57 protein-coding genes and 1 pseudogene (1 of these 58 running past the window's edge) are annotated in these 57671 nt (G+C 41.3%); 40 read left to right on the top strand and 18 right to left on the bottom strand.

Features of this window, described 5'->3' with window-relative positions; translation table 11 throughout:
- Positions 1-68, bottom strand: partial view of an acetyl-CoA C-acetyltransferase gene (locus FB6_RS03320; protein ID WP_174558633.1) — the 5' end (the start) only. It extends 1138 nt beyond the left edge of the window; 68 of the gene's 1206 nt are visible here — the first part of the coding sequence; it begins with the start codon at positions 66-68; its stop codon lies off the left edge, out of view.
- A 228-nt stretch (positions 69-296) separates the two neighbouring features.
- Between FB6_RS03320 and FB6_RS03315 the strand changes: the two genes are divergently transcribed.
- Positions 297-719 (top strand): NUDIX hydrolase, encoded by a 423-nt coding sequence (locus FB6_RS03315; RefSeq protein ID WP_174558632.1) that lies wholly within the window; start codon positions 297-299, stop codon positions 717-719.
- 73 nt (positions 720-792) lie between these two features.
- On the opposite strand, the gene FB6_RS03310 is transcribed toward FB6_RS03315, so the two are convergent.
- Positions 793-1803, bottom strand: coding sequence for an AraC family transcriptional regulator (locus FB6_RS03310; protein WP_174558631.1), 1011 nt, complete (start codon positions 1801-1803; stop codon positions 793-795).
- Positions 1804-2020: 217 nt separating this feature from the next.
- Between FB6_RS03310 and FB6_RS03305 the strand changes: the two genes are divergently transcribed.
- Positions 2021-3139 carry a CaiB/BaiF CoA transferase family protein gene (locus tag FB6_RS03305; protein WP_174558630.1) on the top strand — a complete coding sequence of 373 codons (1119 nt, stop codon included), beginning with the start codon at positions 2021-2023 and terminating at the stop codon, positions 3137-3139.
- A 122-nt stretch (positions 3140-3261) separates the two neighbouring features.
- Entirely contained in the window at positions 3262-4506 is a 1245-nt protein-coding gene (locus tag FB6_RS03300) for a carbohydrate porin (protein WP_174558629.1), read from the top strand.
- A 17-nt stretch (positions 4507-4523) separates the two neighbouring features.
- On the opposite strand, the gene FB6_RS16635 is transcribed toward FB6_RS03300, so the two are convergent.
- Positions 4524-4658: a hypothetical protein gene (locus FB6_RS16635; protein ID WP_302476186.1), complete on the bottom strand. Its 135-nt coding sequence runs from the start codon at positions 4656-4658 to the stop codon at positions 4524-4526.
- A gap of 38 nt (positions 4659-4696) precedes the next feature.
- Here FB6_RS16635 and FB6_RS03295 point away from each other — a divergent pair, with 38 nt between their 5' ends.
- From FB6_RS03295 to FB6_RS03280, 4 genes are all read left to right on the top strand, one after another.
- Positions 4697-7099, top strand: coding sequence for a glucose/quinate/shikimate family membrane-bound PQQ-dependent dehydrogenase (locus FB6_RS03295; protein ID WP_174558628.1), 2403 nt, complete (start codon positions 4697-4699; stop codon positions 7097-7099).
- A gap of 290 nt (positions 7100-7389) precedes the next feature.
- Positions 7390-9033: a nitrite/sulfite reductase gene (locus FB6_RS03290; protein ID WP_174558627.1), complete on the top strand. Its 1644-nt coding sequence runs from the start codon at positions 7390-7392 to the stop codon at positions 9031-9033.
- Positions 9026-9511, top strand: a complete 486-nt coding sequence (locus tag FB6_RS03285; protein WP_174558626.1) for a DUF934 domain-containing protein — start codon at positions 9026-9028, stop codon at positions 9509-9511. The genes FB6_RS03290 and FB6_RS03285 overlap by 8 nt, the downstream gene beginning before the upstream one ends.
- 83 nt (positions 9512-9594) lie before the next feature.
- Positions 9595-10830: a hypothetical protein gene (locus FB6_RS03280; protein WP_174558625.1), complete on the top strand. Its 1236-nt coding sequence runs from the start codon at positions 9595-9597 to the stop codon at positions 10828-10830.
- Positions 10831-10834: 4 nt separating this feature from the next.
- On the opposite strand, the gene FB6_RS03275 is transcribed toward FB6_RS03280, so the two are convergent.
- From FB6_RS03275 to FB6_RS03260, 4 genes are all read right to left on the bottom strand, one after another.
- Complete coding sequence (locus FB6_RS03275) at positions 10835-11512, bottom strand: IS1595 family transposase (protein WP_174558624.1); 678 nt, start codon at positions 11510-11512, stop codon at positions 10835-10837.
- 108 nt (positions 11513-11620) lie between these two features.
- Positions 11621-12070 (bottom strand): VOC family protein, encoded by a 450-nt coding sequence (locus tag FB6_RS03270; RefSeq protein WP_174558623.1) that lies wholly within the window; start codon positions 12068-12070, stop codon positions 11621-11623.
- 212 nt (positions 12071-12282) lie between these two features.
- On the bottom strand, positions 12283-13458 hold the full coding sequence (locus tag FB6_RS03265; protein ID WP_174558622.1) for a thiolase family protein: 1176 nt from the start codon (positions 13456-13458) through the stop codon (positions 12283-12285).
- A 114-nt stretch (positions 13459-13572) separates the two neighbouring features.
- Entirely contained in the window at positions 13573-14094 is a 522-nt protein-coding gene (locus tag FB6_RS03260; RefSeq protein WP_174558621.1) for a GspH/FimT family pseudopilin, read from the bottom strand.
- Positions 14095-14467: 373 nt separating this feature from the next.
- Here FB6_RS03260 and omp38 point away from each other — a divergent pair, with 373 nt between their 5' ends.
- Positions 14468-15529: an outer membrane protein Omp38 gene (gene omp38, locus FB6_RS03255; protein WP_174558620.1), complete on the top strand. Its 1062-nt coding sequence runs from the start codon at positions 14468-14470 to the stop codon at positions 15527-15529.
- Between the two features lie 175 nt (positions 15530-15704).
- The gene (locus tag FB6_RS03250) at positions 15705-16508 is read left to right on the top strand and encodes an alpha/beta fold hydrolase (protein ID WP_302476187.1); all 804 of its coding nucleotides are present in this window, start codon (positions 15705-15707) and stop codon (positions 16506-16508) included.
- A 57-nt stretch (positions 16509-16565) separates the two neighbouring features.
- Here FB6_RS03250 and FB6_RS03245 read toward each other — a convergent pair whose 3' ends face one another.
- The 3 genes from FB6_RS03245 to FB6_RS03235 form a co-directional block, all read right to left on the bottom strand.
- Positions 16566-18026 (bottom strand): amino acid permease, encoded by a 1461-nt coding sequence (locus FB6_RS03245; protein WP_174558619.1) that lies wholly within the window; start codon positions 18024-18026, stop codon positions 16566-16568.
- A gap of 9 nt (positions 18027-18035) precedes the next feature.
- Positions 18036-19061 carry a methyltransferase gene (locus FB6_RS03240; protein ID WP_174558618.1) on the bottom strand — a complete coding sequence of 342 codons (1026 nt, stop codon included), beginning with the start codon at positions 19059-19061 and terminating at the stop codon, positions 18036-18038.
- 65 nt (positions 19062-19126) lie between these two features.
- Positions 19127-20497: a uracil-xanthine permease family protein gene (locus FB6_RS03235; RefSeq protein WP_174558617.1), complete on the bottom strand. Its 1371-nt coding sequence runs from the start codon at positions 20495-20497 to the stop codon at positions 19127-19129.
- A 173-nt stretch (positions 20498-20670) separates the two neighbouring features.
- Here FB6_RS03235 and typA point away from each other — a divergent pair, with 173 nt between their 5' ends.
- Together typA and mscL are read left to right on the top strand one after the other, a co-directional pair.
- Positions 20671-22500 carry a translational GTPase TypA gene (gene typA, locus FB6_RS03230; RefSeq protein ID WP_174558616.1) on the top strand — a complete coding sequence of 610 codons (1830 nt, stop codon included), beginning with the start codon at positions 20671-20673 and terminating at the stop codon, positions 22498-22500.
- Positions 22501-22685: 185 nt separating this feature from the next.
- Positions 22686-23123: a large conductance mechanosensitive channel protein MscL gene (gene mscL / locus FB6_RS03225; protein WP_174558615.1), complete on the top strand. Its 438-nt coding sequence runs from the start codon at positions 22686-22688 to the stop codon at positions 23121-23123.
- Positions 23124-23263: 140 nt separating this feature from the next.
- Here the strand turns inward: mscL and FB6_RS03220 are convergent, their stop codons facing one another.
- Together FB6_RS03220 and mutM are read right to left on the bottom strand one after the other, a co-directional pair.
- Positions 23264-23545, bottom strand: coding sequence for a peptidylprolyl isomerase (locus FB6_RS03220; protein ID WP_174558614.1), 282 nt, complete (start codon positions 23543-23545; stop codon positions 23264-23266).
- Complete coding sequence (mutM, locus tag FB6_RS03215) at positions 23542-24396, bottom strand: bifunctional DNA-formamidopyrimidine glycosylase/DNA-(apurinic or apyrimidinic site) lyase (protein WP_174558613.1); 855 nt, start codon at positions 24394-24396, stop codon at positions 23542-23544. Before mutM ends, FB6_RS03220 begins: the two co-directional genes overlap by 4 nt.
- A gap of 405 nt (positions 24397-24801) precedes the next feature.
- Here mutM and FB6_RS03210 point away from each other — a divergent pair, with 405 nt between their 5' ends.
- The 4 genes from FB6_RS03210 to FB6_RS03195 all read left to right on the top strand — a co-directional run bounded on the left by FB6_RS03210 (position 24802) and on the right by FB6_RS03195 (position 30357).
- A complete protein-coding gene (locus FB6_RS03210; RefSeq protein ID WP_174558612.1) occupies positions 24802-26073 on the top strand; it encodes a carbohydrate porin in 1272 nt (423 codons plus the stop codon).
- Between the two features lie 20 nt (positions 26074-26093).
- Entirely contained in the window at positions 26094-28199 is a 2106-nt protein-coding gene (locus FB6_RS03205) for a TonB-dependent receptor (RefSeq protein WP_174558611.1), read from the top strand.
- 25 nt (positions 28200-28224) lie between these two features.
- Positions 28225-29334, top strand: coding sequence for an NADH:flavin oxidoreductase/NADH oxidase (locus FB6_RS03200; RefSeq protein WP_174558610.1), 1110 nt, complete (start codon positions 28225-28227; stop codon positions 29332-29334).
- Between the two features lie 96 nt (positions 29335-29430).
- Complete coding sequence (locus tag FB6_RS03195) at positions 29431-30357, top strand: AEC family transporter (protein ID WP_174558609.1); 927 nt, start codon at positions 29431-29433, stop codon at positions 30355-30357.
- 68 nt (positions 30358-30425) lie between these two features.
- Here the strand turns inward: FB6_RS03195 and FB6_RS03190 are convergent, their stop codons facing one another.
- Positions 30426-31235 carry a tetratricopeptide repeat protein gene (locus tag FB6_RS03190; RefSeq protein ID WP_174558608.1) on the bottom strand — a complete coding sequence of 270 codons (810 nt, stop codon included), beginning with the start codon at positions 31233-31235 and terminating at the stop codon, positions 30426-30428.
- A 355-nt stretch (positions 31236-31590) separates the two neighbouring features.
- On the opposite strand from FB6_RS03190, the gene FB6_RS03185 reads away from it, so the two are divergent.
- The gene (locus FB6_RS03185) at positions 31591-31836 is read left to right on the top strand and encodes a hypothetical protein (protein ID WP_174558607.1); all 246 of its coding nucleotides are present in this window, start codon (positions 31591-31593) and stop codon (positions 31834-31836) included.
- A 69-nt stretch (positions 31837-31905) separates the two neighbouring features.
- On the opposite strand, the gene ygfZ is transcribed toward FB6_RS03185, so the two are convergent.
- Positions 31906-32631 (bottom strand): CAF17-like 4Fe-4S cluster assembly/insertion protein YgfZ, encoded by a 726-nt coding sequence (gene ygfZ, locus FB6_RS03180; RefSeq protein ID WP_174558606.1) that lies wholly within the window; start codon positions 32629-32631, stop codon positions 31906-31908.
- Positions 32632-32752: 121 nt separating this feature from the next.
- Positions 32753-33294, bottom strand: a pseudogene (locus tag FB6_RS16540) (multicopper oxidase domain-containing protein); the annotation flags it as partial.
- Between the two features lie 609 nt (positions 33295-33903).
- On the opposite strand from FB6_RS16540, the gene acnD reads away from it, so the two are divergent.
- The 18 genes from acnD (at position 33904) to FB6_RS03090 (ending at position 48701) form a co-directional block, all read left to right on the top strand.
- Positions 33904-36519, top strand: a complete 2616-nt coding sequence (gene acnD, locus FB6_RS03175) for a Fe/S-dependent 2-methylisocitrate dehydratase AcnD (protein WP_174558605.1) — start codon at positions 33904-33906, stop codon at positions 36517-36519.
- 128 nt (positions 36520-36647) lie between these two features.
- Entirely contained in the window at positions 36648-37607 is a 960-nt protein-coding gene (locus FB6_RS03170; RefSeq protein ID WP_174558604.1) for a hypothetical protein, read from the top strand.
- Between the two features lie 441 nt (positions 37608-38048).
- Positions 38049-38192: a zinc ribbon-containing protein gene (locus FB6_RS03165; RefSeq protein WP_086179435.1), complete on the top strand. Its 144-nt coding sequence runs from the start codon at positions 38049-38051 to the stop codon at positions 38190-38192.
- Positions 38193-38298: 106 nt separating this feature from the next.
- Positions 38299-38877, top strand: coding sequence for a DUF4126 domain-containing protein (locus FB6_RS03160; RefSeq protein ID WP_174558603.1), 579 nt, complete (start codon positions 38299-38301; stop codon positions 38875-38877).
- 294 nt (positions 38878-39171) lie between these two features.
- Positions 39172-39378, top strand: coding sequence for a hypothetical protein (locus tag FB6_RS03155; protein WP_174558602.1), 207 nt, complete (start codon positions 39172-39174; stop codon positions 39376-39378).
- Between the two features lie 151 nt (positions 39379-39529).
- Entirely contained in the window at positions 39530-39751 is a 222-nt protein-coding gene (locus tag FB6_RS03150; protein ID WP_174558601.1) for a hypothetical protein, read from the top strand.
- Positions 39752-39870: 119 nt separating this feature from the next.
- Positions 39871-40572: a DUF1003 domain-containing protein gene (locus tag FB6_RS03145; RefSeq protein ID WP_174558600.1), complete on the top strand. Its 702-nt coding sequence runs from the start codon at positions 39871-39873 to the stop codon at positions 40570-40572.
- Positions 40573-41173: 601 nt separating this feature from the next.
- Complete coding sequence (locus FB6_RS03140) at positions 41174-41422, top strand: DUF6868 family protein (RefSeq protein WP_174558654.1); 249 nt, start codon at positions 41174-41176, stop codon at positions 41420-41422.
- A 143-nt stretch (positions 41423-41565) separates the two neighbouring features.
- Positions 41566-42279, top strand: coding sequence for an SIMPL domain-containing protein (locus FB6_RS03135; protein WP_174558653.1), 714 nt, complete (start codon positions 41566-41568; stop codon positions 42277-42279).
- Positions 42280-42884: 605 nt separating this feature from the next.
- Entirely contained in the window at positions 42885-43325 is a 441-nt protein-coding gene (locus tag FB6_RS03130) for a hypothetical protein (RefSeq protein WP_174558599.1), read from the top strand.
- Between the two features lie 85 nt (positions 43326-43410).
- On the top strand, positions 43411-44076 hold the full coding sequence (locus tag FB6_RS03125) for an RluA family pseudouridine synthase (RefSeq protein WP_174558598.1): 666 nt from the start codon (positions 43411-43413) through the stop codon (positions 44074-44076).
- 274 nt (positions 44077-44350) lie between these two features.
- Entirely contained in the window at positions 44351-45304 is a 954-nt protein-coding gene (locus FB6_RS03120; RefSeq protein WP_174558597.1) for a DUF4041 domain-containing protein, read from the top strand.
- 138 nt (positions 45305-45442) lie between these two features.
- Complete coding sequence (locus FB6_RS03115) at positions 45443-45823, top strand: ribonuclease E inhibitor RraB (RefSeq protein ID WP_174558596.1); 381 nt, start codon at positions 45443-45445, stop codon at positions 45821-45823.
- 350 nt (positions 45824-46173) lie between these two features.
- The gene (locus FB6_RS03110; RefSeq protein WP_174558595.1) at positions 46174-46626 is read left to right on the top strand and encodes an SRPBCC family protein; all 453 of its coding nucleotides are present in this window, start codon (positions 46174-46176) and stop codon (positions 46624-46626) included.
- A 13-nt stretch (positions 46627-46639) separates the two neighbouring features.
- Positions 46640-46987: a DUF488 domain-containing protein gene (locus FB6_RS03105; RefSeq protein ID WP_174558594.1), complete on the top strand. Its 348-nt coding sequence runs from the start codon at positions 46640-46642 to the stop codon at positions 46985-46987.
- Positions 46988-47226: 239 nt separating this feature from the next.
- Entirely contained in the window at positions 47227-47568 is a 342-nt protein-coding gene (locus FB6_RS03100) for a zinc ribbon domain-containing protein YjdM (protein ID WP_174558593.1), read from the top strand.
- Between the two features lie 187 nt (positions 47569-47755).
- The gene (locus FB6_RS03095) at positions 47756-48115 is read left to right on the top strand and encodes a 5-carboxymethyl-2-hydroxymuconate Delta-isomerase (protein WP_174558592.1); all 360 of its coding nucleotides are present in this window, start codon (positions 47756-47758) and stop codon (positions 48113-48115) included.
- A gap of 250 nt (positions 48116-48365) precedes the next feature.
- Positions 48366-48701 carry a YegP family protein gene (locus FB6_RS03090; RefSeq protein ID WP_174558591.1) on the top strand — a complete coding sequence of 112 codons (336 nt, stop codon included), beginning with the start codon at positions 48366-48368 and terminating at the stop codon, positions 48699-48701.
- Positions 48702-48873: 172 nt separating this feature from the next.
- Here FB6_RS03090 and FB6_RS03085 read toward each other — a convergent pair whose 3' ends face one another.
- The gene (locus tag FB6_RS03085; protein WP_174558652.1) at positions 48874-49641 is read right to left on the bottom strand and encodes a hydroxymethylpyrimidine/phosphomethylpyrimidine kinase; all 768 of its coding nucleotides are present in this window, start codon (positions 49639-49641) and stop codon (positions 48874-48876) included.
- A 102-nt stretch (positions 49642-49743) separates the two neighbouring features.
- Here FB6_RS03085 and FB6_RS03080 point away from each other — a divergent pair, with 102 nt between their 5' ends.
- Positions 49744-50403: an HAD-IA family hydrolase gene (locus FB6_RS03080; protein ID WP_174558590.1), complete on the top strand. Its 660-nt coding sequence runs from the start codon at positions 49744-49746 to the stop codon at positions 50401-50403.
- Between the two features lie 84 nt (positions 50404-50487).
- On the opposite strand, the gene hemJ is transcribed toward FB6_RS03080, so the two are convergent.
- Complete coding sequence (hemJ, locus tag FB6_RS03075; RefSeq protein WP_174558589.1) at positions 50488-50940, bottom strand: protoporphyrinogen oxidase HemJ; 453 nt, start codon at positions 50938-50940, stop codon at positions 50488-50490.
- A 68-nt stretch (positions 50941-51008) separates the two neighbouring features.
- Positions 51009-52238 (bottom strand): beta-ketoacyl synthase N-terminal-like domain-containing protein, encoded by a 1230-nt coding sequence (locus FB6_RS03070; RefSeq protein WP_174558588.1) that lies wholly within the window; start codon positions 52236-52238, stop codon positions 51009-51011.
- A 280-nt stretch (positions 52239-52518) separates the two neighbouring features.
- Between FB6_RS03070 and FB6_RS03065 the strand changes: the two genes are divergently transcribed.
- The 5 genes from FB6_RS03065 to FB6_RS03045 form a co-directional block, all read left to right on the top strand.
- Positions 52519-53958, top strand: coding sequence for an EcsC family protein (locus tag FB6_RS03065; protein ID WP_174558587.1), 1440 nt, complete (start codon positions 52519-52521; stop codon positions 53956-53958).
- A 169-nt stretch (positions 53959-54127) separates the two neighbouring features.
- Entirely contained in the window at positions 54128-54502 is a 375-nt protein-coding gene (gene rpsL, locus FB6_RS03060) for a 30S ribosomal protein S12 (RefSeq protein ID WP_004648013.1), read from the top strand.
- 179 nt (positions 54503-54681) lie between these two features.
- Positions 54682-55152, top strand: coding sequence for a 30S ribosomal protein S7 (gene rpsG, locus FB6_RS03055; protein WP_174558586.1), 471 nt, complete (start codon positions 54682-54684; stop codon positions 55150-55152).
- Between the two features lie 130 nt (positions 55153-55282).
- A complete protein-coding gene (fusA, locus tag FB6_RS03050; protein WP_174558585.1) occupies positions 55283-57418 on the top strand; it encodes an elongation factor G in 2136 nt (711 codons plus the stop codon).
- Between the two features lie 96 nt (positions 57419-57514).
- Positions 57515-57671: GTP-binding protein (locus FB6_RS03045; RefSeq protein WP_254592175.1), on the top strand; the 157-nt coding region annotated here is incomplete at its 3' end.

Here is a 57671-nt window from a genome sequence, read left to right as displayed (position 1 = left end):
AATGAGCCGTCTTTTTTTCCTTTTCCGCGCGGTGTGCGAATGGCATCAATGATGTAAGCCTCGCTCATAATCTGTTCCTTTGATGACTTTAAAATTTTTATACTTTTTTGAGTGTAATGATTAATTTACTAAGTGCAATGATGAGAACGACTCAGGTCAGATGATGTTTTTTGCAATTCCTGAACCGGGAAAAAATTCTCTGATAAGTCATAAAATTTTAGAAGATATTGATTTTAAAAATTAAATTTTATTCAGTATGATGCATCCTACTGAGTAAGGATTTAGAGAGCTGAAAAATGAGTGTGATTCGGGCTAAAGCCATTTGTCTATTTAGGCATCAAGGAAAAGTGCTTTTAACTCAAGGTTTTGATCCTGAAAAAAATGAGCATTATCTTATGCCTATTGGTGGAATTGAATTCGGGGAGCGGGCTGTTGAAGCGGTTCAGCGTGAAGTGATGGAGGAAATCCAGCAAGAGATTTGCAATGTAAAACAACTGCATATATTGGAAAATATTTTCAGTTTTAATGGACAGCAAGGCCATGAAATTGTTTTTGTTTATGCTGCAGAATTTACTTGTGCAGATTTTTATAGCATGCAAGATATTAGGGGGACTGAATCTAATGGTGTTACTTATATGGCTGCGTGGTACAGTGCAGATCAACTCGCTGATTTAAAGCTACCGATTTACCCTCAAAGCGTTGAATATTTGTTGTTTTAGTTCTCGTTGGAAATAAAAAAACCCAAGTCGAAACTTGGGCATAGAGAGAAACTGAAAAACTAAAAAGTTGGAATTAGTGATAACCATGTAACTGACGATATAAACCTGGAGTTACACCGGTCCATTTTTTGAAGGCACGGTGGAAGGTGCTGGTTTCACTAAAGCCGACCTGCTGCGCTACGTCTTCTAGTGTCAAGTTTGGATTGAGTAACAAGTGAATCGCAGCATCACGACGTAAGGCATCTTTCACACCCTGATAGCTTTTGCCTTCTGCAGCCAGACGGCGACGCAAGGTTTGCGGAGAGAGATACAGCATTGAAGCTACATCGTTTAAGGTTGGCATCTCTTCACCAATCTGGCTCTTCAACACTTCACGAATACGTGAGGTGAGTGAGTTGGTGTTTTTGAATTTAACCAATAATTGAGCTGGTGCTGCTTTGAGGAATTCTTCCAGATTTTCTTCAGTCTGACGAAGTGGTAAATCCAGATAGTCTGCAGCAAACGTAATTTCGGTACGTGGTGCATCAAACTGCATGACTGGGGCAAAGAACAGGGCATCATATTCATCTGCATGTGCAGGTCGAGGATAACCAAAATGGACACGTTCGAGTGGAATACGACGTTCAATTAACCATGAAGCCAGACCATGCCAGATCATCAACATGCTTTCGGTAATGAAATGATCCGGATCCATGCTTTTGGGAATCAGGGGAACCAGACGTGCCTCGTGTTTGTCACGCTCCAGCGTTACCGACCATTCATCACCGAACAGTTTGTAAAACTGTGAAGAAAGCTCAAGTGCATCACCTAAAGTTTTCGCGTGAATAATCAACTGACACATAATGGCAAAAGTGCCCAAACGGCGAGGTTGCACATCAAAGCCGACGTGTTCATCCTGAGTCACCATCCAAAGCATTTTAACAAATCGGGTGTATTGTTCTGGTGAAATACGTGCTTTAGGCTGACGTAGTAATTCTGCTTCAATGCCGACATGTGACAATAAAGTTTCAACGTCCATACCTAAACGTTTGACGCCGTTAAGAGCCGCATTGACGAAATGGATACTGATCGTATCGCGACTCATATTAAATCCTTCCGTCTCTTTCTCTTTTGTATTCACTTGCAGTTGACCTAAATGACGCTAAAAATTGTTGGGTTGGCAATTTACAATAGTTGTTTTACCTTATTTACATCTTAAATTGCCGAAATGATCAAGGTAAATGGCTGAACATGACATTGTTTTGTTACTTTTATATTTCTAACATGCATAGAAAATCAACTAAAAAAGAGTAAAAGGGAATATGACTACGGCTTTAAATGGATTAAAAGTTCTTGATTTTTCCACCTTGCTCCCTGGGCCATTTGCCACTTTATACCTTGCTGATTTAGGTGCCGAGGTGATTCACATTGAATCACCGACACGGCCAGATCTGGTGCGACTCATGCCTCCATACTCGAATGGACAGGCAGCCTCGCACAATTATTTAAATCGCAATAAACAGTCAGTGGCTTTGGATTTAAAAAATCCTGAAAGTATTGCACTGCTTAAATCTAAAATTTCTGAATATGACATCGTTGTGGAGCAATTCCGGCCTGGAGTGATGCAGCGTCTTGGTCTGGATTATGAAAGCCTGGCGAAAATTCATCCGCAATTAATTTATTGTTCCATTACCGGCTATGGGCAAACAGGTCATTATAAAGACCGTGCCGGACATGACATTAATTATTTGGCGCTCTCAGGAATTGCAGGTCACAGTGGCCGCAAGACAGGCGGTCCACCGCCGCTGGGCATTCAGGTAGCAGATGTCGCTGGTGGTTCTTTACATGCAGTAATTGCCATTTTAAGTGCAGTTATCGAGCGCAGCCAAAGCGGCCTTGGGCAGTATATTGATATTTCTATGACAGATTGTGCTGTGACTTTAAATAATATGGCTGCGGCTGCGGAAATAGCAGGCAATGAACGGCAGCAACCTGAGCATTCGCATTTAAATGGTGGCACTTTTTATGATTATTATGAAACTCGTGATGGACGTTATTTAGCTATTGGCAGTTTGGAACCGCAATTTATGCTGGGTTTGGCACAGCTTCTAGAATTGCCGGTTGTGGCTGAAAAAGGCACATCCTTTACTTTACAAGACCGTCAAATCGTTAAGCATGCAATCAAAGAAAAGATACTAAGTAAAAATTTTTCTGAATGGAATGAATTATTTAGCCTACACGATGTATGTGTGGAGCCAGTGTTAAGTTTAGATGAAGCCTTACATTCGAAACTTGCTGATGAGCGAGGCTGGCTGGTTGCTGTCCCTTTACAAGAAAATAGTACAAAAAAAGAACAACAATTGGCTTGTCCAATCAAGTTTTCAAGATCGAAAATAAGGTATGAATTTATAGGTAAATCGCTGGGTCTGGATTTTCTATAAAATATCTTATTGTGATAATAAAGTTATTTTATTGGTCATAAAACAACAAAAAAGCATGGGATTTTATACAAAACAAGCGTATCATTCACATTAGTAAAATTTTGTAAATAAGGTCACCAATCATGAATAAATTAAGAAGTAGTTGGTGTTTTTGTCTTGGTCTGTGTGGTCTAAGTTTAGGAATTCAAAGCGTTTTTTCTGCTGAAGCATTCAGTGCAGAAAGCCCTTGGATGTTTGGCGACTGGAATGGTCAGCGTACTGAACTGCAACAAAAGGGCTATGATTTTAGCTTTGGCTATACTGGTGAAATGGCCACTCTGCTAGATTCTCAACACTCATCCAGCCACGGTACAGAGTATGCCGATCAGTTTGTGATTGGCGCACATCTGGATCTGGAAAAGATTTATGGCTGGAAAGATACAGAAGCTCAAATCAATATTACTGAACGCAATGGTCGTTCATTGTCACAAACTTCAGATGCCTTGAATGGGCATTTAAGTTCCTCTCAAGAAGTCTGGGGTCGTGGTCAAACCTGGCGCTTAACCGATTTCTGGATCAAGAAAAAATTCTTAGATCAAAAACTGGATGTCAAAGTCGGCCGTTTTGGTGAAGGTGAAGATTTCAACAGTTTCGATTGTGATTTCCAGAATCTGGCGTTGTGTGGTTCACAAGTCGGCAACTGGGTAGGCGACCAATGGTATAACTGGCCGGTCAGCCAATGGGCAGCACGAGTGAAATATAACTTCACGCCGGAAGTCTATGCCCAAGTCGGGGCTTATGAATACAACCCTGAAAACTTAAAACGCGGCAAAGGGTTTAACCTCAGCACAGATGGTTCGCATGGTGCCATGATTCCTGCAGAAGTAGTTTGGACTCCGAAAGTCGGCAGCCATAAACTACCGGGTGAATACCGTGCCGGCTATTACTACAGCACCGCGGATGCAGATGTCATTCAGGACACTGCCAACGATAAAGATCATCATCAAGGCGGCTGGATTGTTGCCAAGCAGCAATTGACTGCACATAAAGATGATGCGTCACGCGGCTTGAGCGGTTTTGTCAATGTCACTGTTCATGATTCAGACACCAATGCTGTCAGCGATATGCAAAACATTGGACTGGTCTATAAAGGTGCGATGGATTCACGTCCTAAAGACGAAATTGCTTTCGGTGTAGCGCGTATCAACATGAACGATGATCTGAATGATGGTCGTAGTGAAGAATATGATGCTGAAATTTACTACGGGATTCATGCGGCCAATTGGCTAACAGTCCGTCCTAATATTCAGTATGTCCGTCATGTGGGTGCATATAAAAATGGCGAGAATGCTTGGGTTGGTGGAATTAAATTCCAAAATGCATTCTAGTTTATCAATCATTTCTACTACGAGTTTTTAGAACCATAAGTATTTGCTTGCAGCGCTTGGATATTTTGATGCACTGTTTTTGCATGTCTGGCGCTGAGCAGATATTTAAAATCTAAAAACTGTCCAAAGGCGCTCCTGTTGATGTCATTCATGGGAGCTTTCAACAGAATCTTAGATATAGGTGGTCAATATGAGTACTCCATCTTCAGGTTCGGCACTGAAAACCATTGCGGCAGTCATCGCTGTCGTTTTTGGTTTGGTGCTGCTGATTGGAGGGATTTATCTTGCAGTGCTTGGTGGGTCTTGGTACTACATCATTGCAGGTATTTTCTTCATTGCTACGGCAGTTTTACTGCAAAAATTAAAAAGTGCCGCTTTAACTGTTTACGCTATTCTTGTTCTTGGAACAGTGATCTGGGGGCTTTGGGAAGTCGGTTCTGACTTCTTTGCCTTGGCACCCCGATTAGATATTTTAGGCCTGTTCGGTTTATTCCTGCTTATTCCTGCAGTAACCCGTGGCTTTGACAATACCAAAGGCGCAAAAATTGCGTTGACTGGTACTTTAGCCATCACAATTGCAGTCATGATCTACTCGGTCTTTAATGATCCGCAAGAAATTCGTGGTGAATTAAGTACTAAACAGCCAGCAACATCACAGCCTATTCCGGGTGTTGCAGATGGTGACTGGCCTGCTTATGGCCGTACCCAATCCGGCTTGCGTTATTCTCCTTTAACGCAAATTAATGATCAGAACGTTAAAGATCTTAAAGTTGCCTGGGAATATCATACTGGAGAAAGCAAAACTGCCAATGACTCTGGTGAAACCACCAATCAGGTGACACCAATTAAAGTCGGCAACAATGTTTATTTATGTACCACACACCAGCGTTTAATTGCTTTAGATCCAAGTACCGGTAAAGAAAAATGGGTCTTTGATCCGAAACTTAAAGCCGATAATACCTATCAGCATTTAACATGCCGTGGTGTATCTTATTACGATGCCAACAATACCGTTGGTTTCGAAGCCAGTCTGGCTGCTAAAAAAACCGCTTCTGCCGAATGTCCTAAGAAAGTCATTTTACCAGTCAATGATGGTCGTCTCGTTGCGATCAATGCAGAGACAGGTAAGGCATGTACTGACTTTGGTAAAAATGGTGAAGTGGACTTGCAAAAAGATATGCCGTTCCCTTATCCGGGCGGTTATGTTCCAACTTCTCCACCAGTAGTGACCGGTACCACCATTATTATTGGCGGTTCAACGACCGATAACTATTCGACTGAAGAACCATCTGGTGTAATCCGTGGTTATGATGTCAATACCGGTGAACTTCTTTGGGTATTTGATACCGGTGCTGAAGATCCAAATGCGATTCCTGCGCCAGGTCAAAAATTTGTCCATAACTCACCAAACGCATGGGCGCCTTTAGCTTATGATGCGAAACTGGATATCGTGTATGTGCCAACAGGCGTGGGTACACCGGATATTTGGGGCGGAAACCGCACAGAGCTAGATGAACGTTATGCAAACTCTATGCTCGCACTTAATGCAAGCACAGGTAAATTGATCTGGAACTTCCAAACTACTCACCATGACTTGTGGGATATGGATGTACCATCACAACCTTCTTTAGCAGACATTAAAGATAAATCAGGTAATATTGTTCCTGCAATTTATGTATTGACTAAAACAGGGAATGCCTTTGTTCTAGACCGCCGTACTGGTAAAGCCATCGTTCCGATTACTGAAAAACCAGTGCCACAAACCGTGAAACGTGGTCCACAAACCAAAGGCGAACGCTATTCTGCAACACAGCCGTTCTCTGATTTTGACATGGCGCCTAAAGACAAATTGACAGACAAACAAATGTGGGGTGCCACTATGTTTGACCAAATGATGTGTCGTGTATCGTTCAAGAAATTGAACTATGAAGGTATTTACACTCCACCATCTGAAAACGGTACATTGGTCTTCCCTGGTAATTTGGGTGTGTTTGAATGGGGCGGTATGTCGGTGAACCCTGACCGTCAAATTGCCGTGATGAACCCGATTGGTTTGCCATTTGTCACTAAACTGATCCCTGAAGATCCGAACCGTAAACAAACTGCCAAAGGCGCTGGTACAGAAGCAGGTGTACAGCCAATGTATGGCGTGCCATATGGTGTTGAAATCAGTGCATTTTTATCTCCATTTGGTTTACCTTGTAAACAGCCTGCTTGGGGCTATGTTGCTGGTGTAGACTTAAATACTCATAAAACTGCGTGGAAACGCCGTATTGGTACCATTCGTGACAGTATGCCGGGTATTCCATTACCGCCATTTAAAATGGGTGTACCTATGCTGGGTGGTTCTATTTCTACTGCGGGTAACCTGATGTTCATTGGTGCAACTCAGGATGATTACATCCGTGCCATCAATGTCACCAATGGTGATGAGTTGTGGAAAGGCCGTTTACCAGCTGGTGGTCAAGCAACACCTATGACCTATGAAAGCAACGGTAAACAATTTGTTGTGATCATGGCCGGTGGTCATGGTTCATTTGGTACTAAAATGGGCGACTCGATTGTGGCCTATGCATTACCAGATAAGAAATAACCCTTTCTTGTTAAAAAAGCCTGATTCGTCAGGCTTTTTTTATGTCTTTTAGATTGTCTAATCAAATGCGTCATTCATCACAGCGGCAATATCATAAAAAGTGCTAAACAAGTGAAGATAAGATCAATTGCATAAAAGAAGTCTGAAAATGTCCTAAGGCCTTATATCAGCGAAGTTCTGGAATACTTATCAATAAAACCGCTATTAAATATGTAAAAAACGCATTTTGTTGATAGGTCAAATCTCGTTATGCTGTGCATCGTTATAATAGAAACTACTAGCTGTACGCCATGTATTTATATACTGATTTTGACCAGCAACTGGTTAATGAACGTGTTGCACAGTTCCGCGATCAAACGGAACGTTATTTAGCAGGTAAATTGACGGAAGATGAATACCGTCCACTGCGTCTTCAAAACGGCCTTTATGTACAACGCTATGCGCCAATGTTACGTATTGCCGTGCCTTACGGCTTAATGAATTCCAAACAACTGCGTAAAATTGCGGACTTAGCCAAAGACTATGACCGTGGCTATGCACACGTATCAACACGTCAAAATATTCAGTTTAACTGGCCTGCGCTAGAAAATGTGCCGGATATGCTGGCAGAGCTTGCATCAGTTCAAATGCATGCCATTCAGACATCTGGTAACTGTATCCGTAATACCACAACTGACCAATATGCCGGTGTGGTTGCGGGTGAAGTGGCTGATCCACGTCCGACCTGTGAATTGATTCGTCAGTGGTCAACCTTCCACCCTGAATTTGCCTTCTTGCCGCGTAAATTTAAAATTGCGGTTTCTGCACTTGAAGAAATTGACCGTGCAGCAACGTCATTCCATGACATCGGTGTGTACATCGTGCGTAATGAAGCAGGCGAAATGGGCTATAAAATCAAAGTGGGTGGCGGTTTAGGCCGTACTCCGGTGATTGGTAGCTTTATTCGTGACTTCCTGCCACGTGAAGACTTAATTGCTTACTTAGAAGCAGTACTTCGTGTGTATAACTTGCACGGCCGTCGTGACAACAAATATAAAGCACGTATCAAAATTTTGGTGAAAGCATTGACTCCAGCAGTATTCGCTGAAAAAGTTGAAGCTGAATTTGCACATACCATCAAGACATTAAAAATTGATGCAGAAACTTTGGCGAAAATGGATGAGAACTTCACGCCATTTGACTACCAAGACTATGCCGATGAAGATTTCAGCGAGCAGTTTGCTGCACATCCGAAATTCAAACAATGGTTCAATATCAACACTAATGCACATAAAGTGAAAGGCTATCGTATCGTCACGATTTCTCTGAAACGTGCCGGTATTGCACCTGGTGATATGACTGTTGAAGAGATGAACCTGATTGCAGATCTTGCTGATCAATATACCTTTGGTGAGTTCCGTACGACTCATGAGCAAAATATTGCCCTTGTGGATGTACCGCAAAAAGATTTGTTTGCATTGTGGCAGATCCTAGATCAACACAATTTGGCACGTGCCCACATCGGTTTCTTAACTGACATCATCTGCTGCCCGGGCGGTGATTTCTGTTCATTGGCCAATGCCAAATCAATTCCAATTTCAGAAGCGATTTCTCGCCGTTTTGAAGATTTAGATACTGTGTACAACTTGGGTCATATCGACTTGAATATTTCCGGTTGTATGAATGCTTGTGGTCACCACCATGTCGGCAATATCGGTATTTTGGGTGTGGACAAGAAAGGCGCTGAATTCTACCAGATCACTTTAGGTGGTAATGCAGATCATGATGCTTCGATTGGTGACATTTTGGGGCCATCATTTGCAGCAGAAGTGGTTCCAGATATTATCGATGAAATTTTGAATACCTATCTTGATCTTCGTCAGGAAGGTGAGGAATTCATCGAAACCTATCGCCGTGTTGGCATTCAACCATTCAAGGAGCGTGCATATGCTTAATACCGCACTACAAGTGCTCTCTAAAGATGGCACGATTGCAGACAATACTTATCAATTGATTGGTGAAGATGGTGTATTACCACAAGGTGATGTGGTTCTGACTGTAGAACAGCTGGATCAATTGTCAAATGTAACTGGCAAAAAAGGCTTGTTTGTCACAGTGGATGCATCTCCTGAAGATCATCAATTTCCACTCGATCAGTTAGATACGATTTTTATCGACTTTGCTGGTTTTAATGATGGTCGCGGCTATTCATTTGCAGCACTCTTACGTCGTCAAGGTTACCAAGGTGAACTTCGCGCGACAGGTGATGTGTTCAAAGATGTATTGAACTACATGAAGCGTTCTGGTTTCGATACTTTCGTGATTAAAGAAGGTAAAGATATTCAGGAAGCTGCGGCAGGTCTGGGCGATTTTACCCATCCGTACCAAGCTTCAACTGCGGTTGAAAAAGCTAATTATCAGACTGGGGCTTGATTTAAAAAATACCAATTAAAAGCTGGACTTAGGTTCAGCTTTTTTTATATTTTAAATAAGGTTTAAAAGGATTTATGTCAAGAATGATTGAACGATTAGAAGATTTAACTGTAGAAAATTTATCTTTAGAAAATATTGCTCAAGAGATTGCTCATTTATCAGCTAATGATATCTTGCAAGTGATTTATGACTATAAAAGTGAAATGACAGTTAAGGAAATTCTTCAAAAATATTCAATTGATACAAAACCTTCAAAACTTAAAATGCTTTTACCTTTAGTGTTAGGTGGAGTCTGTGAGTGCTGTCAGGGGAAAATTTTATTTGAGTTAGAAAGTAAAACTTATGGAAGTGATTTACTTAAAAAACAAAGTGGACAATGTGTAAGCTGTGGCCATGAACCTTATGTATTCAATTGTAAGTGTCATAAATGCGTATTATTAAAAAATAATGAAAAGAAGCAGGCTGAAATTAGAATGCAAAATATATTAAAAACAAAAATGGAGGCGATACAGAAAGAATATGATTCTGCTTCTTATGAGAAGATTGAAGAAGACAATCTGAGTTTTAAAGAAAAAATTTGTCTTAGTACTATTTTAAGATGTTGTTTATCTGAAGATGGTAAATATATAAAGCCTATTAAGTCCAGTTTAGAACCAGTAACCCCACAACAAGAATTGACAACTCAAATAATTAGACATTTAACTGCAAGCGGAATTTTAATTCCATCTGCTAACTCTGACATTAATGCTTTTATTTTTGATGAGAGTAATGAACCAAATAGTTATTACACTTATGAAGTTAGCTACTTGCTGAATGTTGAGTCAAATGATAAATATAGTTTACTTATAGAACGGTTATTGTATTTGGAAATAGATATTTCTGAATATGAGGAAGATTTCGTTAGTATTTGGAAAGACTTAGCTTTCTATGAAGTGCTAAATTATTTTTTAAATCAAATGAATGAAGTGGGCTACGAGCCGACTATAGGTGAAATAACTAAAGCAACATTTAGTAAATTGCTTGAAAATTTTTCAGTTGGACAAATTTTTAATATAATTTTTAGAGCTGTGGCAAACAGTACAAGAGCCTATCAATCTGGGGAATATACAAAAAAACATGCTATGAATATGGTTGTTGCTTCTTGTCGAAATCAAGGGGAGCGTGCTTTGGCTGAAAAATGGGATTTAAAACCATATAATAGGATAAAACAATTGCCAGAGAGTGAACTTTCTCGATTGCTTTTTACATCAATACTTAAGAAACCGAATCATGGTTTTTATAATGCTCCCACATTAGAAAATTTAAAAAAAGGGTCTTAGGAAGTTAAAGAGGATTATTTCGTAATAGCTTTAATAACTTCAAATACAAATTATCATGGCGATGATTAAAGCGATACTCCGTTTCTTTCAAGTGAAAATAGAAAGTATGTTTGGCTACGCCATTGAATTTAGCTAAACGTCTTTTGGCATAACTCCAAAAGGATTCAATGCCGTTAATATGGCGTTCACCATCAGCAAATTCATTAGCACCATGATTTACTCTGAAATGTTTATCATGGCCAATATCAACTAAACCTTCATATCCACGCCAGCCATCAGAATGAATCACAGAGCCTGGATCAACATGTCCACGTATAATGCCTTGAAGAGTCTGTTTAGAACAGTCAGGAACGATTTCGGTATAAACTTTTCCCTGTCTTTTTAATAATCCAAACACAATCGTTTTGCCATATGCTCCACGCCCACGTTTGCCTCTGACTCTCTGTGCACCAAAATAAGATTCATCCACCTCAACTGCACCTTGTAAAGGGGATTCAATCTCACAAAATTCAGCAATTCGATGACGTATTTTTATGAAAATAGAGTTGGTTGACCGAACAGACAGTCCGATCAATTCAGCAGTGTTTGACGCTGTAAGATCAAGAGCAAAACACCGTATAAGTTGTCTAAATTTTGCTTCTGTGATTCTTGAACGCTGATAGTATCTATTTTTTATTTTCATCTCAGTAAGTTACCATAATTTAAGTTATGCTTAACTTCCTAAGACCCTAAAAAAAATAATAGAAGATAAAGAAATCCTGCATTAAGCAGGATTTCTTTATAGGATAATTTACATAGCTTCAAGCTGACAATTCACCATCCATTTAATCCCGAACTGATCGGTAAAAGCTCCATAGAGCGCACCCCAAAAGGTTTTATCTAAAGGCATTTCAATCTTGCCATTCACAGACAAGGCATCAAACAAACGTTTCGCTTCATCCTGTTCAGATGCGTCTAGATTGATCGAAATATAATGATTATTGCCTACGGTAAAAACCGTATTGGTTTGGGTACAAAATTGCTCAGTGGTATCAGATGCCATCAGAATGGTAAATTCATTAATCGGCAGCGCAATATGCAGGACTTTCTGTTTATCTGCTTCGGATAGCGTTGAGCTATGTTCTGCAGGCATATCACCATAACGCATGAAATTGGCAAACTCGCCACCAAATACAGACTTGTAAAAATTAAATGCCGCTTCGGCTTGACCATCGAAGTTGAGATAATGATTGAGTTGCATGACCGGAATCCATTTTTTGTTGTTTTGTTCAGATTCAATTTAGCAGGGCGTGGTTTAAAAAGTGATTAAAAAATGTAAATAAAAAATCCTCCAGATCAGGAGGATTTTTGACTCCCTCTCCCTATGGGATGAGCAACATTGTTGCGCAAGGGGGGAGGGGGTAAAGCAAGACCTCTCCCTAGCCCTCTCCTAAGAGGAGAGGGAACTACTTATTAGATTAATTCAATCGCCACAGCTGTTGCTTCACCGCCACCAATACAGAGTGCAGCAATACCGCGTTTCCCGCCAGTACGTTTCAGTGCATGAATGAGGGTAAGGATAATGCGAGAACCGGTAGAACCGACCGGATGACCGAGTGCACATGCACCACCGTTAATATTGACTTTCGCTGGGTCAAGTTTGAAATCATCCATTGGACACATGGTCACCATGGCAAAAGCTTCATTGATTTCCCATAAATCTACTTCTTGTGCATCCCAACCTGTTTTGTTTAAAACTTTTTTAATTGCACCAACTGGAGCAATCGTGAATTCAGATGGATGCTGAGAATTTGAAGCATAAGCGACAATTTTAGCCAATGGTTTTAAGCCTTTAGCAGAGGCATTTTCACTTGAGGTGAGCACAAGGGCAGAAGCACCATCTGAAATCGAGCTAGCATTGGCCGCAGTAATGGTGCCATCTTTGGCAAATGCCGGACGTAGTGTTGGAATTTTTGCAATGTTTGCATTGAAAGGCTGTTCATCTTTATCTACCACAACATCGCCTTTACGGGTAGATACCGTCACAGGTACGATTTCATCGGCAAAGTAGCCTTCATTGACTGCCTTTTGTGCGCGCTCCAATGAACGAATCGCAAAGGCGTCCATTTGCTCACGGGTATAGCCACGTGTATTTGCCATATCTTGGGCAAAAGAACCCATCAGACGACCGGTTTCTGCATCTTCTAGACCATCTAGGAACATATGATCTTTAATTTCACCATGGCCCATGCGGTAACCGCCACGCGCCTTAGGTAATACATAAGGTGCATTGGTCATCGATTCCATACCGCCAGCAACCACAATTTCAGCAGAACCGGCTTTAATCATGTCAGCCGCTTGCATGACTGCTTTCATGCCAGAACCGCATAACTTATTAATGGTGACTGCACCGGTTGAATCCGGCAGACCTGCTTGACGCATTGCTTGGCGCGCTGGACCTTGTTTTAAGCCTGCAGGTAAAACACAACCCATAATCACTTCTTCGACATCTGTAGGTTGTAATCCTGCACGGGCAATGGCTTCTTTAATAGATGCTGCGCCAAGTTCCGGTGCTGTTACACTGGCCAGGCTGCCTTGAAATCCGCCCATAGCGGTACGTGCACCATTTACAATTACGATGTCTGTCATTGTTGTCTCTCCGAGATTTACTTTTTAGTGGATTATTTTCCAAACCTAAGCAGTATATTGAAAAATTCACAGGAATAAACACAGATTATTCTGCGTCTTTAGACTGACAAGTTTTTAGCAGTTGGCAGGTGTTTCTATTCGGGTATGTCCCATCGGGCTAAGAACGAGCTTGTTATGTGGTTGAGCTGAGAGTGAACAATAGTAAAAACTGCCGTTTGATCCGATAGGTAGACCATTTTCAGCTTGAAAAGTTAAGCTTGGAATGCTTAAAGTCCCTCTCCAGTCTAGATTTCCATATTTTAAATCTGTAGTTTCTGTAGAGATAATTTGTTCATTTGTATCGACCAACCTGTTTTTATTGTGATCCAGAAAAACAATAAAACCTGAATTCCATTGGTTGCTCTGACAGTTCAGTTTGTTCTGACTAGGGCAAAGTACCACATTGCTATGATGAAGAGTTGCTTGTGATTTTGCGAACTGAATATTAGAAATCAGTTTATTGGTAAAGTGTCTGACTTCTTGTTTAGCCATGATTTCATGAAAATAGGGTATAGCAAACGCAATCAAAATAACCAAAACAGCAAGTGTTACAATGAGTTCTACAAGTGTAAAACCATTTTTTTGTTCAAAAATCATCAATTCAACCCTATGGTGTATTTTTTTTAATTATTGTGTTATTAATATTTTGTTTTTTAGTTGTTTTTTTCTACGGGTAAGATTTATTACTCAACATTTAAGAAAACTGTTAAAATAGCTAACTAGTGACAATAAGCTATTCATAAGAATAAATTGAGTAAAAAATTACCGAATTACAACGGAAATTGTAAGTAATTTTGTCAATAATTTACTTGATTAAACTTATCAAGCACTTGGAAAAAAAATAAAGTGTTTGTATGATTCATAGTGAATAGCTTAAGAATAAAACTGGGGTATAAGAAAGCCTATCTCAGAATAGTCAAATTCTAGGCTTAAGCTTGAACAACAATTGTTATCTCTGGAGGATAAATCCATGAAAATGAGTCGTATTGCTTTAGCAATGCTCGTTGCTGCACCTTTAGCTGCTGCAAACGCAGGCGTAACCGTTACTCCGTTAATGCTTGGTTACACATTCCAAGACACTGAACACAACAACAGTCGCGGTAACTTAACTGACGGCCCTGAACTTCAAGACGATTTATTCGTTGGCGCGGCTCTTGGTGTTGAATTAACTCCATGGTTGGGTTTTGAAGCAGAATATAACCAAGTAAAAGGTGATGTTGACGGTTCAGCTACTGCTGGTGCTGAATACAAGCAAACTCAAATCAATGGTAACTTCTATGCTACTTCTGATTTGATCACTAAAAACTACGATAGCAAAATCAAACCTTATGTATTGTTAGGTGCTGGTCACTATAAATACAAATTTGACGAAGTTGCTTCACGCGGTTTAACTGGTCTTGATCGTGGTACTACTGAAGAAGGTACTTTAGGTAATGCTGGTGTTGGTGCTTTCTGGCGCTTGAACGATGCTTTATCTCTACGTACTGAAGCTCGTGCTACTTACAACATCGATGAAGATTTCTGGAACTACACAGCTTTAGCTGGTCTTAACGTAGTTCTTGGTGGTCACTTGAAACCAGCTGCTCCTGTAGTTGAAACTGCTCCAGTTGAACCTGTAGCTCCAGTTCAACCAGCTCCACAAGAGTTGACTGAAGACCTTAACATGGAACTTCGTGTGTTCTTTGATACAAACAAATCAAACATCAAAGACCAATACAAACCAGAAATCGCTAAAGTTGCTGAGAAGTTAGTTGAATATCCAAACGCTACTGCTCGCATCGAAGGTCACACAGATAACACTGGTCCACGTGCATTGAACGAACGTTTATCATTAGCTCGTGCTAACTCTGTTAAATCTTCACTTGTAAATGAATACAATGTAGATCCAGCTCGTTTGTCTACTCAAGGTTTCGCTTGGGATCAACCGATTGCTGATAACAACACTAAAGAAGGCCGTGCTATGAACCGTCGTGTATTCGCGACTATTTCTGGTAGCCGTACTGTTGTTGCAGAACCAGCTCAAGCTCAATAATTTATTATTGAACTGATCTAAAAAAGCAGCCGTCAGGCTGCTTTTTTTATTGCTACATAAGCATAACTTGTTTAATACATAGTTGCTTTTTTATCTTGTTCTAATAAACACCCGTATAAAATAAAAAGAGGGTGAAGCTATGACACAGATGCTGAGTACTACAGATTGAACCTCAATTTATTATAAGGATTGGGGCGACGGACCGGTTGTGGTCTTTTCCCATGGCTGGCCTTTATCCAGTGATGCTTTTGAAGACCAGATGTTATTTCTGGCTGAGCATGGTTATCGGGTAATCGCCTTCGATCGACGTGGTCATGGACGGTCAAGCCAGCCTTGGGCTGGGCATAACATAGATCAATATGCAGAAGATTTGCATCAACTGATTCGCCATTTAGGTTTGGAGCAATTTGCGCTAGTCGGTCATTCTACAGGTGGGGCTGTTGTCACGCGTTATACTGCAAAATATGGACAGAACAAGGTGACTAAACTGGCCTTGATTGCTGCTGTGACTCCTTTAATGATTCGTAGAGATGACAATCCGCATGGTATAGATCCAGACATATTTGATGAAATGCGTACGAATTTGCTGGATAACAGGGCGGATTTTTATCTGGATTTTGCCAAACAGTTTTATGGTTATGACAAATTACTCAATAAAAAGTCTGAAGGTGTAATTCAAAACTTTTGGCGTATTGCGATGCAAGGTTCGATCAAGGCCCATTACGATTGTATTCACGCATTTTCAGAAACAGATTTAAGTGAAGATTTAAAGCAAATTACGGTGCCTACTTTGGTGCTGTATGGAACTGCTGATGAAATTGTCCCGCCGGAAATTTGCAGCCAGAAGGCGGTAAAACTGTTGCAGCGGAGCGTGGAAGAGCAAATTAAAGGTGCACCGCATGGTTTATGTACCACCCATAAAAATGAAGTCAGTTTTGCCTTAAAGCAATTTTTGGCAGCAGAAGACTCTTTGTTATAAAACCCAAATAGAAATAAAAAAACAGCCCGAAGGCTGTTTTTTTATAAAAGCAGAAACTTAATCGCGATCTATATGTAGAGGCTGAACATCCATGTCTTTATAGGCAATCAGTTTGGTTTTGTGTTTCCACTTGTAGCCTAACCAGATTGCAAGGAAGAGAGGAAGGCTGATATAGGTTGATAATACGCCCATCCAATCTCCACTAATTACAGCCTGATAATTCTGACCAAGTACGACAATGGCACACAGAATAAAAGCAAACCAGGGTGCAAAGGGGAAGAATTTCGCTGTATAGGCTAAATCTTCAAGTTTGTAACCTTGAGCCAAATAACCTTTACGGAAACGGTAGTGTGAAATGGCAATCCCCAGCCAGACAATAAAGCCACACATACCTGACATGTTAAGTAACCAGTTAAAAACTTGTTGTTCGCCTAGGAATGTTGTTAGGAAGCAGAGTGCGGCAATTGCGGTGGTGGCATACAGTGCATTCATTGGTACGCCGCGTGGGTCCAGACGAGCGAATAATTTCGGTGCACTGCCTTTACGCGCCATATCAAACAGCATACGGGTAGATGAATACATGCCCGAATTACCTGCTGATAAAATAGCAGTTAAAATCACGGCATTCATCAGACTGGCTGCAAAAGCAAATCCAGCTTGTTCGTACAGCAGGGTAAAGGGTGATAAGGTAATGTCTTCGCTTGATGCAGCTTGTAATAGGCGAGGATCATCATAGGCCACCAAAGTACCGATAATGAAAATACACACCACATAGAACAGTAAAATTCGCCAGAAAATCTGTTTAATGGCAATTGGAATGGTCTTTTTCGGATCTTTAGATTCACCTGCGGCAACACCGACCATTTCGGTGCCCTGGAAAGAGAATCCGGCAATCATGGCCACCCCGATCAGGGCCTGGAAACCGCCTACGAACGGTGCTTCACCTTTGGTCCAGTTGGAGAAGGTCACCATGCCCGGGGTCATCATGATTTTTACAATCATGACGATACCAATAATAATAAAGGCGATAATGGCTATAACTTTGACTAGGGAGAACAGGAATTCACTTTCGCCAAACCCTTTCACCGTCAGTGCATTAATAGCAAAAATAATGGCAAGGAAAATCGCACTCCAGTAGAAGCCCGGAATATCCGGGAACCAGAATTTCATAATGAACTGAACGGCCACCAGTTCAAAGGCAACGGTAATAGCCCAGTTGTACCAATAGTTCCATCCCAGTGCAAAGCCAAAACCGCCCTCGACGTATTTTGTACCATAGGTAAAGAAAGCACCTGAGGTCGGGTTATGCGTGGCAAGCTCACCTAAACTGGTCATCAGGAAGTAAATCATGATCCCGATCAGGCAGTAGGCCAATAACGCCCCACCTGGACCTGCATTGGCAATGGTTGCACCAGAAGCGAGGAATAGACCTGTACCGATAGAACCACCAATGGCGATCATATTCAAATGACGTGCACCCAGCTTACGCTTTAAATGTGCAGATTGAGTTTCGCTCATCGTTGTTCCTTAAGATTTCTTTTGAGTGCTAGCGAACAGCACTTTAAAGCCTTGTTGATCGGCCTTGGTTGTACATTGACCAAAGCTTTGTTCAATCAGTAATGGATAATTTAAAAAGCGGTTTGCCACAATCCACAATTCACCATCCGATTTCAAATGACGGCGTGAAGTCTTGCACAAGTTTTCACTGGCATCATAATTGGTTTGAATACCTTGATGGAATGGGGGATTGCTGACGATGGCATGCAAGAACAGAGGTGCATCTTCAATACCCGTGACCGCAGTAATTTCAAGCTGCTCTGGCGAGAGACTGTTTTTGTCAAAAGTCATGCGGGTTGAAGCCAGGGCAAATGCATCCACATCCAGGGCAAAAATACGGTTTTTAGGATTCAATTTGGCCAGATAAGCGCTGATGACACCGGCACCACAACCGAAGTCGGCAATCTTACCTGAAGTCACCTGAGATAAAAACGGTAAAAATACTGCAGTACCGACATCTAAACGATTTTGACTAAAGACACCCGGTAAGGCGCAAATGTTGAGATCGCCTTTAGGCGTAGCGACGGTATAGTGCTGCGCCCAGTCTGCCAGCGCTTTAGGCTGAACCGTGGTTTCAATTTTAACTTGCCAAAGCTGACAATGGCGAGCACTGTCCAGTTTCATCGCTTTGCCATAAGGTTGTAGCTGTTTGGCTGCGCGTTCCACACCACCTTTCTTTTCACCCACCAGAAAGATCGAAGCACCGATACCAAGTCGGCTGACGACATTATGCAAAACATAATTTAAGAGTTCTTTAGACTTCGGCACAAAAATAATGGCTTGGTCAAAGCTGCCTTCTGGAAGATCTACACCAAAATGGACATTGGCTTGCTGGGACTGAAAATATTGAAATTCATTATAATTCCACGTCCATAAACACGGGCTGATGTCTTTCTCTAGATTGGAAAGTAAGTCATCCGTAGGTGCATTTACCAGAAGCACACGTCCAGAAAGATATTCATGCTGTCGAATGACAACTTCACTTCTTGGATCCATTTTTTATCTCGCCATTGAAAAACTCTGCCCAGACAATGCTGGGCAGAGTTGATGCTGAAATGAATTTATTTCTTCGCTTCAGGAAGAATAATATTTAAGAGCAATGCTGCAATACCGCCAGTCGCCACACCGGAACTGAAGATGTTACGGAATAATTCAGGAAGATGTTCCAAAATTTGTGGGACTTGTGCAACACCTAAACCGAGCGCCAAAGAGATGGCAATGATCAGTAGGGCACGGCGATCAAGATGAATTCCGGACAGGATGTTAATACCGGAAGCAGCCACAGCACCAAACATGACCATTACCGCACCGCCGAGTACCGCTTGAGGCACAGCCTGAATCACTCCTGCAACTGCTGGAAGCAGACCAAGAATAACTAAAAGTGCAGCAATCCAGATACCGACATAACGGCTGGCCACACCAGTTAATTGAATCACGCCATTGTTTTGCGCAAAGACAGAACTTGGGAAAGTATTGAATAATCCTGCAAGCAAAGAGTTCGCACCATTCACCAACACACCACCTTTAATACGTTCCATCCATACTGGACCATCAACGGGCTGGTTGGAAATTTTAGAGGTTGCAGTAATGTCACCAATGGCTTCCAAAGACGTTACCAGATAGATAAAGGCCATTGGAATAAACAAGCTCCAAGAGAAGCTTAAACCAAAATGCATTGGGGTTGGAATCTGAACCAGCGGTGCATCTTTGAGACCTGAAAAATCCAGATGACCCATAAAGCCTGCCAGTGCATAACCAATAATTAAAGCAATCAGAATGGCTGAGCTTTTGATCCAGGTAATACGAATCCGGTTCAAGACAATAATAATCGCCAGTACCGTACAGGACATGATCAAGTTGTCGGTATTGGCGAACGTCTTATCGCTCATGGCCTGATAACCACCACCCATACTAATCAGACCTTCTTTAATTAAGGTCAAACCAATCAGCAGCACCACAATACCCGTAACAAGGGGAGTGATCAGTTTTTTCACCCAAGGCAGAATGCGCGATACGCTCATTTCAATAAATGAACCGGCAATCACCACACCAAAAATTGACGCCATTACAGCTTCGACTGGTGTACCTGCCGCAACCATGGCAGAGCCAATCCCGATAATCGGGCCGATAAAGTTAAAGCTGGTCCCTTGAACAATTAAAAGGCCTGCACCGAAAGGGCCGACTTTTTTACATTGTAGAAAGGTTGCAATTCCAGAGATCACCAATGACATGGATAGAATCATGTTGGTGTCTTCTTTTGAAACACCAAGGGCTAAACAAATGAGCAAGCCGGGCGTGACAATCGGGACAATAATGGCCAGTAAATGTTGCAGGGCAGCTAAAAAAGCGATAAACGGTTTGGGTTGATCGTTTAATCCGTAGACCAAATCAAGACGATCCTGTTGCTCAGGAGAGTTTTTTAAATCAGACATGTAAGGAAGGTACAGCAGCAATTTGCCGTTATTCTAATCGAGTTACAGGACTTTACAAACCAAAAAAAGGACGAATAGTCAAAAAAACTTGTAACTGTCAATAAACTGTCACTACTAAAAGTTTAGTTTTTTCTGTATAATTTGCCCTCAAATTTAATACGTATCGAATTTACATGTCAGATATTAAAACTCTCCGTAACATTGCCATTATCGCGCACGTCGACCATGGTAAAACCACTCTTGTAGACAAACTTTTGCAACAATCAGGTGCTCTCGGTGATCGCGCGGGTGAGATCGAGCGTGTCATGGATTCGAATGCGCTTGAATCTGAACGTGGTATTACCATTCTTGCAAAAAACACTGCAATCAAATGGTTAGATAAACGTACAGATACTGAATACCGCATTAACATCGTCGACACCCCGGGACATGCTGACTTTGGTGGTGAAGTTGAACGTGTAATGTCGATGGTTGACTGTGTACTTCTTCTTGTAGACTCACAAGAAGGTCCAATGCCACAAACTCGTTTCGTAACGCAAAAAGCGTTCGCACGTGGCTTGAAACCAATCGTAATTATCAACAAAGTAGATAAACCAAGTGCGCGTCCAGACTGGGTTATTGACCAAGTATTTGACTTGTTCGACAACCTTGGTGGTACTGATGAACAATTAGACTTCCCAGTGGTTTATGCTTCAGGTCTTCGCGGTGTGGCTGGTCCATCTCCAGAAGAACTTGCTGAAGACATGACTCCATTGTTTGAAACTATTGTAGACATTGTTGAACCACCAGCAGTTGACGTTGATGGTCCATTCCAAATGCAAATTTCGTCTTTGGACTATAACAGCTTCGTAGGTGTAATCGGTGTTGGTCGTATCCAACGCGGTTCAGTGAAATTAAACACACCTGTGACTGTGATTGACAAAGATGGCAACACACGTAACGGTCGTATCTTAAAAATCATGGGTTACCATGGTTTAGAGCGTATTGATATTGATTCTGCTCAAGCAGGCGATATCGTATGTATCACTGGTATTGATGCATTAAACATCTCTGACACAATCTGTGATCCTAAAGCAGTTGAAGCGCTTCCAGCGTTGTCTGTAGATGAACCTACAGTGTCTATGACTTTCCAGGTAAACAACTCACCGTTTGCTGGTAAAGAAGGTAAATTCGTCACTTCACGTAACATCCGTGAACGTTTAGACCGTGAATTAATCCACAACGTAGCATTACGTGTTGAAGATACTGATTCTCCAGACCGTTTCAAAGTATCTGGTCGTGGTGAACTTCACCTTTCTGTATTGATTGAAACAATGCGTCGTGAAGGCTTCGAGCTTGGTGTTTCTCGTCCGCAAGTAATCATGAAAGAAATTGACGGTCAAATGCAAGAACCGTACGAAAACGTGACTTTCGACGTTGAAGAACAACACCAAGGTTCTGTAATGGAACAAATGGGTCACCGTAAAGGCGAGATGACCAATATGGAAGTTGACGGTAAAGGCCGTATCCGTATTGAAGCAACTGTTCCTTCACGTGGCTTGATCGGTTTCCGTTCTGAATTCATGACCATGACTTCTGGTACGGGTATCATGACTTCAAGCTTCTCGCACTATGGTCCTGCTAAACAAGGTACTGTTGCGAAACGTCAAAACGGTGTATTGATTTCTATGGTTCAAGGTACTTGCCTGGGCTATGCATTGTTCGGCTTGCAAGACCGTGGTCGTCTATTCGCTAAACCTCAGTTAGAAGTTTACGAAGGTATGATCGTAGGTATTAACTCACGTTCTGACGACATGGTTGTTAACCCGACTAAAGCAAAACAGTTAACCAACGTTCGTGCATCTGGTACTGATGATGCGTTGACTCTTGTTCCTGCAATTGAATACACGCTTGAACAAGCGCTTGAATTCATTGAAGACGACGAATTAGTTGAAGTAACACCTAAATCGATCCGTATCCGTAAGCGTTATTTGACTGAAAACGAACGTAAACGTAACCGTTAATTCGTTCTTCATTTCAAATATAAAAAACCGCCAACGTAAAGTTGGCGGTTTTTTTGTGGAAAAATTTTTAAAAGAGCTTGGCAAAAGCTAAAAACCCAGTAAATTAGGCGGAAATATCAGAAATTACTTGATAAGCTTAGCTTAACTGAATCATAAAAAAACTGAACAAAGTCTGGAGAGTAAAAATGAGTATTGTTCAAGAATTTAAAGAATTTGCCGTCAAAGGCAATGTTATGGATCTGGCTGTTGGTGTGATCATCGGTGGCGCTTTCGGTAAGATCATCGACTCAATGGTGAAAGATATCATCATGCCTATCGTCTCGTGGATTTTAGGCGGTGATGTAGATTACTCAAACTGGTTCTTTGTACTGGGTGACAATCCAAATAACCTGACTACATTAAAAGCGGCGCAAGATGCGGGCTTAAATGTTTTGGCTTACGGTAACTTCCTGACCATTTTAATTAACTTCCTGTTATTGGCATGGGTTGTATTCTTACTGGTGAAAGTCATGAACAAAATTCGTCGCCAAAAAGTGGAAGAGCCGGCTCCAGCAGCAACACCTGAAGATATCGAATTACTGCGTGAAATTCGTGATGAATTGAAAAAACGCCCTCAGGTGTAATTTCGGTTTGATATAAAAAACGGCGCTTGATGCGCCGTTTTTTATAGAATCCCTCCCGACCTCCCTTTGCTAAAGGGAGGAGAAGTCCCCCTTTATAAAAGGTGAGAAGCACTGCTTCGCAAGAGGAGGGGTTAAGATGCCTAATCCATCCGAAACTTAATTTCCAGTAAATGCCAGCCAAACTGGCTTTTGATCGGGCCATGCAGTTCACGTTCCGGTAAAGTAAAGACCGCTTTATCAATCGGGCCGACCAACTGGCCTTTTTTAATATCTCCCAGTTCACCGCCTTTTTTCCCGGACGGACAAGTCGAATGCTGTTTGGCAATTTTGGCAAAATCTGCACCAGCTTTAATTTTCTTTTTTAGCTGTTCAGCCAGTTCTTTATCTTTAACCAAGATGTGACGGACGATGGCAGATTTCATGCTTGCTTTCCTTTAGATGGAGTCTTACTGATCATTTTAACCTTTTTCAAAGGCTGACACTCTGGACAAAATACACTGGCGCGTTGTCCCAGTTTTAGGTTCTCTAAAGTGGTTTCACAGTTCACGCACATTTCACCAGCACGACCATAAGCCAGCAGGGTTTGCTGGAAATAGCCATTTTCGCCCATGGCATTGCTGTAATCTCTGAGCGTTGAGCCACCTAAATCAATGGCTTGTTTTAAAATGCGCTTGATCTCCATCACCATTAGTTCAACTTGTTGAAATGATAGTGATGATGCAGGCTGTGCAGGGTGGATACCTAAGTTGAACAGGCTTTCCGTCGCATAAATATTACCGACACCTACGACAATATGATTGTCCATCATCGCCACTTTGGCAGCGACATTTTTCTTTTTAAATTTTTCAAACAGATATTCGGCATTAAATGCATCGCTCAAAGGTTCTGGGCCAAGGGTATCAATCAGTTTGCTTTGTGAACTGTCATCTAGCCATAAAATGCAGCCGAAGCGGCGGGGGTCATGATATCGCAGCTCGATATCTTCAAATTGAATGATCAAATGATCGTGTTTACGCAGATCGGTATTTTTCTCACATAAGCGGAAACTACCTGACATGCCTAAATGCCAAAGCATGCTGTCCTGTTCAAATTCAGCCAAAATATATTTGGAACGACGTGTAAGTTTCCGCAGCTTTTGACCTTTGAGTTTTTGAATATCAGTAGGAATAGGCCAACGCAAACTGGATTGACGTACTTCAATATTCAGCACAGTTTGTTCTAATAACGGGAGCAAGCTTGTTTTCGTCGTTTCGACTTCAGGTAATTCGGGCATGTGGTGTTCAAAAGTGTATAGATAACGCTAATATCGGGTTAACTGTCAGGGAATACAAGTGGTGCTTTGCGATTGAGCTATGTAGAGAAAGGCATTTGATTTATCTTTATTAATTTTTTAATTAGGTTAAAAATATATCAATTGGTCTAATTGCAGCTCAGCTATACTTTAAAAGACGATCAATTATGATTTTAAGTGAAAATATTTAATTATTTGAAAAATAATAATATATTTAATTTTAGTTAAACTAATAGTTATTTATTTGTATTAATTTATAACTTTTTATTTAAATAGTAATAAAAAAAAGGCTGACATCTTTAGGGATAAATTAGGTAATTTTCACATAATAATATCAATTGAATGAATTGATTTTTACCTAAAACTTTCCATCTTCTGGTTTTTCTCATGAAAAAATTTAGTCTAGCTTTCTTGCCTGCATTGATGTTGGCTGCCATGACCCAAACACAAGCTGCAGATGCTTTTGATCCGAATGGTCAATATTTGTTGGGAGACTGGAACGGTAAGCGTACAGAATTGGCGCAGGAAGGCATAAAGTTTGATGCTACGGTTGCGACAGATGGCTCTTATTTAGCACATGGTGGCTATGATGCACACCAATCTCCAACTTTCGGTACGCAGTTCGGGCTGGGAACAACACTGGATTTGGAAAAACTGGCTGGCTGGGAGGGCGTGACTTTCCGCGCGCTTGTGACTGCACGTCAAGGGCAAAGCACCAGTGTTGAAGGTATTCAAGACCCTGCTGCTCCCCAATTTGCCAATTCACAGGCCAATTGGGGTCGAGGCAACTCTGGTAGTCGCTTAAGCGAATTTTATATTGATAAGACCTTTAAAGATCAAGGTATTAGCGTTCGACTGGGACGCATGGGATTAGGCACCGAGTTCAATACCATGGCTTGTGACTTTCAGGGCAACGCCTTTTGTGCTGCGCAAATGGGTAAATGGCAGGGCAAGCTTTGGTACAACACGCCAGTGTCACAATGGGGTGGTCGGGTGAAATACCAGATGAATCCGGAATTTTTTGCGCAAGTTGGGGTGTTTGAATACAACCCGGAAAATGCGCTGGAACGTCAAGGCTGGAATCTGGACACCAAAAATGCCGATGGAGTGAATATTTTAACTGAAGCAGTTTGGTCGCCTAAAAAAGCACTGAATGATTTACCGGGCAGTTATCGTTTCGGTGTGTTGTATAACACAGCCGATGATGCCAAAAATCAATATGATGTGGCGTATAAGGCAGGAACTGTTGCTGAAGACCGCAGTTACGGTGGATGGATCTCTTTTGAGCAGCAGTTGACTTCTGCAGGAGAAGGTCGCCGCGGTTTGCACAGCTTCGGTAATTTTACTTTTCATGACCGCACCACGACTCAAGTGGATAATTCACAACAAATTGGCCTGAAATATATTGGTGCCTTTGATGGGCATCCGAATGACATTTTAGGTCTAGGCGTGAACCGTGTACATGTAAACAGCCGTTTCCGCGATACCAAAGCAATTTTGAATAAAGCTGAGGAATATAATATTGAGCTGAATTACTCATATTATCCTTTAAAATCATTCATGTTGCGTCCTTTGTTGCAGTACGTCATTAACCCAGGTGCAACAAACAAAGTTGATGATGCCTTTGTAATTGGTTTAAGCTCTAAGGTAACATTCTAATGACATAAAAGGTGCAGCTAATGCAAAGTAAATCTGTCGTGATCTCTATCAATACGAGTTTGCTTTGTTTAACGGCATGTATCTGTCAAAACCTATATGCTGAAGCAGGTTCTACGGAACCTGTTTTACTTCCTACCCTAAAAATAGAAGCCACCCGTACAGATACGGCATGGCTGGATACCCCGGCTTCTGTGTATCGAATAGAACACAATAATAATGATAATAATATAGGTGTAAATCTCTCTGAAACTTTAAAAGGTGTTCCAGGATTACAGTTAAATAACCGTGAAAATTACGCGCAAGATTTACAAATCTCCATGCGCGGCTTTGGTGCGCGTTCAACCTTTGGCGTGCGTGGCATTCGTTTATATGTGGACGGCATTCCTGCAACCATGCCGGATGGACAGGGTCAAACCTCGAATATCGATTTAAGCAGTCTGGATCATATTGAAGTACTGGGTGGTCCGTTTTCATCGCTGTATGGCAACTCTTCAGGCGGGGCGATTTTAACTACGACAAAAGAAGGTACAGGCAAGGATTCGATTGAACTGGGCTATTCCGGCGGCAGTCATAATAAAGGCCGTGCCGATGTCATTTTGCAGGGCGGGGCAGATCAAGCCGGCGAGCCAAGTTATGTGGTGAGTTCTTCTTATTTTGAAACAGATGGCTATCGTGATCACAGCGCTGCGAAGAAAGTTCTGAGCAATGCCAAGCTGACCTGGGATTTGAATGACGGCTCTAAAGTGAACTGGATTTTAAACCATGTCGATATTAATGCTGATGATCCTCAAGGCTTGACACGCGCCCAATGGCAAGCGAATCCTAAGCAGCAGGTAGCATTTTTAAAACAGTTTGATGTCCGTAAAGAAATCAATCAGACCCAAACCGGGGTGACCTGGAGCAAACCGCTGAATGATCAACATGAAATTTATGCTATGGCCTACGCGGGCCAGCGTGATGTAGTGCAATATCAGTCTATTCCAAGCAGTACGCAGGTAAACCCGCGCCATGCGGGTGGAGTGATTGATTTTAGCCGTGATTATTATGGAACAGACCTGCGCTGGACAGGCAAAGATTTGCTGCCAAATACCCGATTCACCGCAGGCTTGGCTTTTGACTACATGGATGAAGACCGTAAAGGCTATGAAAACTTTGGTGCCAATGGCAATTATGGCGTCAAAGGCAATTTAAGACGCGATGAAAATAATACCTTGTGGAATTTAGATCCCTATGTACAAGCCTCATGGAACGTTTTACCGGCCTGGACTTTAGATGCCGGCCTGCGTTACAGCAATGTGCATTATGAATCGAAAGACCATTATATTGTGACTGGAAATGGCGATGACAGCGGCAAAACAGATTATGACAAGGTTTTACCTTCAGCAGCATTAACATGGAAAATCAGCGATCAGCTGAATGCTTATGCCAGTTATGCCAAAGGGTTTGAAACCCCGACTTTTACAGAAATGGCTTATTCTGCGAATGACGGCATGAATTTCAATTTGCGTCCTGCCAGCAGTGATAATTATGAAATTGGCCTAAAAGCGCAAAATGCATGGGGCAATTTCACCGCTGCGTTGTTCCAAAGCAAAACTCAGGACGATATCGTGTCTGCCGGAACGGTGGATGGCCGCGCAACCTATAAGAATGCGGATAAAACTTTGCGCGAAGGTGCTGAATTGTCATGGAACAAAAATGTATGGCGTGATTTAAAAGCAGAGGCCAGCTACAGCTATATTGATGCGACTTTTGATGCAGCTATTCCAGGCAGTGCAGTACTTAAAGGCAGTAAAATTCCGGGGATTGCAGAAAATCAGGCCTTTGCTGCTTTAGGCTGGCAGCCGGAAACCGGCTTTAATGCCGGCGTAGATGTCCGCTATATGGATCAAATTTATGTGGATGATGCCAATAGCGATGCGGCACCAAGCTATACGGTAGTTTCTGCCAATGCCGGTTATGTCTGGAAGCAGGCAGACTGGAAAGTGCGGACCTATGTACGTGCAGATAATTTATTTGATGAAAATTACATTGGCTCAGTCATTGTCAATGATGGCAATGGGCGTTTCTTTGAACCAGCTGATGGTTTGAACTGGAGTGCTGGACTGAGTGTGAGCAAAGCATTTTAAAAAGTAGATCGGCAAGGAGATAAGCGTGTCTTTGTTATTTGAATCCATTCAATTTGGATCATTAAAGCTGAATAATAAAATCGTGATCGCGCCCATGTGCCAGTATTCAGCCACGGATCAAGGCGAAATCAGCTATTGGCATGAACAGCAATGGGCTAATTATGCCCTGTCGGGTGCTGGATTGTGTATAATTGAAGCGACAGCTGTACAGGCGGACGGGCGGATCAGTTATGCTGATTTGGGGTTGTGGAACGATGTCCAACGTGATCAGATCAGGAACTTGCTGACTAAAGTTAAAATGCTGTCCCCCATGCCGATGGCTATCCAGCTTGCACATGCTGGACGTAAAGCATCGACTGACAAGCCGTGGAGTGGTAAAGGGCAATTTTCACCGGATCATGCAAAAGGTTGGCAAACAGTATCTGCCAGTGATGTGGCATTTAATCTGACTGATCATGCACCACATGCCTTAAGCAAAGATGAAATCCAAAAAGTGATTCAGGACTTTGCCGATGCTGCACGCCGTGCGGTCGAAGCAGGATTTGATTTAATTGAATTGCATGCTGCTCATGGTTATTTGCTGCATCAGTTTATGTCACCTTTATCCAATATACGCACTGATGAATATGGCGGCAATTTTCAAAACCGTATTCGTCTGACGCTGGAAGTGTTTCAAGCCATAAAAAATGCTGTACCGGCAGATTATCCTGTTGGCGTACGTATTTCTGCCACCGACTGGATGGAAGGGCAGCCAAGCTGGAATGTTGAGTCAGCTATCGGTTTATCCAAAGCTTTAGAGCAATTGGGGGCCGCTTATATTCACGTGTCCAGTGGCGGGTTGCATCCGGAACAAAACATCGATTTGCATCCGGGCTATCAAGTGCCATTTGCTCAGGCGATTAAGCAAGTCGTAAATATTCCAGTTATTGCTGTAGGACTGATCACTGAAGCCATGCAGGCCGAAGGTATTTTGCAGTATGAACAGGCTGATGCCATCGCCTTGGCGCGTGCCATGCTGTATGACCCGCGTTGGCCATGGCATGCTGCTGCCGAATTAGGTGCACATATCCAAGTGTCACCGCAATATTTACGCTCTCAACCCCATGGATTGAAAGCGCTCTTTAAGGCATTTTAATTTATCATTCATCTCAATTCCAAAATACAGGAATGTTGAATGTTATTCAGCATTCTAAATTAAGATTGAGGTGACAAGACGAAGGACAATTTCTCTATGGTTTTTACGGTCATCGTGCCAATCTTTTTTCTCTTGGCTTTAGGTTATTTGTCCGTAAAACTCCAGCTGCTCAGCAAAGAGCAGGTCAATGCTGTAGGCGCTTTTGTGATTAAAATAGCCTTGCCGGCGCTATTCTTTCAATCCTTGGCTGCCAAAGATTTGCATGAAATCTGGTATCCCGAATACTTTGCTATTTATACCGGTGTCACTTTTCTACTCTATATTCTGGCATTTGTAATCATCACACAATATTTCAAAAATACCCACTCTCAGGCTTCAGTTTTATCTCTGGGTGCGGCAATGTCCAATACTGGTTTAATTGGTACGGCAGTTCTATCCTTGCTGATGGGACAAAAGGCCATGGTTTATACTTCTTTGGTGGTGATCATCGAAAGTGTATTGTTGATTCCAGTCGTGCTGATTTTGGCCGAAATGGGCACACAGCAAAAAGCCAATCTGTTTGCCATAATAAAAAACACATTATTGATGTTATTGAAAAATCCACTGTTTATGGGTGTGATGTTGGGGATCGCTTGTGCCATTTTCCAAATTCATATTCCTAAACAGCTGGATCAAGTCTTGTCGCTTTTGGGGCAAACGGCTTCACCTTTGGCGCTATTTTCGATTGGTGGCGGTATTGTGGGTCTCACTTTGAAATATGTGAATGTACAAAGTTTTTATTTGGTGGTTTCCAGCAATTTGTTGATGCCATTGCTTATGTTTTTAGGTCTCAGCTATTTGACAGATGTCAGTCAGGAAATGGTTTATGCTGGCACCATTATTGCGGCCTTACCGATGCCAACTATTTTTGGTATGTTGGGTCAGGCCTATGGTCTAAATGAAAAAACTTTAACGCCTTTGTTGATGAGTACTATTTTTGGCTTTGTGGTCGTCAGCATTTTAATTACGCTGTGGTGGGCGTGATGGTTTAAATATCAGCCCCCTTAAGCATAAAAAAGCCCCAATGATGGGGCCTTTTTTATGTTCAAACCTTAGCTTTTCTTTTCAGCAGCTTTAGGTGGGTTTTTCTCTTGCTCAGCAATCATCTTGTCTACTACAGCCAAAGACTCCTTGGCTTGCGGTATATTTTCTTTGGCTAAAGCAGTAAAAATCTTTTTCGCTTCAGGCAGGTTTTGCGGAACAATATTGCCATTTGCAAACATGTTGCCAACAGCCATCAAAGCTGGAATATAGCCCTTTTGTGCTAACTCTTGAATGCTTTTTAAGCCCTGCTTAATTGGTGCTTCATTTTTGGTTTTGAAACCCTGACTAATGTCATATAAAGCTTTGGCATGAATGGCTTGATAGTTGCCTTTTTTCACCAAAGGATCCAGTTTTTTCAAGCCCAGTTTTTCTGAAGCTGGTGTGCCTTCAGCAAAAAGTAAAACTGCTAAATCGACTGATGCATCATCAAAACCTTGGCTAGATGCTTTTTCTAAATACTGTTTGGCTTTCTGGGTGTCTTGTTTAAGTCCCAAGGTGCCAGCCATGTAGTTTTTGCCCAATACATAGTTTGCGACCGGATAGCCTTTTTTGGCAGATTCTTCATACAGCTTGATAGCTTTTTTCTCATCTTTGGCTGTACCTTGACCAGTTTGGGTCAGATAAGCCAAATTATAGATGGCTTGCGAGTTGCCGGTTTTGGCCAATTTATCCAGTTCTTGATAAGCCCCTTTCATATTGTTGGCCTTGACCATGCTTTCAATTTTTGCAAAAGCAGGGTCAACAGAGTTGGTTGCCATTTCTGCCATCGCAAAATTTGAAGATAAGGCGATGAGACTAGCTAATATAATTTTTTTCATATTTTTAAAACCTTTTATAAACATTCACATAACTCCATCTATGTGATTTGCTAAAGACAGAAATTATGTCAAATATCATAAGTAGAAATATGTGAATGTAAATATATGATTTGTGTATTAGTCATAAAATTTAGTAGATATTTGCATCTTAAGTGATATACGCATTCTGTAGTGGACAGCTTAAAGTAGTCTTAATTGACCAATTACATGAGGATGATGCACTAATGAATATGTAACATGTAATATTTATCAGAAGTTCTAAAAAATCAGAAAAGTACAATAATGAAGCAACTTTACTTCGCTTTTTAGCCAATCTTTGTTTAAATCGCGGCTGAATTTATTTGTGAGTCTAAGCATGTTCATTAAAGCCATTAAACGCGCCTATGATCGGGTCAATCTGGACACGAATATTCCAGAAGAGGAAAAAATTGATGCTTTGTTGCTCAAGCTTGGAAGTGAGTTTCTGGTCAGCAAAGAAAATCGTTTATATATTTTTGAAAAAGATGGCAACACTGTAAAGTTCGATGCCAAACATGCACGTGCCTACAGTTTTAAAGACTATGTGGTTAAAGATATGAACAAGTTATTTCATGGCTTCTAAAAAGTCCGCATTATGCAAATAAAAAGCCTCCAAAATGGAGGCTTTTTAATAGTGTTTTTAACGGGGAGATTATTGTGGACGTGCCACATCACCACTTAAAGCTTCTGGTAACTCTAAAATCTGTAAGCCCAGTTCAGTAATGGCTTCAGGTTTCGCAACGACCAATGCCTTATAGCCACCATCCACAGCAATGCTATTCACCACTTCAACATCATTGTTCAGTTTGCTTGCAGCAGCAGGGACTTCGCCTGTACCTTGCACCAGATGCAACCAGTGTTTTGGCTTGGCTTTGAACCAGAGTCGCGCAATAATTTCCTGACCCAAATAACAGCCTTTGTCATAATGAACGCCTTCACGCTGATGCAGACGAAGTTCTTGCGGCTGGAACTCTTGAGACGTGGTGGTCGTAATCCAGGCCTGACCGGCTTCAATGGCCTGTAGTTCCCATGCGCTAATATCGGTTTGCGCTTGAGCAAAATCAGTATGGTTGCCGTTTAAAGTCGGGTACACGCTCCCTGCATCTTCCAGTTTCATTTTTGAAAATGCGCCAAACTTTTTAATGTGTTTGGCAAGTTCCTCAGCTTGATCGGCAGTAACCACAATTTCAAAACTTTCCGGATTAATTTTTTTCAGCCATAAGCCAAACAGGATACGTCCTTTTAAACTACAGATCGCGGTATAGCGAGTCAGGTTTTCGGCTAATGCCTCAGCATTTAAAGTCACTTGGCCCTGAAGGAATTTTTGTGCATCTACACCATTTAAAGTGAATAGTGTAAAAGCAGTAGACGTTGACATGACTAGCCTCTGGATATATTTCACAAATTATTAATGCAGATATTTTGCAGCATGCAAGGCAGATAGGCAAACAAAAAGCCCATATCGCTATGGGCTTGGAATATGAATAGGGCAGCTCATGTCAGTGATGTGCCGATGGTGGGGCATTACAGTCATACTTATCCCCACAGATGCAGAGAAATTCCATCATGCCTAAGTCTTCATGGTCCAGAATATGACAATGCTGGACAAAGTCGCCTTCAAATTTTTTGTATTTGCTTCTGTCTGAGAATCACCCGATAACCAGCTTTGACAAAGATCGTATCCTTGAACTGTCCTTTTAAGCTGCGGTACTGGACATCGTCCAGATCAACAGGATTTTCGGGATCAGAGACAGCTCCACTGACATCCTTGCCATTCAGATCTAAAATTTTAACGATCTGGAAAAGGATTCACGTGAATATGGAATGGATGTCCAATGCCAATATTGTCACTGGTGAGTTTGCATTCATCCGTTTGTCCAATTTGTCATTGACGGACCTAATGACCATTAATCGAGCCGGGTCCATTATACAGATCGGCAAAGCTGATTGGTTTTAGGTCTTTTTCATCATCACGGAAATCAAATTTGGTGCCTCCCGGCCCAAAGGCCAGTGTAAAGGCATTAAATTGTTTGGGTCTGCTCGTCGAAGCCTGTATGAACCCAGCCTTGTATCCATAGGGTTAAAACTACAGCCAGGATTTCAATAATGGCTATTTGCAACATTTTAATTCACCTTCATTGTTCATTTTTTTGTAATGATTTTTTTATGGAACGGCTTTAATATTTTTTAGAATTGCTTAATTATAGAAGGGGAAAATAACTAAAATAGAAGATATCGACCAAATGTAGGGGAAATGCAGCCAGTTATTGATAAGGTTTATGTAATTATGAATGCTTAAATTTTAATAAGAAAATTGTAGAAAAACTTAACTTGTTATGTGATGGAAATAAATGCCATCTATCCATAGAGATCGAATGGTGTGTGGTTGTTTTTTCTTCGCTTGTTTGTATCTAATACTAAAGAATGAGGTCGATTTCCTGCTATTTTTCCCAAAAAAGAAGGTTTAGAGCAAATATTTCAATGATTATGTAACAATATGTTTCTAAAACGCCTATTTTTATACCTAAGTTAATGAAATATAAAAGATTTGGGAAATGGGTTTTCGGCAGTGTACTATGCCGTTGATATGAGTATGACTCGTCCACAACAATTACGTAGTAAGAAAAATGATTCAAGAGGCAGGTAAGCTATGAACAACAACTATCGTAAACCGCTGCAAGGTACCCAGCTCGAATATTACGACGTACGCCAAGCCGTAGAAGATATTCAGCCAGGCGCATATGCAAAACTTCCATATACTTCCAAAGTCCTTGCCGAGCAGCTGGTACGCCGTTGTGATCCAGCCATTCTCGAACAATCTTTAAAAGAACTCATTAACCGCAAACAAGACCACGATTTCCCTTGGTATCCGGCACGTGTGGTGTGTCATGACATTTTAGGTCAAACGGCACTGGTTGACCTTGCTGGCCTGCGTGACGCCATTGCCGATCAGGGCGGCGATCCATCGAAAGTCAATCCAGTAGTCCCAACTCAACTCATTGTCGATCATTCATTGGCTGTGGAATATGGTGGTTTTGACCCGGATGCATTTGAGAAAAACCGTGCGGTGGAAGACCGTCGTAACGAAGACCGTTTCCACTTTATTGAATGGACCAAAACTGCCTTTGAAAATGTTGATGTGATTCCTGCGGGGAACGGCATCATGCATCAGATCAATCTGGAGAAAATGTCTCCGGTGATTCAAAACCGTGGCGGTGTAGCTTATCCAGATACTTGCGTGGGGACAGATTCGCATACGCCACATACTGATGCGCTCGGCGTGATTTCGGTCGGTGTGGGGGGCTTGGAAGCGGAAAATGTAATGTTAGGCCGTGCATCTTGGATGCGTCTGCCGGACATCATTGGTGTGGAACTGGTCGGTCAGCGTAAGCCGGGCATCACAGCAACGGATATCGTATTGGCATTGACTGAGTTCCTGCGTAAAGAACGTGTCGTGGGGGCATATCTAGAATTCTTCGGGGAAGGTGCGGACAGCATGTCTGTAGGTGATCGTGCCACGATTTCCAACATGACGCCTGAATATGGCGCAACCGCGGCGATGTTCTATATCGACCAGAACACCATTGATTATCTGACCCTGACCGGCCGTGAAGCAGATCAGGTGAAACTGGTGGAAACCTATGCCAAAGAAATCGGTCTTTGGGCGTCAGACATGACACGGGCGGAATATCCGCGTGTACTGCGTTTCGATCTATCGACTGTGACGCGTAACATTGCCGGACCATCGAACCCGCATGCACGTGTATCAACTGCTGACTTAAAAGAAAAAGGCATTGCCGGTAATTTAGAAGCAGCGCGTGCGCAAGAAGCAGAAGGCTTAATGCCAGATGGTGCAGTAATTATCGCGGCGATTACCTCATGTACCAATACCTCTAACCCGCGTAATACTGTTGCAGCAGGGTTGCTTGCGCGCAAAGCCAATGAATTAGGTCTAGTGCGTAAACCGTGGGTGAAATCATCTTTTGCACCGGGTTCTAAAGCAGCAGCTTTATACCTAGAAGAAGCGGGCGTATTGGGTGATCTTGAAAAACTTGGCTTTGGTATCGTGGCGTATGCATGTACCACTTGTAACGGGATGTCAGGCGCGCTTGATCCGAAGATTCAGCAAGAAATTATTGATCGTGACTTATATGCAACGGCGGTACTTTCAGGTAACCGTAACTTCGATGGTCGTATCCATCCTTATGCAAAACAGGCCTTTTTGGCTTCTCCGCCATTAGTCGTTGCTTATGCAATTGCCGGTACCATCCGTTTTGATATCGAAAAAGATGCTTTAGGTACGGACAAAGATGGCAATCCAATTTACTTGAAAGACATCTGGCCATCCGATGAAGAAATTGATGCACTAGTCAAAGTCGCAGTGAAGCCTGAGCAATTTAAAAAAGTGTATATCCCAATGTTTGATTTGGGTGAGCGTGTACAAGCTGCAAGTCCACTCTATGACTGGCGTCCACAAAGTACCTATATCCGTCGTCCGCCATATTGGGAAGGGGCGTTGGCTGCACCACGTACATTAAGCAATATGCGTCCACTTGCGATCTTGCCGGATAACATCACCACCGACCATTTATCACCATCGAATGCGATTATTATGGATTCGGCTGCGGGTGAATATCTGCACAAAATGGGCGTGCCTGAGGAAGACTTTAACTCATACGCAACGCACCGCGGTGACCATTTAACTGCACAACGTGCGACACTCGCGAACCCGAAACTGTTCAATGAAATGGTGGTGCGTTCGGACGGTACGATTAAGCAAGGTTCGAAAGCACGCGTGGAGCCGGAAGGTGAAGTGATGCGTATGTGGGAAGCGATTGAAACTTACATGAACCGTAAGCAGCCTTTGATTGTGATTGCCGGTAAAGATTATGGTCAGGGTTCTAGCCGCGACTGGGCTGCCAAAGGTGTTCGTTTAGCCGGTGTGGAAGCGATTGTGGCGGAAGGTTTTGAGCGTATTCACCGTACTAACTTGGTGGGTATGGGCGTGTTACCGCTGGAGTTTAAACCGGGTACAGACCGTAAAACCTTGAAGCTGGATGGTACAGAGCTATATAGCGTGATTGGTAATATTGCGCCTCGTTCTACACTAACCCTTGTGATTGAGCGTGCGACGGATGATGGTAAAGAGCAAATTATTAAAGTGCCTGTAACTTGTCGTTTGGATACCGAAGAAGAAGTGCATGTGTATGAAGCGGGTGGTGTATTACAACGCTTTGCACAGGACTTCTTGGAAGGGAATGTTTAAGTATTTATAATTTATAACCCTTTAAACGAAATTAATATATTTAGATGAGCCATGTTCTAGACATGGCTTATTGCTTTTTATTTTCAAGGTTTTAAACTTTTATTTTTTCAAGTTTTAGAGGGGGAGTAATGGATATTTTAAAAAACAATTTTTTCGTCGTAATTATCATATTAGTAAGCTTAGGATTAGGTGTTCTATTAGATTATTTTTCAGGAAATTATGGTTTTTTTATTAAAAATATTAATTATTTAGATGATAGTGGTAAAGTTAAACAACTTGCACAAATTGATATTCCTGTTGCCGTTCAGATTCTCAAATTAGGTGCAAATTTTTTATATGCATTAGCAATTACAATTTTTATTACTATTTATATCAGTAGGAACTTAGAAAATAAACAAAAGCAAATCCATGAAGAGGAGTTAAAAAAACTCAGCCAAGAAATTAACCAAAACGTATTTTCAGGCCTTTTTAGAAAATTAATACCAGATGAAATTTTTGAAATTATTAAGACAGATATTATTGAAAACAAAGCTATTAGGAAAAAAGCCCATTGGAATTTCGTATTTGAAGAAGTAGAGGATAATAAGATCAAATTAATCTCAACCACACACTATGAATTACATAATATTAGTAGTGAAACAATATCTGATCCCGTTAGGATTGAAATTGACCCATTAGCTTCAACTGAAATGAAAGCTAGAAAAGCTATATGTGTAGCAGATGGTAAATGCATAGTAAATTATGATGCAAGCACAGGCCAAAGTGAAAATATAGTAATTGAAGATAGAGAAAATGGTGCTAAAACAATATCTTATTCCTTGAATGTTGAACCAAAAAACTTTATTACATCTACTTTTGAGTATGAAACTATTTATTCAGATTCTGTATATGATAGTCAAACGACAAAGTATCCAATTATTGATCTAAATATTAATACTATGTTTCCTAAAGGTTATAAATTCTCTCTTCATCCATCATTATCAAGTGAGCTAAAAATAGTTTCGGAGGGAGATACTCATCAAAATTTTAAAGTTGAGGGCGGAATTTTACCTAGGCAAGGAGTTATTTTTGTTTTACAAAAAATATAGTTAAATAAATATATTGTGATTTTATTTTTTGTTAATAATGATCAATTCGCTAGATCTTATGTCAGGACATAGCTAAGTGATTAGGTTATCTAAAGAATTTAGCTTTGAAGGAAGAAGTCAAAATTTTTCGCCGTGGCGATGAAGTGATATTGCGTGAAAAACTGTTACGGCTCAATGCTTATTTGATATGTAGGCGCAGATGCAAAAGACTTTTATACAGAAGAATAAGAGGGGGAACGATTGCAAGAACAAGAAGTTTTTTTTTGTGTGTCGTTAACCTGCAAGTAAAATGATTCTCTAAACTTATGTAAAGCTAATTAATTTCCTTCTGAAATTATTTTTTGCAATTATGCCCACATCACTTGTCGAAATGACCAATAGACATCCATCATAAAAGGCATATACTAGGTTCACCATTTCTAAAACCCATGGAGAACAAAAATGGTTACTGCTGGCTCTAAACCCGGAACAGGCTTCTATTTTTGTGTCAAATGCGGACACCGCACCTACTTAGAAATTGGTACTGATCGTTTACCACCGTGTACCAAATGCCAAGGCAATCAATTTAACAATAAGAATGCCTAAGCTGCAAAACACTAACAGTTACCCGCTGTTAAGAAAAAAAGCCCTATCACCTGATAGGGCTTTTTGCTAATTTATAAAAATAAAAATGCAGGGAAGGGACAGACTCATGGAAACAATATTAGGATTATGTATAGGTATTGGCCTGAGCGCTGCCTGCGGTTTTCGAGTGTTTGTACCGTTGCTGGTGATGAGTATCGCATCGCTAATGGGCTGGTTTGAACCAATGAAAGGGTTTGAATGGCTGGCGATGCCTTCGGTATGTATCGCTCTGGCAGTGGCAACCCTCTGTGAAATTGCAGCTTATTACATTCCTTGGGTCGACAATGCTTTGGATACCGTTTCCACACCTGCAGCAATGGTTGCAGGAACGCTGGCGACAATGGCAGTCAGTAGCGGGGAAATGTCGCAGTTTGCCAGTTGGGCGGCAGCGATTATTGTCGGTGGTGGTACAGCCGGAGCCGTGCAGATGAGTACGGTGGCGGTTCGTGGCGTGTCTACAGCAACGACGGGTGGCGTGGCGAATCCGGTCATTTCTACAGGGGAGTGGATAGGTGCGGCCGTGCTGTCGGTTTTATCCTTAATTGTGCCAGTGCTGGTGGTAATTTTCGTTGTGCTACTGATCGTGTGGGTGGTGCGCTGGATCAGGAAGAAAAAACTGGAAAATATGCAACATCCTTTGCACTAAACGAATCTGCCTGAGATTAGGCTTTAAGCCTTTCTCAATGCATCATGAATCCACATTGAAGAAGGCTAAAGCCGGCAAAAGCTTTATTTTTAAGTTACTGATCTATTGACTGAATTTAGTGGTGATGGGTTTTATTTCAATAAAAAATAGAAAAACTAACCTGAAAATACAAGAAAAATAAAATGGTTGATTTTTATTCAATAAAGGCATAATTTTAATATGGAATTAAATCCATAATTTTTATATGGGTTTGTTCATGTTTGAACTTTATAAAAAAAATTCGGGGAATAATTCATGATTAAATTTATTGTAGATGAACATCCAACGGCCAAAGGCATCCACCAAATCCATAATGCAACACTGGGCTGCGAAGACCTGCCCAAGTTTGACGACCAAATCTTGATTGGCTATTTTGCAAATTACGGGCTGGCTTATAAGCGCGCAAGAATGAATTGGCCGACTGAAAAGGTCGAAGGTTGCAGCAAGTGCTGTACGGAATAACTCAAAGCTAAACGGTAAAAACTCTGCCAGATTGGCGGAGTTTTTTTGGATTGCTTAATTCCTTTAAGGGTTGATTATTGAGTTTTGTTTGAAAATTATCCAATACAGCCCCATTTAAAACAGTAGATTTAGCGTGTTTAGGATTGAAGCATTGCAACATTATCTTGATCTGAACCATGACTCAGGTGTGGCCAACTACGAAATTGGACAGGAGTTTATTCGTATTCAATTCAAGAAAAAATCCAGAATTTATACCTATAACTATGCAAGTGCAGGCTATCAGCATGTGGAAAATATGAAACAGCTGGCACAGTATGGTGATGGTCTAAATGCCTATATCAATCAGCATGTACATCAACTTTATGTAAAATAGCACGCGTGCCTTATGTAGATGATTGGAACGACCGACTGCATGGAAAATCTGGAAAATGTTCTGGCATGTCAGACAAATAGACGCATAATGATCAGATAAAACAAAAGAGGTCATGGGGTATGAACGGAAGAACGGAATGTCAAACGTGTATGGTCTGCGGAAAAAGCTTTCCTAAAAAAAATCTGGTCCCAATCGGAACTATACGTAAAGTTATTACAGAAGAGATTGCCAAAGATTACCCCGAATGGAGCACGCAAGATTACATTTGCCAAGTCGATTTAACCAAATACCGCATGCAGTATGTACAGTCCATATTAAAATCTGAACAAGGTGAAGTGACCGATCTGGAATATGAAGTGCTGAACAGCATGCAACAGCATGAGCTGATCAGTAAAAATATAGAAAACAAGCTCGATCAGAATTGGACTTTTGGAGAAAAACTGGCCGATAAAATTGCAAGTTTTGGCGGTAGCTGGACCTTTTTGATCTGCTTTGCCATTTTCTTGGCCCTGTGGATTTTGGTCAATACTGTGGTAATGGTGAAACATCCTGCCGACCCATATCCATTTATCTTATTGAATTTAATGTTGTCATGTTTGGCAGCCATTCAAGCGCCGGTAATCATGATGAGCCAAAATCGGCAGGAAGCCAAAGACCGTCTACGTTCGCAAAATGATTATCAGGTGAATTTAAAAGCTGAACTGGAGATTCGTCATTTACATGAAAAATTGGATCATCTTTTAATGCATCAATGGGATCGGTTGGCAAAAATTCAGGAAATCCAACTGGATTTACTTTCTGAAATGACCAAGAAGAAATGATCAGCGCGCAATTATAAGAAAGACACTATCAATCAGTAAGATAGATCTTTTCATGAGTGTGAATCGGAAAATAGACAACCCATCGAGAGAGAAAATATTGCTAGAGCATAGGTTTTTACGCAATAAAACACGCCATTTTGCAGCTGAAGGGGAAAAATTTCTTGGGATTTTTCATCAGGCGGGAAAAAATCCTGAAAATGATCAAAATGAAAGTATCTTCGGGAATTAATCCCGCCGTGCTTTGGCTATTCTATATCTCAAGGGTGATAGGGATCGAAAAGAGTAGATTGCTGCCAGTTGCGTACAACGTGCGTGTAGTACTTACCCAAAAGGTCTCGATTCGGCTTAGGACGCTATAGATTACCAATGTATAGGCACAGGGTTATAACTTACAAAGTTATAATGGTTGAAGTAAACCGCAGATGTTTTCCCTCATCCCCTTAAAAATTCTGAATGATAAAAGACAAAAATAATTATAAATCAAATTGATAACATTCAATTCGAATCCAAAAAAGCAGATACAAATCAGTTGTTCATTTTCGTTTGCCAAATCTGTTAATTTAGAAATCATAAGCGACTACGCAGGCAGGGAATCAATATGATGAACCTCGATTTCTGGCGTCAATTTTTACTTTGCTCATTACTGATTAATTACATCATTTTAATGATATGGTTTTTGGCCATTATGTTCGGCCGCGACTGGATTAAACAGGTACATGGCAAATGGTTTCAACTTTCCGATCGCACTTTCGATGCCATTCATTATGGAGGTATGGCAGTCTATAAAATTGGTATTTTGCTGTTTAATTTGGTGCCGTTTCTGGCCTTATATCTGCTTAAAAGCAACTAAGTAAAAATGTAAGTAGAACTCAATCATTAAAAATTCTGGCACCCTTCAAGTATGCTGGGCAATCTATATAAACTTCCCGTTTTCTAGGCAACTCAAAAAATAGCACCCTAATAAAAATATCTTATGAAGAGGAGTTGAAGATGATGAGTCAATTTAAGCCTGCACTGATTTTAGGCGCTTTTATTTGCCTGGGAATGATTATTGCTGGCTGGATACTGGGCAATAGTGCCGTCAAAATTAAACAATATGAGCGTGTGGTTTCAGTCAAAGGCTTGTCTGAACGTGAAGTAAAGGCTGATGTTGCGGTTTGGCCCATCCGTTTTAGTTCGGCCAGTCAGGATTTAACCCAGTTGTATGACACCATGGAAATACAGACCCAGCAAATACAGGCCTTTTTAAAAAATGAAGGCTTTAAAGCTGAAGAAATCACCACGGCAGCGCCAGTCACGACTGATAAATATGCCCAGCAATATGGTGGCGATGCCAATGTCGCACTGCGTTATACCGCGCATCAGACCATCACCGTTTATACGCATCGAATCGATGCGGTGCGGGCGGCACAAAGCCGTCTGGTGGCATTGGGTAAAAAGGGCATAGCTTTTGGTGGTGATGATTCGGGACAACGAACCGAGTATTTATTTACCAAACTGAATGACATTAAACCGGCCATGATTGAGCAGGCGACCGAAAATGCCCGCACTGTGGCAGAGAAATTTGCCGCAGATTCCAAAAGCCGTTTGGGTAAAATTAAATCGGCTAATCAGGGCTTATTCAGTATTGAAGATCGCGACAGTAATACGCCTTATTTAAAGAAAGTTCGTGTGGTTTCCACGGTTGATTATTATCTGGCAGATTAAATTAGACTGAGGAAAATTCAAAAATGAAGATTATTTTTTGATTTTTAATTTCATTAATCTTGTATTTTATGCAATAAAAAACCTGAATTTTGATCTAAAAGATAAAAAATCCCGTTTATATTTTATTTTAAGAGAAAAATTACCAAAAAACATGAAAGATGAAAAATCTTAGGGAATTAATCCCAGCCCGCTTTGATTAACATATATCTCAAGGGTGTGATAAGGGATCGAAAAGAGTAGATTGCTGCCAGTTGCGTACAACGTGAGTGTAGTACTTACCCAAAAGGTCTCGATTCGGCTTAGGACGCTATAGATCACAAATTTATAGGCTATAAGATCATGACTTACAAAGCGTGATAGTTGAAGTAAACCAAAGATGTTTTCCCTAGCACCCTAAAAGATTTTTAAAATAATAATTTTTCTTAATTCTCTTCCTTTTCATAAATTTAAACTGTATCAATATTTCAGCTCATGAGTGTATATTGGATCATTAAAACTATATTTGTCATTTGATCACAAATGATTTTCCATCACAAAACAAAATACTCGCTTTGAAAAAACAGGGCTTAGAATGTAATTTGATCATTGTTAAATGAGCAGCAAAAATGAAAAAGTACGAATTGGAAATTCGTCAGCCTCAACATCTGAGTGAGCAGGATGCAGAGGTGCTTGGAGTATTTGAAGGGAATGAAATCTTAAGCCAGTTTGACGAGATGAATTGGCGACGGCATTGGCTTTCACAACTGGAAATGAATGGTGCCATTACCGCTTTTACTGTCACCAATACGGCAACCCAGCAAAACCTTCGCTTAAGCCTGAATGCCTATGCTGCATCTGAGCAATTGGCGTTTAAGCTGGAAAGTGATATAGAAATCATTACTCCGCAGAAAAACCTGTTTGGTTTATTGACCTTGAATACCAAGGACTACGTTACTTTTAAACAGCTCAGTTTGGAAGAGGCAAGGGCGCATTTGCTGAATTTTTTAGATGGTCAACTGGACACATTAAAAAACCACTATAAAGAGAGTTTGCTCAGCTCGGCCTAAGCCTGGTCTGAAGCTGGCGGGGGTGGATTGACACCTGCACGAGAGCTTGTTATTTTGCGGCCTTGCTCCCAATAGCTGTATCCACATGCCCGTCAACGACAACTTTGTTTATATGCCACCGCAAGAACCGCTTGCTATTGTCTATGAAGATGAAGATCTGGTGGTGATTGAGAAGCCGGCAGGGCTGTTGTCGGTTCCGGGGCGCTTACCCGAGCATCATGACAGCGCCTATTTACGGGTTTTAGCACAATATCCGAATGCCAAAATCACTCACCGTCTGGATATGGCAACTTCGGGGATTCTGATGTTTGCCAAACACCGCGATGCTGAAGTGGCGGTCAGTAAAATGTTTCAGGCACGTACGGTCAAGAAAAACTATATTGCCTTGGTACAGGGGAAAATTGAAGCTGAGGGCAGTGTTGATGTACCTCTGATCACCGATTGGGAAAATCGCCCCCGTCAAATCGTACATTTTGAACTGGGCAAACCAGCCCAAACCTTATATCAGGCCTTGCAGTATTCTGCAGCTGAAGACATCACGCGGGTATTGCTGACTCCGGTTACCGGACGTTCTCATCAACTACGGGTGCATATGCAATATATCGGTCATCCGATAACTGGTGACAAACTGTATCATCCAGAACCCTATCAAAGTCCATTAAAACGTATGGCATTACATGCAAGTTATCTCGCATTTACACAACCTTTAAGTGGAAAAAATGTTGAGATTAAAGCTAATGTTCCTTTTTAAGGCATAGGTCAAACAGGGTTTTATAACCCGATTATAAGCTCATTCAGCAAGGGATTTAGGTTTTGGAAAAGTTGCTCTTTTGGTGCTAAAAATCACGCTTGCAGTTGAATCAGGTTGAAAATGAGTTAAATAATTAATAATTTGAAAAATAAAACTTTTTTTATTAAATTTTGAATTTTAAGTGATACAAATAGAAATAATATACCTATTTTTAGTGATTGAAAAATGATCAGTTAATTACTACCGTAAGGTGTGTTTTCTGAGATAATAAAAAATGATTTATTTCTTTATCATCACAATAGTGATTGTGCTGGCATTAGTTTATGGTGTCATTCGCCTGTTGAAAGAGAAAAAGAATAACATTGTTTCTTTACAGGCAAATCTTGATCGTACCCGAACCAATCTGGCCGAGCATGAACTGCAGAATGACGAACTGCATCATGCATTAAATACACATCGGATTGAGCTGGGAAATTTAAGAAACAAGGTCGAAAAACTGGACAAGTATCAGCCTGTTCTAGATATTGAAAACTATGTGGCTGATCGAAAAATACAGGTCGAAAGTTTTGTTGAAGCAACCAAGATTGAGGCAGAATTTTTATTACAAGAAATGACAGCCAAAATTGAAAAACTCAGGCTCTATCTGGATACATTTGAAAAAAATACCAAGCAGCGAATTGAGGCAAATGCCAGAGAGCACTTGAAAGGTTTTTATAATCAGGCTGTAGAGCAAGAAAATTTAACCGCTATTTCTAAAGCTCTGGAAAATAAGATTCATGGTTATGGCACCCAGTATTTATACCCGGCTCAAACCTTATTAGAAGAATTTATTGAAGGCTATGAGGAAGTAGATTCTGCGCTGTATTTAACAGAGATTCGTCGCAAAATTACACATGCAATTCAGGCAAATGATACGGCTGAATGTGATTATGTAGAGGAAAATCGCAGACAGTCTGCCATTGACTTGGTGACTCATGTTTTTAATAGTAAAGCCGATTTGTATTTGTCTCAATTACGGCAAGATAACCTGGGGCAGATGATTCAATCCCTGAAAGATGATTTTGTACTGATTAATCATTATGGAGCTGCTTTTAGTCATGCCCGGATCAAAGAGTCTTTTTTAGCTTTGCGTAGTGAAGAATTCAAGTTTGCCACTTTGTTGCTAAATTTTAAAGTCAATAAGCAAGCTGGACAGACTCAACTGCGAGCGCAGATGGTACAGGGTTGAAAGCTCTAGTACTGATAAGATTATTGTTAATAAAACACTGGGTTCTTGAATCGCACAACTGAAACAAACTTGAGCTAATCTGTGGAGCATGATATAGCTTTAGATCACTTTTAGATGGTAATAATAAGGACAAGCTCCATGACACGCGATTTTGAACAATTCCCTGATGATGAAAATGGTAACGTGCTTTGGCAAATGGCTGAAGATGGTGATGACCTGACTGAAGCCCATGAAATTGAATTTTCCATTGCTTTTCAAACACAGGATCAGGCGGAAAGATGTGCACTGTATTTGTTGAGTGAAGAACAGAAAATCAGCCTGTTTGAAGATGAAGAAGCCGATACTGTAGAGTGGATTATCACGATATATGTGTATATGGAACCAGAGTATTCAGACATTGTCGATCTGGAAGAATGGTTTACCAAAATTGCTGAACAATATGACGGTGAATACGACGGTTGGGGCTGTATGGCTTATGTTTATGATGAAGAAGAGTGGGAAGATGAAATCAAAAGCTAATTCTTTCACCTTCAAAATATAGAAAAAGTTTTCTAAAGTGTTCCAGCCTTAAGTCAGGCATTTGGATTTTCTTTGATCATAAATCTGCCCTAATATATTTTAAGTCTTAGGGCTTTTTTCTGCTGTTACAAGGACGGACTTCTTTTATATTAAAAGGGGTTGCTGTACCTTTAAGGAATATTTGTTTGGGATATTGATATCACCCTGATTATCAATATTATTTCATGAGTATAAAGTTCAAACTTAATTCTTCAGGAAAATAATTCTAGGCGCCATACCAAAGCCATACAGAGTCATGAATCAGCCGCGATAAACTAATAGCAATAAAACGATAATAATGAGAAGCAAAAATGAATGAAAGCAATACAGTAAAGTTGCATCGTGTATTTAGCGCACCACCAGAACGAGTGTATAGGGCTTTTATCGATCCGGATGCATTGGTGAAATGGTTAGCCCCGCATGGTTTTACCGCGAAAGTACATCATCTGGATGCAAAAGTGGGTGGCAGCTATAAAATGTCATTTACCAACTTTTCTACAGGTTCTAGCCACAGTTTCGGTGGTACTTATCATGAACTCATTCCCAACCAGTTGTTGCGCTATTCCGACCAGTTTGATGATCCTAATTTACCGGGCAACATCGAAGTGATTATTCAGTTCAAGGCTGTTTCCGTGGGGACCGAAGTGCATATTACCCAGTCCGGTATACCAGATGTGATTCCTGTAGAAGCCTGTTATTTGGGATGGCAGGAGTCCCTGCAATTACTGACTTTATTGGTGAATGCTGAAATCCCGGATCAATAGCAAGTAATAGTGTATGTATATTCAAATCAAACGTATCTATGCCGAAGCTCTCGCTTCAGATGGCAAACGAATTCTGGTCGATCGCTTGTGGCCCAGAGGTATCAGCAAACAGCAGGCGAATATTGATCTGTGGCCCAAGGATATTACCCCGTCGACAGAATTGCGCAAATGGTATGGCCATGATCCAGAATATTGGGATGAATTTCAGCGGCGCTATAAGGCAGAACTTTCTGAACATGGTGAAACGTTGCAACATCTCAGAGAGATGGCTGAACAGCAACAGCTGACTTTAATCACGGCTGCAAAAAGTGAACACTATAATCATGTGATTGTGTTGAAACAGGTATTGGAGCAAGGCTGAACCGTTTCGGCCAATTGTATTAAATCTCCTTTATAGGTTTATTTTAATCTCCCAAAGTAAGAAACCTTGCGCGCGCAAAGGCATGCAAATGGAATAAATCCACTTTGGTAGTGCGGATTTAAATATCACTGAGATTGAAAGTCTTTCGATTTGTATTCATCTTTTATTCCATAAAATAAATAAGGTTTTAGCAGGAAATTGACTTATAAAATGCTATATTAGAGTTTTTGAGGTTTTTTATGTCTTTGCCAAATTGCCCCAAATGTCATTCAGAATATACCTATGAAGATGGTGATTTGCTGATTTGCCCGGAATGCTCGCATGAATGGAAAGAAGGTGAGAGTGTGGCAGCCGAAACCACAATAATTAAAGATTCAAACGGTAATGTCTTGAATGATGGTGACACGGTCACAGTCATTAAAGATCTGAAAATTAAAGGTTCATCTTCTGTAGTGAAAGTTGGAACCAAGGTAAAAAATATTCGTTTATTAGTAGACTCGAGTGATGGTCATGACATTGACTGTAAAATTGAGGGTATTGGTGCAATGAAGCTGAAATCTGAATTTGTCAAAAAAGCTTAATTCACGCTCATAACCTTAAAAAGCTCCAGCAATGTGCTGGGGCTTTTTTTATAACTTCTTATGAAGATGGGGGATTCAACTTGATGTCTAGAACTGTTCTCGACTTGAACAAACATCCAGGCATTGCCTTTATGATTCCGCCTGCAGCATGCTATAACAACAGCAATCAAGTTAAAGAATTTTTGTTATGCCCCATATCCATCTTGAATATTCAGACAATATTAAACTGCCAGATGTCAAACCTATCTTACTGGCTTTAAATCAGGCAATGGTGGATGGTGCTTATGTGGCTTCAGCCAATGAGTTGAAAAGTCGTGCCATTTGCCAGCAAGATTATGTCATTGGCCTGGGTGATCCTTCACAGGCCTATGTACATGCCAAGGTGTCGTTATTGACTGGGCGTAGTCTGGAATTACAGCATGAAATTGCTCAAGTATTATTAAGTACGCTGCAACAGCATTTAGCTGAGCAAAATCAGCTGAGTGTACAGATTTGTGTAGAAATTTTAGAAATGCAAAAAGCAACTTATGCTAAAAAGCTTGTATAACCGCCTAAACAATATCAAGAGAATAGGTTCTGCGATTTATTCTCTTGTCTATTCGCTTTGATCAGTTCCAGTTTTTCAGCGCCACAAAGCATAAGCTGTTTGGTCACATTGTAAGATAAAGTCATTTTTTGATTACAAAATACTATTATTAAAAAGTTAAAAGTCATTTATATTTCATAAAAATAGAATATTTTTTAAGCGAAATGATTCTATTCGTATATACACTTTAAAATAACAAGAGGTTTTTGATATGGCAGGATGGTATGAATTAAGTCAGGCAAATGACGGTCAATATCGCTTTGTCTTGAAAGCGGGGAATGGGGAAATTATTTTAACCAGTGAATTGTATAAGGCGAAAGCATCTGCACTAAATGGTATTGAATCTGTACAAAAAAATAGTGTTGAAGATAGCCGTTATGAGCGCTTGGAAGCGAAAAATGGTAAACCTTATTTCAATTTAAAAGCAGCGAATCATCAAATTATTGGCACCAGCCAGTTTTATTCTAGCGAGCAATCGCGTGAGAAAGGAATTGAGTCGGTCAAAAATAATGGTTCAAGTAGCACCATTAAAGATTTGATTGAATAAATCAAATCCATGTTCCTATTCAAGTTCATTTTAAAGCATGTATCAATACATGCTTTATTTTATGCAGAGGGCACAGAAATAAGTTTTAGCCTGACAATAAAGCAGACTTAAGCAATCCGGGTTCTGGCCCAAATCATGGGTCGATCATTAGGCTTTCATCATTGAAATAGATTTAAAAGCGTTTCGGAATTTTCTGGCCATTCGGTACTGGGCTTTCGGCTTTTTTCAGTACGCCAAATAACCATGTTTCTGCATGATTGACCGCTTGTTTTAAATCATCGCCAAGGGCTAAACGACCTGCAATGAAACTGGCCAATGAGCATCCCGATCCATGATATTCACCTTCAAGACGTGGACATCGGGTTTCAGACACCAGTTCACCTTCTACGTATAAAGCGTTACGGATATAGTCCGGTGTATCTTCATGTCCACCTTTGACTAAAACTGCTTTGGCACCCATGCTAAAAAGTTTGGCAGTAGCCTGGTCGATATCTTCAACACCGGTGAGTGCACGAAGTTCGACTGTGTTTGGAGTCAGCACCGTGGCCAGTGGAATTAGTTCGACAAAGGCTTTGACCAGAGTTGCCTGATCACCTAGAGAGCCACCGCTATTGGCCACCAGTACCGGATCGAGCACATACAAATATTCAGGATGTTCACGTAAAAACTCGGCCAAGGCGGCAATATTGTCCGTGGTTCCTAACATGCCGGATTTAATACATTTAATCGGTAAATCACCGACCACGGCATGGGCTTGAGCCAGTAGGAGTTCTTTGGATGTAGCTTCAAAACCAAAGACTCGCTGTGAGTTTTGAATGGTGAGTGCTGTACAGGCAATTGCTGCATGTGCACCACTTTGACCAATCGCTTCAATATCTGCCTGTAAGCCAGCTCCACCAGAGGGATCTAAACCAGAAAAGCAAAGTACAGTCGGGCGCACAATGATGTCCTTAAGTCGTAAAATTTGCGTTAGTATAGGCAAGTTTGAGCCAAGTCTCGATAGTATTTGTGAAGTAAAAAATTTAAGTTGAAGGGTTGGTTGGTGATTAAGAATATTTTGATTGATTTGGATGGTACATTAACTGATCCCAAAGTGGGGATTACCACTTCAGCACGTTATGGTTTGGCCAAAGTAGGATGTCCGATTGCAGACGATATCAATATCGACTGGATTATTGGCCCACCTTTGCAGGCTTCTTTGGCTAAAATTTTAAATGTCGCGGTAGATGATGTACTAGCTGAACAGGCCTTGATGGGCTATAGGGAGCGCTTTGCTGTTACTGGTTTATATGAAAACCATGTTTTTGAAGATGTGGCTGAAACTTTAAATACTTTGAAGCAACAAGGTTTCCATCTGTTCTTGGCGACTGCAAAACCTGAAGTCTATGCTAAACAGATTTTAGAACACTTTGATTTATTAAAATATTTTAATTATGCCTATGGCAGTGAGCTGAATGGTGAGCGGACCAATAAAGGAGAATTAATTGCTTATATTTTGGAAAAGGAAAATTTAAACCCGGCCGAATGTGTGATGGTGGGGGATCGTGAGCACGATATTTTCGGTGCCCGTCGTAATGGCATTGAAACGATTGCTGTGGAATATGGCTATGGTTCTGATCAAGAGTTGACGGAAGCTGCACCTCAAGCACGTATTAAACAGTTTTCGGATTTACTGCAGCTTCTTAACCAATCTGCTGTTTAAGATAAATTCAAATTGAGTATTGTTATAAAAGTGCATTTTAAAATCAAAAAAACCTCCTGATGGAGGTTTTTTGATTTTTTGGGATTAGAACTGCGGTTTAACCACCACTAAAATCACCACGGCAAATAAGATCAGGGTTGGCATTTCATTAAAGAAGCGCCAGAACTTGTGTGATTTATAATGCGCATTGCCAATCAGTTTTTTGCGGTAATAGCCACAAACGAAATGGTAAATGATTAATAAGCCCACCAGACCGACTTTCAGGTAGAACCATAAAGCTTCATGGTAATGCCGTGTTGCATCGCCCCAATCGACCAGGAAGTGTGCCGTAATCAGCGTTCCAATCATGGCAGGCCACATGATGCCACGGTACAATTTGCGTTCCATGACCTCAAAACGTTGATGGCTGACGACATCATCGCTCATGGCATGATAGACAAATAGGCGTGGAAGATAGAAAAGCGCTGCGAACCAGCAAACAACGGCGATGATATGTAATGCTTTGACCCAGAGGAAAGCATCTGAAGGAGCATCCATAATTTACCCTTTAAAGGGCGGTGGGTGTATTCAATTGGCGCCGCAGCGCCAAATGAACAGACGTTAAATTAGCCTTGCCATTTTTTGAAAACAAGACAGGCATTTACACCGCCAAAACCGAAACTGTTACTCATCACAGTATTCAATTTTGCGTCACGTTTTTCAAGTACGATATCAAATGGTTTTGCGCCTTCATCCAGTTCAGTCACGTTGATGTTTGGTGCAATAAAGTCATTTTGCATCATCAAGACAGAATAAATCGCTTCCTGAACACCGGCTGCGCCCAAGCTGTGACCTGTCATAGATTTGGTGGAGCTGAGCGGTGGTACTTTGCCTTCACCAAAAGCACGTTCCATGGCTTTTAATTCAGTGATGTCACCAGCAGGTGTCGACGTACCATGGGTATTTACATAGTCAATTTTATCTACACCATGCTGTTTGGCTTCTTCTAAAGCCATCAGTACACAGCGTGTTGCACCTTCACCACTTGGTGCAACCATATCTGCACCATCACTGTTTGCAGCATAGCCGACAACTTCAGCCAGAATGTTTGCACCACGTGCTTGCGCATGTTCAAGTGATTCAAGCACCACGAAACCGCCACCGCCAGCAATCACGAAACCGTCACGGTCAGCAGAGTAGGGACGAGAAGCTGTTTCAGGCGTGTCGTTATATTTAGAACAAAGCGCACCCATGGCATCAAACAGCAAACTTTGTGACCAGTGATCTTCTTCACCACCACCAGCAAGCATTAAATCTTGTTTACCTAACTGGATCAGGTTGTAGGCATAACCAATCGCATCGGCAGAAGTGGCACATGCACTGGTAATGGTATGTGCTACACCCTGTAATTTAAAGGCAACGCCCACGTTTGCGGTAATGGTGTTGGTCATGTTGCGTGGTACAAAGAAAGGACCGACTTTACGTGCGCCCTTGGTTTGCAATAATTCGTTCATTTCAATGACAGATGCAGTAGAACCACCACCTGAACCACCGGTAATACCATAACGCGGGTTGTTGGCTAAATCATCAACCTGTAAACCGGCATTTTCAACTGCAGCTAAAGCTGAGTTATACGCATACATTGCACATACGCCCATGAAGCGTTTGAGTTTGCGGTCGATGCCGTCAAAATCTTGTTCGGCGGCTGCACTGACATGGCTCTTAAAGTTTAATTCTGCATAAGTCGGGTTAAAACGTGTTCCAGAAATCCCGTTTTGTAAAGAATGAGTGACATCTTCTAAAGAGTTACCAATGCATGAGTTGATACCCATACCAGTGATTACAACACGCTTCATCTACAGATCCCTTCTATGGTGATATTGTTGAGTAAAGACAACTGATTCAGGTAGAAAAGTAAAACCTCAATCCAGCGTATTACTCATGTCTTTGAATTGCATTCATGATAGCAGAAAGGTTTTTGAATTCTTATGGCAAATATTATGCCTATTTAGGCTGTGTGTATTTGTAATGTATGTTTGGAAAGATTAACTAAAAGATACACATTCATATTGAGATAAACTTAGACTACACCTAGTATTTATCAATAATTGTGAGAATAGAAAAAGAGGGTAAAGAATGGCGAATAGTAATAATAAACATACAGGTGGATTCTTCTCAAATGCGCTGGGAGTGGCTAAAAAGATCAGCGCAACTGGAATAAATGTATTAAGTCATACGGCTCCTGATGGCGTAAGCAAGCTTGCCCAACCCTTTCATAATGGTCATGTGATCGAGGGGAGTGCGCGAGCTCCAGGCATGTTTGAATCCAAAAGATATGATAATCCTCAACAAATGATGCGTGAATATTTACCCAATGTATCGAAACAATTGCTCGGTCGACAGTATGGTAAAGTCAGCCGTGTTGCCAGCTTTGTTTCACCGCAACTCTCTGACAAGGTATCGGACTATTTTTTTGATCATTTAAATCAATTTACCTCAAATTTGAGTTCTGTCGATGCCGTGCTAGATCAAGCCGGTGCGAAAGATCTACAAGAACTGACACAGGATGTGGACCGTTCCAAGCGCTTGAGTCAGGCTCTGGCGGAACAAAATAAATGGATGGCTTCTGTACAGGGGGCAGTCACCGGAGCATCCGGTGTCCTCGGTTCAGCTATAGATGTACCTTTATCTTTGGTCATGTCTTTGCGCATGATTTATCAGGTGGGGCGTGCCTATGGTTTTGAACTGAATAAAGATACAGAACAGGATATTGTTCAGTTTGTATTCAAACAAATTGATTTGGGTCAGATTGCTGAAAAGCAAAGTGTATTGATGGCACTGAAAGCATTATCTAATATGCTGCAAACTCACGATATTTCGCAATTTCAACAAATATTAGGTTCTGCCAACGATACTGCAGCGCTAAAAAAATGGTTGGTCAACGAAAATGGTGAAATGAAGTGGGACTGGCTGAATCATCTTCCTAAAATCTCATTGATCAGTAAACTAACTCCTGTCGCTGGGGCAGGTATTGGTGCTGTTTATAGCTGGAGACTGGTAGAGGATGTTAATCAAAAAGCTCAACAAATTTTTTCTACTGCTCGTAGTTATTTGCATCAGCATCATGGCTCGGAGCTATCACCCATTGCAGCTTATGAAAAATCTTTAGAACTGTTGGCGCAGGCTGCCCCAAGATTACTGGATCATCTTGCTACAACAGATCTGAATCCGGCTGAGCTTATACTGGGTCAGGATATTGATGTCGAGGATCATCAGACCATTTCTAAAGTTATGCTGAAAAAGAAAACCGATACAGTACAAGCAGATGACGATAAGAAAGAAGCTCGGCTTGAGCAAGGTTTGGGATATTTGGCAGAACATATGGTCGCACCGCATGCACAGGTGGAGCCACAAAAACCGGCCATCACCGCGGAACAGCCCGATGAATATGCAGAAGAAGAGGTTAGTTTGAATGAACCTGTAACGGATCAGGTGGTTGCTAATCAGGCGGAACAAGCTCAGCAAAATGAAGCACCTAAGCCAGCGAAGCGAAAAGTTACAAAAAAGACGACCTAAAAGTTGGGTGTGAAGCCTTTTAAAAAGGCTCAACAGACCTAAATATATGGAAGCGGATGCTATTTGGCTAGGCGTCGAATATTGACCATTTTTATATCTTCGCTTACAATTGCATGCCCTCAAAAAGTGGTAATTTTTTGAGGCTTTTTATTAACGGGAGAATTGCCAAATGGCAACAACAAATCAGTTGATCCGTAAGGGTCGTACGACTTTGATTGAAAAATCTAAAGTTCCTGCGTTGAAGGCTTGTCCACAACGTCGTGGTGTTTGTACACGTGTTTACACAACTACACCTAAAAAACCTAACTCAGCAATGCGTAAAGTTTGCCGTGTTCGCTTAACTTCTGGTTTTGAAGTATCAAGCTACATCGGTGGTGAAGGCCACAACCTACAAGAGCACAGTGTTGTTCTTATCCGTGGTGGTCGTGTTAAAGACTTACCAGGTGTACGTTACCATACCGTTCGTGGTTCTTTAGACTGCGCTGGTGTTAAAGATCGTAACCAGTCTCGTTCTAAATACGGTACTAAACGTCCTAAGAAATAATCTTTTAAGATTAGTTTCTTAAGGATATAGAACCGCAATCCTTTATCGTCTCGCTTGTCTGATTTCTGCATTTAATTTTGTGAAATTCAAGCGACGTGTAGTAAGGCCAGCGAAATGTACATGACACTTTGTACTCATGCTGGATAAACCTGAAGTGTCATATTTATAGGTGTATTAAAATGCCAAGACGTCGCGTAGTCGCTGCCCGTGAAATCCTTCCGGATCCTAAGTTCGGCAGCCAAACAATCGCTAAATTCATGAACCACGTAATGCAAGATGGTAAAAAATCTATTGCTGAAAGTATCGTTTACGGTGCTTTAGATCGCGTTCAAGAAAAATCTAAAGTAGATCCAGTTGAATTTTTCGAGACTACTCTTGAAAAAGTTCGTCCAATGGTCGAAGTAAAAGCACGCCGCGTTGGTGGTGCTACTTATCAGGTACCTATGGAAGTACGCCCATCCCGTCGTACTGCCCTAGCTATGCGTTGGTTAGTAGATGCTGCTGCTAAGCGTTCTGAAAAAACTATGGCTTTACGTCTTGCTGGTGAGTTGCTTGATGCAGCTGAAGGTAAAGGCGCAGCGATCAAAAAACGTGAAGATGTGCACCGTATGGCTGAAGCCAACAAAGCCTTCTCTCACTATCGCTTCTAAGCGGTTAAAACAGCCCCTATTCAGGAGGGTGACAGCTTGGTTTACGCCAAACTGTCATCGAATCGCTTTAAGCTGCTTTGCAGCTTAAAGCGTCCTGTTTTAAACAACAAATTTAGGAATGCAAGAAATCATGGCTCGTCAAACCCCAATTTCTCGTTATCGTAACATTGGTATTTCTGCGCACATTGATGCCGGTAAAACCACCACTACAGAACGTATTTTGTTCTACACAGGTGTATCTCACAAAATTGGTGAAGTACATGATGGTGCAGCAACAATGGACTGGATGGAGCAAGAGCAAGAACGTGGTATTACCATTACTTCTGCTGCTACCACTACGTTCTGGTCAGGTATGTCTAAACAGTTCCCTGAACACCGTATCAACGTAATTGACACCCCGGGACACGTTGACTTCACAATCGAAGTTGAACGTTCTATGCGTGTTCTTGACGGTGCGTGCATGGTTTACTGTGCTGTAGGTGGTGTACAACCTCAGTCTGAAACTGTATGGCGTCAAGCGAACAAATACCAAGTTCCTCGTTTAGCATTCGTGAACAAGATGGACCGTACTGGTGCCAACTTCTTCCGTGTTGTTGAACAAATGAAAACTCGTTTAGGTGCTCACCCTGTACCTGTAGTAATCCCTGTTGGCGCTGAAGAAAACTTCCAAGGCGTTATCGACTTGATCGAAATGAAAGCGATCATTTGGGATGAAGCTTCACAAGGTATGAAGTTCGAGTACGGCGATATCCCTGCTGATCTTCAAGCAACTGCTGAAGAATGGCGTACAAACATGGTTGAAGCTGCTGCTGAAGCTTCTGAAGAGTTAATGGACAAATACCTTGAAAATGGTGATCTTGATAAAGAAGACATCGTTGCAGGTTTACGTACTCAAACTCTAGCTTGTGAAATTCAACCAATGCTTTGTGGTACAGCGTTCAAAAACAAAGGTGTTCAACGTATGTTGGATGCTGTGATTGAATTCTTGCCATCACCTACAGAAGTTAAAGCGATCGAAGGTATTCTTGACGACAAAGACGAAACTAAAGCAGTTCGTGAAGCGTCTGACGAAGCTCCGTTCTCTGCACTTGCGTTCAAAATCATGAACGACAAATTCGTAGGTAACTTGACATTCGTACGTGTTTACTCTGGTGTTCTTAAACAAGGCGACTCTGTTTTCAACCCAGTTAAATCTAAACGTGAACGTATCGGCCGTATCGTGCAAATGCACGCGAACGATCGTCAAGACGTTGAAGAAATCCGCGCTGGTGACATCGCTGCATGTGTAGGTCTTAAAGACGTTACAACTGGTGATACACTTTGTGATGAAAAAAATGTCATCACACTTGAACGTATGGAATTCCCAGAGCCAGTAATTGCATTGGCTGTTGAACCAAAAACTAAAGCTGACCAAGAGAAAATGTCTATCGCTCTTGGCCGTTTAGCGAAAGAAGATCCATCATTCCGCGTTCGTACAGATGAAGAATCTGGTCAAACCATCATTGCTGGTATGGGTGAGCTTCACCTTGACATCATTGTTGACCGTATGAAGCGTGAATTCGGTGTTGAAGCAAACATTGGTAAACCAATGGTTTCTTACCGTGAAACGATCAAAAAGTCAGTTGAACAAGAAGGTAAATTCGTTCGTCAAACTGGTGGTAAAGGTAAATTTGGTCACGTATACGTACGTTTAGAACCAATGGATCCTGAATCAGAAAAAGATTACGAATTCGTTGAAGAAGTTGTTGGTGGTGTCGTACCTAAAGAATTCTTTGGTGCTGTAGACAAAGGTATCCAAGAACGTATGAAGAATGGTGTCTTGGCTGGTTACCCAGTTGTTGGCATCAAAGCGACATTGTTCGACGGTTCTTACCACGATGTCGATTCTGACGAATTATCGTTCAAAATGGCAGGTTCTTATGCCTTCCGTGACGGTTTCATGAAAGCTGATCCTATCTTGCTTGAACCGATCATGAAAGTTGAAGTAGAAACTCCAGAAGACTACATGGGCGATATCATGGGTGACTTAAACCGTCGTCGTGGTATGGTTCAAGGTATGGACGATTTACCTGGTGGTACTAAAGCAATCCGTGCTGAAGTTCCATTGGCTGAGATGTTTGGTTACGCGACTCAAATGCGTTCTATGTCTCAAGGTCGTGCGACTTATTCTATGGAATTTTCTAAATATGCTGAAACTCCACGTAACGTGGCTGAAGGCATCATTTCTAAGTTCCAATCTGGCGGTAAAAAAGGTGACGACGAGTAATCTTTCGATTACTATAAGCCCAAACTAATTCATAGTTAAAAACCAAAATCACTTATGGAGCTAACCCTCCATAAGTATTTTAAAAAGGAAGATCTCATGGCTAAGGCTAAGTACGAACGTAATAAACCACACGTAAACGTGGGCACAATTGGTCACGTCGACCATGGTAAAACTACTTTAACTGCTGCAATTGCAACTATCTGTGCAAAAACTTACGGCGGTGAAGCGAAAGATTACGCAGCAATTGACTCTG

This window comes from Acinetobacter bouvetii (assembly GCF_902753875.1).
Lineage (GTDB): Bacteria > Pseudomonadota > Gammaproteobacteria > Pseudomonadales > Moraxellaceae > Acinetobacter > Acinetobacter bouvetii_A.
Note: the sequence above shows the minus strand (reverse complement) of the source record. Positions and strands in the feature narration are given on the sequence as shown.

Bases quoted from the DNA above. Each gene is read 5' to 3' on its own strand.
- FB6_RS03195 (WP_174558609.1), top strand. From the start codon at position 29,431: ATGGTTTTTACGGTCATCGTGCCAATCTTTTTTCTCTTGGCTTTAGGT.
- typA (WP_174558616.1), top strand. From the start codon at position 20,671: ATGTCAGATATTAAAACTCTCCGTAACATTGCCATTATCGCGCACGTC.
- FB6_RS03270 (WP_174558623.1), bottom strand. From the start codon at position 12,070: ATGCAACTCAATCATTATCTCAACTTCGATGGTCAAGCCGAAGCGGCA.
- FB6_RS03110 (WP_174558595.1), top strand. From the start codon at position 46,174: ATGAATGAAAGCAATACAGTAAAGTTGCATCGTGTATTTAGCGCACCA.
- FB6_RS03265 (WP_174558622.1), bottom strand. From the start codon at position 13,458: ATGACAGACATCGTAATTGTAAATGGTGCACGTACCGCTATGGGCGGA.
- FB6_RS03155 (WP_174558602.1), top strand. From the start codon at position 39,172: ATGATTAAATTTATTGTAGATGAACATCCAACGGCCAAAGGCATCCAC.
- FB6_RS03115 (WP_174558596.1), top strand. From the start codon at position 45,443: ATGACACGCGATTTTGAACAATTCCCTGATGATGAAAATGGTAACGTG.
- FB6_RS03165 (WP_086179435.1), top strand. From the start codon at position 38,049: ATGGTTACTGCTGGCTCTAAACCCGGAACAGGCTTCTATTTTTGTGTC.
- FB6_RS03295 (WP_174558628.1), top strand. From the start codon at position 4,697: ATGAGTACTCCATCTTCAGGTTCGGCACTGAAAACCATTGCGGCAGTC.
- omp38 (WP_174558620.1), top strand. From the start codon at position 14,468: ATGAAAATGAGTCGTATTGCTTTAGCAATGCTCGTTGCTGCACCTTTA.
- FB6_RS03220 (WP_174558614.1), bottom strand. From the start codon at position 23,545: ATGAAATCTGCCATCGTCCGTCACATCTTGGTTAAAGATAAAGAACTG.
- FB6_RS16635 (WP_302476186.1), bottom strand. From the start codon at position 4,658: ATGAATGACATCAACAGGAGCGCCTTTGGACAGTTTTTAGATTTTAAA.
- FB6_RS03140 (WP_174558654.1), top strand. From the start codon at position 41,174: ATGAACCTCGATTTCTGGCGTCAATTTTTACTTTGCTCATTACTGATT.
- FB6_RS03290 (WP_174558627.1), top strand. From the start codon at position 7,390: ATGTATTTATATACTGATTTTGACCAGCAACTGGTTAATGAACGTGTT.
- FB6_RS03105 (WP_174558594.1), top strand. From the start codon at position 46,640: ATGTATATTCAAATCAAACGTATCTATGCCGAAGCTCTCGCTTCAGAT.
- FB6_RS03095 (WP_174558592.1), top strand. From the start codon at position 47,756: ATGCCCCATATCCATCTTGAATATTCAGACAATATTAAACTGCCAGAT.
- FB6_RS03285 (WP_174558626.1), top strand. From the start codon at position 9,026: ATGCTTAATACCGCACTACAAGTGCTCTCTAAAGATGGCACGATTGCA.
- FB6_RS03280 (WP_174558625.1), top strand. From the start codon at position 9,595: ATGATTGAACGATTAGAAGATTTAACTGTAGAAAATTTATCTTTAGAA.
- FB6_RS03130 (WP_174558599.1), top strand. From the start codon at position 42,885: ATGAAAAAGTACGAATTGGAAATTCGTCAGCCTCAACATCTGAGTGAG.
- FB6_RS03160 (WP_174558603.1), top strand. From the start codon at position 38,299: ATGGAAACAATATTAGGATTATGTATAGGTATTGGCCTGAGCGCTGCC.
- fusA (WP_174558585.1), top strand. From the start codon at position 55,283: ATGGCTCGTCAAACCCCAATTTCTCGTTATCGTAACATTGGTATTTCT.
- mutM (WP_174558613.1), bottom strand. From the start codon at position 24,396: ATGCCCGAATTACCTGAAGTCGAAACGACGAAAACAAGCTTGCTCCCG.
- rpsG (WP_174558586.1), top strand. From the start codon at position 54,682: ATGCCAAGACGTCGCGTAGTCGCTGCCCGTGAAATCCTTCCGGATCCT.
- FB6_RS03090 (WP_174558591.1), top strand. From the start codon at position 48,366: ATGGCAGGATGGTATGAATTAAGTCAGGCAAATGACGGTCAATATCGC.
- hemJ (WP_174558589.1), bottom strand. From the start codon at position 50,940: ATGGATGCTCCTTCAGATGCTTTCCTCTGGGTCAAAGCATTACATATC.
- FB6_RS03235 (WP_174558617.1), bottom strand. From the start codon at position 20,497: ATGTCTGATTTAAAAAACTCTCCTGAGCAACAGGATCGTCTTGATTTG.
- FB6_RS03120 (WP_174558597.1), top strand. From the start codon at position 44,351: ATGATTTATTTCTTTATCATCACAATAGTGATTGTGCTGGCATTAGTT.
- FB6_RS03260 (WP_174558621.1), bottom strand. From the start codon at position 14,094: ATGATTTTTGAACAAAAAAATGGTTTTACACTTGTAGAACTCATTGTA.
- FB6_RS03065 (WP_174558587.1), top strand. From the start codon at position 52,519: ATGGCGAATAGTAATAATAAACATACAGGTGGATTCTTCTCAAATGCG.
- FB6_RS03305 (WP_174558630.1), top strand. From the start codon at position 2,021: ATGACTACGGCTTTAAATGGATTAAAAGTTCTTGATTTTTCCACCTTG.
- FB6_RS03210 (WP_174558612.1), top strand. From the start codon at position 24,802: ATGAAAAAATTTAGTCTAGCTTTCTTGCCTGCATTGATGTTGGCTGCC.
- acnD (WP_174558605.1), top strand. From the start codon at position 33,904: ATGAACAACAACTATCGTAAACCGCTGCAAGGTACCCAGCTCGAATAT.
- FB6_RS03245 (WP_174558619.1), bottom strand. From the start codon at position 18,026: ATGAGCGAAACTCAATCTGCACATTTAAAGCGTAAGCTGGGTGCACGT.
- FB6_RS03145 (WP_174558600.1), top strand. From the start codon at position 39,871: ATGAACGGAAGAACGGAATGTCAAACGTGTATGGTCTGCGGAAAAAGC.
- FB6_RS03300 (WP_174558629.1), top strand. From the start codon at position 3,262: ATGAATAAATTAAGAAGTAGTTGGTGTTTTTGTCTTGGTCTGTGTGGT.
- FB6_RS03100 (WP_174558593.1), top strand. From the start codon at position 47,227: ATGTCTTTGCCAAATTGCCCCAAATGTCATTCAGAATATACCTATGAA.
- mscL (WP_174558615.1), top strand. From the start codon at position 22,686: ATGAGTATTGTTCAAGAATTTAAAGAATTTGCCGTCAAAGGCAATGTT.
- FB6_RS03205 (WP_174558611.1), top strand. From the start codon at position 26,094: ATGCAAAGTAAATCTGTCGTGATCTCTATCAATACGAGTTTGCTTTGT.
- FB6_RS03310 (WP_174558631.1), bottom strand. From the start codon at position 1,803: ATGAGTCGCGATACGATCAGTATCCATTTCGTCAATGCGGCTCTTAAC.
- FB6_RS03070 (WP_174558588.1), bottom strand. From the start codon at position 52,238: ATGAAGCGTGTTGTAATCACTGGTATGGGTATCAACTCATGCATTGGT.
- FB6_RS03170 (WP_174558604.1), top strand. From the start codon at position 36,648: ATGGATATTTTAAAAAACAATTTTTTCGTCGTAATTATCATATTAGTA.
- FB6_RS03125 (WP_174558598.1), top strand. From the start codon at position 43,411: ATGCCCGTCAACGACAACTTTGTTTATATGCCACCGCAAGAACCGCTT.
- FB6_RS03240 (WP_174558618.1), bottom strand. From the start codon at position 19,061: ATGGATCCAAGAAGTGAAGTTGTCATTCGACAGCATGAATATCTTTCT.
- FB6_RS03190 (WP_174558608.1), bottom strand. From the start codon at position 31,235: ATGAAAAAAATTATATTAGCTAGTCTCATCGCCTTATCTTCAAATTTT.
- ygfZ (WP_174558606.1), bottom strand. From the start codon at position 32,631: ATGTCAACGTCTACTGCTTTTACACTATTCACTTTAAATGGTGTAGAT.
- FB6_RS03315 (WP_174558632.1), top strand. From the start codon at position 297: ATGAGTGTGATTCGGGCTAAAGCCATTTGTCTATTTAGGCATCAAGGA.
- FB6_RS03185 (WP_174558607.1), top strand. From the start codon at position 31,591: ATGTTCATTAAAGCCATTAAACGCGCCTATGATCGGGTCAATCTGGAC.
- rpsL (WP_004648013.1), top strand. From the start codon at position 54,128: ATGGCAACAACAAATCAGTTGATCCGTAAGGGTCGTACGACTTTGATT.
- FB6_RS03135 (WP_174558653.1), top strand. From the start codon at position 41,566: ATGAGTCAATTTAAGCCTGCACTGATTTTAGGCGCTTTTATTTGCCTG.
- FB6_RS03275 (WP_174558624.1), bottom strand. From the start codon at position 11,512: ATGAAAATAAAAAATAGATACTATCAGCGTTCAAGAATCACAGAAGCA.